Origin of the sequence: Mycobacterium sp. IEC1808 (assembly GCF_002101935.1) — a bacterium.
Taxonomy (GTDB): Bacteria; Actinomycetota; Actinomycetes; order Mycobacteriales; family Mycobacteriaceae; genus Mycobacterium.
Map to the genome: position 1 here is coordinate 403,701 of NZ_LQPV01000005.1, position 57,671 is coordinate 461,371.

45 protein-coding genes (1 of these 45 only partly in view) are annotated in these 57,671 nt (G+C 68.9%); 30 read left to right on the plus strand and 15 right to left on the minus strand.

Annotated elements, in window-relative coordinates; all coding sequences use genetic code 11:
• Positions 1-22: 22 nt before the first annotated feature.
• Genes AWB92_RS03000 through AWB92_RS03010 form a run of 3 tightly spaced genes read right to left on the minus strand, consistent with a single transcriptional unit; the run spans position 23 to position 3,152 of the window.
• Positions 23-736: a sirohydrochlorin chelatase gene (locus AWB92_RS03000; protein WP_241523342.1), complete on the minus strand. Its 714-nt coding sequence runs from the start codon at positions 734-736 to the stop codon at positions 23-25.
• On the minus strand, positions 733-1,476 hold the full coding sequence (locus tag AWB92_RS03005) for a phosphoadenylyl-sulfate reductase (RefSeq protein ID WP_068110306.1): 744 nt from the start codon (positions 1,474-1,476) through the stop codon (positions 733-735). The genes AWB92_RS03000 and AWB92_RS03005 overlap by 4 nt, the downstream gene beginning before the upstream one ends.
• Positions 1,473-3,152: a nitrite/sulfite reductase gene (locus AWB92_RS03010; protein WP_085183981.1), complete on the minus strand. Its 1,680-nt coding sequence runs from the start codon at positions 3,150-3,152 to the stop codon at positions 1,473-1,475. Before AWB92_RS03010 ends, AWB92_RS03005 begins: the two co-directional genes overlap by 4 nt.
• A 423-nt stretch (positions 3,153-3,575) precedes the next feature.
• On the opposite strand from AWB92_RS03010, the gene hemW reads away from it, so the two are divergent.
• Complete coding sequence (hemW, locus tag AWB92_RS03015; protein WP_085184082.1) at positions 3,576-4,748, plus strand: radical SAM family heme chaperone HemW; 1,173 nt, start codon at positions 3,576-3,578, stop codon at positions 4,746-4,748.
• Between the two features lie 3 nt (positions 4,749-4,751).
• On the opposite strand, the gene AWB92_RS03020 is transcribed toward hemW, so the two are convergent.
• A complete protein-coding gene (locus AWB92_RS03020; RefSeq protein WP_085183982.1) occupies positions 4,752-6,002 on the minus strand; it encodes a sodium-dependent bicarbonate transport family permease in 1,251 nt (416 codons plus the stop codon).
• Positions 6,003-6,233: 231 nt separating this feature from the next.
• Positions 6,234-7,472, minus strand: coding sequence for a sodium-dependent bicarbonate transport family permease (locus AWB92_RS03025; RefSeq protein WP_085183983.1), 1,239 nt, complete (start codon positions 7,470-7,472; stop codon positions 6,234-6,236).
• A 369-nt stretch (positions 7,473-7,841) separates the two neighbouring features.
• Between AWB92_RS03025 and AWB92_RS03030 the strand changes: the two genes are divergently transcribed.
• Positions 7,842-9,194, plus strand: a complete 1,353-nt coding sequence (locus AWB92_RS03030) for a salicylate synthase (RefSeq protein WP_085183984.1) — start codon at positions 7,842-7,844, stop codon at positions 9,192-9,194.
• 169 nt (positions 9,195-9,363) lie between these two features.
• Positions 9,364-10,380 carry an acyl-ACP desaturase gene (locus AWB92_RS03035; RefSeq protein WP_085183985.1) on the plus strand — a complete coding sequence of 339 codons (1,017 nt, stop codon included), beginning with the start codon at positions 9,364-9,366 and terminating at the stop codon, positions 10,378-10,380.
• Here the strand turns inward: AWB92_RS03035 and AWB92_RS03040 are convergent.
• Positions 10,377-12,020: an AMP-binding protein gene (locus tag AWB92_RS03040; protein WP_085183986.1), complete on the minus strand. Its 1,644-nt coding sequence runs from the start codon at positions 12,018-12,020 to the stop codon at positions 10,377-10,379. The two genes, AWB92_RS03035 and AWB92_RS03040, sit on opposite strands and share 4 nt — an antisense overlap.
• A gap of 103 nt (positions 12,021-12,123) precedes the next feature.
• Between AWB92_RS03040 and AWB92_RS03045 the strand changes: the two genes are divergently transcribed.
• The 9 genes from AWB92_RS03045 to AWB92_RS03085 all read left to right on the plus strand — a co-directional run bounded on the left by AWB92_RS03045 (position 12,124) and on the right by AWB92_RS03085 (position 32,845).
• Positions 12,124-16,350, plus strand: coding sequence for a non-ribosomal peptide synthetase (locus AWB92_RS03045; protein WP_085183987.1), 4,227 nt, complete (start codon positions 12,124-12,126; stop codon positions 16,348-16,350).
• A complete protein-coding gene (locus AWB92_RS03050) occupies positions 16,340-17,653 on the plus strand; it encodes a polyketide synthase (RefSeq protein WP_085183988.1) in 1,314 nt (437 codons plus the stop codon). Before AWB92_RS03045 ends, AWB92_RS03050 begins: the two co-directional genes overlap by 11 nt.
• Positions 17,643-20,630 (plus strand): mycobactin polyketide synthase MbtD, encoded by a 2,988-nt coding sequence (gene mbtD / locus AWB92_RS03055; RefSeq protein ID WP_085183989.1) that lies wholly within the window; start codon positions 17,643-17,645, stop codon positions 20,628-20,630. The genes AWB92_RS03050 and mbtD overlap by 11 nt, the downstream gene beginning before the upstream one ends.
• Complete coding sequence (locus tag AWB92_RS03060) at positions 20,623-25,776, plus strand: non-ribosomal peptide synthetase (RefSeq protein WP_085183990.1); 5,154 nt, start codon at positions 20,623-20,625, stop codon at positions 25,774-25,776. The genes mbtD and AWB92_RS03060 overlap by 8 nt, the downstream gene beginning before the upstream one ends.
• A gap of 35 nt (positions 25,777-25,811) precedes the next feature.
• Positions 25,812-30,116 carry a non-ribosomal peptide synthetase gene (locus AWB92_RS03065; protein WP_085184083.1) on the plus strand — a complete coding sequence of 1,435 codons (4,305 nt, stop codon included), beginning with the start codon at positions 25,812-25,814 and terminating at the stop codon, positions 30,114-30,116.
• The gene (gene mbtG / locus AWB92_RS03070) at positions 30,113-31,417 is read left to right on the plus strand and encodes an NADPH-dependent L-lysine N(6)-monooxygenase MbtG (RefSeq protein WP_085183991.1); all 1,305 of its coding nucleotides are present in this window, start codon (positions 30,113-30,115) and stop codon (positions 31,415-31,417) included. The genes AWB92_RS03065 and mbtG overlap by 4 nt, the downstream gene beginning before the upstream one ends.
• Positions 31,398-31,613, plus strand: a complete 216-nt coding sequence (locus tag AWB92_RS03075; protein WP_085183992.1) for an MbtH family protein — start codon at positions 31,398-31,400, stop codon at positions 31,611-31,613. Before mbtG ends, AWB92_RS03075 begins: the two co-directional genes overlap by 20 nt.
• A gap of 100 nt (positions 31,614-31,713) precedes the next feature.
• The gene (locus AWB92_RS03080; RefSeq protein WP_085183993.1) at positions 31,714-32,193 is read left to right on the plus strand and encodes a hypothetical protein; all 480 of its coding nucleotides are present in this window, start codon (positions 31,714-31,716) and stop codon (positions 32,191-32,193) included.
• Between the two features lie 148 nt (positions 32,194-32,341).
• Positions 32,342-32,845 carry a hypothetical protein gene (locus tag AWB92_RS03085; RefSeq protein WP_068136668.1) on the plus strand — a complete coding sequence of 168 codons (504 nt, stop codon included), beginning with the start codon at positions 32,342-32,344 and terminating at the stop codon, positions 32,843-32,845.
• Here the strand turns inward: AWB92_RS03085 and AWB92_RS03090 are convergent.
• The 3 genes from AWB92_RS03090 to AWB92_RS03100 all read right to left on the minus strand — a co-directional run bounded on the left by AWB92_RS03090 (position 32,839) and on the right by AWB92_RS03100 (position 34,744).
• Positions 32,839-33,720: a sigma-70 family RNA polymerase sigma factor gene (locus AWB92_RS03090; protein ID WP_085183994.1), complete on the minus strand. Its 882-nt coding sequence runs from the start codon at positions 33,718-33,720 to the stop codon at positions 32,839-32,841. The genes AWB92_RS03085 and AWB92_RS03090 overlap by 7 nt on opposite strands.
• Positions 33,717-34,313, minus strand: coding sequence for a carboxymuconolactone decarboxylase family protein (locus AWB92_RS03095; RefSeq protein ID WP_085183995.1), 597 nt, complete (start codon positions 34,311-34,313; stop codon positions 33,717-33,719). The genes AWB92_RS03090 and AWB92_RS03095 overlap by 4 nt, the downstream gene beginning before the upstream one ends.
• Positions 34,314-34,429: 116 nt before the next feature.
• Positions 34,430-34,744 (minus strand): type II toxin-antitoxin system VapB family antitoxin, encoded by a 315-nt coding sequence (locus AWB92_RS03100; protein ID WP_068110252.1) that lies wholly within the window; start codon positions 34,742-34,744, stop codon positions 34,430-34,432.
• Positions 34,745-34,908: 164 nt separating this feature from the next.
• Here AWB92_RS03100 and hrcA point away from each other — a divergent pair, with 164 nt between their 5' ends.
• The 9 genes from hrcA to AWB92_RS03145 all read left to right on the plus strand — a co-directional run bounded on the left by hrcA (position 34,909) and on the right by AWB92_RS03145 (position 42,990).
• Complete coding sequence (gene hrcA, locus AWB92_RS03105; protein ID WP_085183996.1) at positions 34,909-35,952, plus strand: heat-inducible transcriptional repressor HrcA; 1,044 nt, start codon at positions 34,909-34,911, stop codon at positions 35,950-35,952.
• Positions 35,953-36,022: 70 nt separating this feature from the next.
• Positions 36,023-37,168 (plus strand): molecular chaperone DnaJ, encoded by a 1,146-nt coding sequence (gene dnaJ / locus AWB92_RS03110; RefSeq protein WP_085183997.1) that lies wholly within the window; start codon positions 36,023-36,025, stop codon positions 37,166-37,168.
• Between the two features lie 19 nt (positions 37,169-37,187).
• Positions 37,188-37,994 carry a 16S rRNA (uracil(1498)-N(3))-methyltransferase gene (locus AWB92_RS03115; protein WP_085183998.1) on the plus strand — a complete coding sequence of 269 codons (807 nt, stop codon included), beginning with the start codon at positions 37,188-37,190 and terminating at the stop codon, positions 37,992-37,994.
• Between the two features lie 57 nt (positions 37,995-38,051).
• A complete protein-coding gene (locus AWB92_RS03120) occupies positions 38,052-39,098 on the plus strand; it encodes a PhoH family protein (protein ID WP_085183999.1) in 1,047 nt (348 codons plus the stop codon).
• Positions 39,095-39,628 (plus strand): rRNA maturation RNase YbeY, encoded by a 534-nt coding sequence (gene ybeY, locus AWB92_RS03125; protein ID WP_068176467.1) that lies wholly within the window; start codon positions 39,095-39,097, stop codon positions 39,626-39,628. Before AWB92_RS03120 ends, ybeY begins: the two co-directional genes overlap by 4 nt.
• On the plus strand, positions 39,625-40,932 hold the full coding sequence (locus AWB92_RS03130) for a hemolysin family protein (protein WP_085184000.1): 1,308 nt from the start codon (positions 39,625-39,627) through the stop codon (positions 40,930-40,932). The genes ybeY and AWB92_RS03130 overlap by 4 nt, the downstream gene beginning before the upstream one ends.
• A gap of 53 nt (positions 40,933-40,985) precedes the next feature.
• Positions 40,986-41,249, plus strand: coding sequence for a cytidine deaminase (locus tag AWB92_RS03135; protein WP_085184084.1), 264 nt, complete (start codon positions 40,986-40,988; stop codon positions 41,247-41,249).
• The gene (gene era / locus AWB92_RS03140) at positions 41,246-42,157 is read left to right on the plus strand and encodes a GTPase Era (RefSeq protein ID WP_085184001.1); all 912 of its coding nucleotides are present in this window, start codon (positions 41,246-41,248) and stop codon (positions 42,155-42,157) included. The genes AWB92_RS03135 and era overlap by 4 nt, the downstream gene beginning before the upstream one ends.
• A 41-nt stretch (positions 42,158-42,198) precedes the next feature.
• Positions 42,199-42,990 (plus strand): SDR family NAD(P)-dependent oxidoreductase, encoded by a 792-nt coding sequence (locus tag AWB92_RS03145; RefSeq protein ID WP_085184002.1) that lies wholly within the window; start codon positions 42,199-42,201, stop codon positions 42,988-42,990.
• A 1-nt stretch (position 42,991) separates the two neighbouring features.
• On the opposite strand, the gene AWB92_RS03150 is transcribed toward AWB92_RS03145, so the two are convergent.
• Positions 42,992-44,449, minus strand: coding sequence for an ornithine decarboxylase (locus AWB92_RS03150; protein ID WP_085184003.1), 1,458 nt, complete (start codon positions 44,447-44,449; stop codon positions 42,992-42,994).
• Between the two features lie 52 nt (positions 44,450-44,501).
• Positions 44,502-46,007: an amidase gene (locus tag AWB92_RS03155; protein WP_085184004.1), complete on the minus strand. Its 1,506-nt coding sequence runs from the start codon at positions 46,005-46,007 to the stop codon at positions 44,502-44,504.
• Between the two features lie 61 nt (positions 46,008-46,068).
• Between AWB92_RS03155 and recO the strand changes: the two genes are divergently transcribed.
• Genes recO through AWB92_RS03170 form a run of 3 tightly spaced genes read left to right on the plus strand, consistent with a single transcriptional unit; the run spans position 46,069 to position 48,171 of the window.
• On the plus strand, positions 46,069-46,866 hold the full coding sequence (gene recO / locus AWB92_RS03160) for a DNA repair protein RecO (RefSeq protein WP_085184005.1): 798 nt from the start codon (positions 46,069-46,071) through the stop codon (positions 46,864-46,866).
• Positions 46,859-47,743: a decaprenyl diphosphate synthase gene (locus AWB92_RS03165; protein WP_085184006.1), complete on the plus strand. Its 885-nt coding sequence runs from the start codon at positions 46,859-46,861 to the stop codon at positions 47,741-47,743. Before recO ends, AWB92_RS03165 begins: the two co-directional genes overlap by 8 nt.
• On the plus strand, positions 47,743-48,171 hold the full coding sequence (locus AWB92_RS03170) for a hypothetical protein (protein ID WP_085184007.1): 429 nt from the start codon (positions 47,743-47,745) through the stop codon (positions 48,169-48,171). Before AWB92_RS03165 ends, AWB92_RS03170 begins: the two co-directional genes overlap by 1 nt.
• Here AWB92_RS03170 and AWB92_RS03175 read toward each other — a convergent pair.
• The 3 genes from AWB92_RS03175 to AWB92_RS03185 all read right to left on the minus strand — a co-directional run bounded on the left by AWB92_RS03175 (position 48,168) and on the right by AWB92_RS03185 (position 50,055).
• A complete protein-coding gene (locus tag AWB92_RS03175; protein ID WP_085184008.1) occupies positions 48,168-49,166 on the minus strand; it encodes an alpha/beta hydrolase in 999 nt (332 codons plus the stop codon). The two genes, AWB92_RS03170 and AWB92_RS03175, sit on opposite strands and share 4 nt — an antisense overlap.
• A 146-nt stretch (positions 49,167-49,312) precedes the next feature.
• Positions 49,313-49,705, minus strand: coding sequence for a Fur family transcriptional regulator (locus AWB92_RS03180; RefSeq protein WP_085184009.1), 393 nt, complete (start codon positions 49,703-49,705; stop codon positions 49,313-49,315).
• Entirely contained in the window at positions 49,702-50,055 is a 354-nt protein-coding gene (locus AWB92_RS03185; RefSeq protein WP_241523351.1) for a metalloregulator ArsR/SmtB family transcription factor, read from the minus strand. Before AWB92_RS03185 ends, AWB92_RS03180 begins: the two co-directional genes overlap by 4 nt.
• A 273-nt stretch (positions 50,056-50,328) precedes the next feature.
• Between AWB92_RS03185 and AWB92_RS03190 the strand changes: the two genes are divergently transcribed.
• The 5 genes from AWB92_RS03190 to AWB92_RS03210 all read left to right on the plus strand — a co-directional run bounded on the left by AWB92_RS03190 (position 50,329) and on the right by AWB92_RS03210 (position 54,935).
• Positions 50,329-51,738: a glycine--tRNA ligase gene (locus tag AWB92_RS03190; protein ID WP_173817331.1), complete on the plus strand. Its 1,410-nt coding sequence runs from the start codon at positions 50,329-50,331 to the stop codon at positions 51,736-51,738.
• A 473-nt stretch (positions 51,739-52,211) separates the two neighbouring features.
• On the plus strand, positions 52,212-53,426 hold the full coding sequence (locus AWB92_RS03195; protein ID WP_085184012.1) for a PPE family protein: 1,215 nt from the start codon (positions 52,212-52,214) through the stop codon (positions 53,424-53,426).
• Positions 53,427-53,890: 464 nt separating this feature from the next.
• Positions 53,891-54,217 carry a hypothetical protein gene (locus AWB92_RS03200; protein ID WP_343203468.1) on the plus strand — a complete coding sequence of 109 codons (327 nt, stop codon included), beginning with the start codon at positions 53,891-53,893 and terminating at the stop codon, positions 54,215-54,217.
• A gap of 107 nt (positions 54,218-54,324) precedes the next feature.
• A complete protein-coding gene (locus AWB92_RS03205; protein ID WP_066914021.1) occupies positions 54,325-54,621 on the plus strand; it encodes a WXG100 family type VII secretion target in 297 nt (98 codons plus the stop codon).
• Positions 54,622-54,650: 29 nt separating this feature from the next.
• The gene (locus AWB92_RS03210) at positions 54,651-54,935 is read left to right on the plus strand and encodes a WXG100 family type VII secretion target (RefSeq protein ID WP_067004763.1); all 285 of its coding nucleotides are present in this window, start codon (positions 54,651-54,653) and stop codon (positions 54,933-54,935) included.
• 65 nt (positions 54,936-55,000) lie between these two features.
• On the opposite strand, the gene AWB92_RS03215 is transcribed toward AWB92_RS03210, so the two are convergent.
• Complete coding sequence (locus AWB92_RS03215) at positions 55,001-57,004, minus strand: TPM domain-containing protein (RefSeq protein WP_085184013.1); 2,004 nt, start codon at positions 57,002-57,004, stop codon at positions 55,001-55,003.
• Between the two features lie 40 nt (positions 57,005-57,044).
• On the opposite strand from AWB92_RS03215, the gene AWB92_RS03220 reads away from it, so the two are divergent.
• A protein-coding gene (locus AWB92_RS03220) for a deoxyguanosinetriphosphate triphosphohydrolase (protein ID WP_085184014.1) crosses the window boundary here: on the plus strand, positions 57,045-57,671 show its beginning. The gene runs 642 nt beyond the window's last position; the window shows 627 of its 1,269 coding nt (coding positions 1-627); its start codon is at positions 57,045-57,047; its stop codon lies off the right edge, out of view.

Below are 57,671 nucleotides of genomic sequence, written 5' to 3' on the forward strand. Positions count from 1 at the left end.
CGGCTGCCTGGGACCCTTTGCGTCAGGCGGCAATCCGGTCGGCTCGAATCTTGTGGGCCTGGTCAAAGCGATCCAGCACCGTCTCGGCCACCAATCGGTGCGCGCCCAGCGGCTCCGCCAGCTCAAAGCCGGCGTCGTCGGCGAAACCGCGCACCCGGTCCGGCAGCCGCCCCGGCGCAAGGAACCAGGGCGCGATGACCACCCGCCGGGCACCCTGCCGGCGCAACCGGCCGGCGGCTTCGGCCAGCGACGGTTCCGGGCGGGTCACAAACGCCGTCGTCGCACCCGCCCAGCTCGTGCCGACCAGCAGACGGGATGCCACCTGTCGAGTCCGCGCGTTGGCGACGGGGTCGGACGACCCGATCGCCGCCACGAGCACGCCGACCCGCTCGTCGTGCCGGGAGACGCCCAACTCCGTCACCCGCTGGCGCAGCAGCGAGATCAGCCGCGGATCCTCGCCGAGCACGTCGGCTTGGCCCGCATCGACGCCAGACCGGGCGATCTGGCGGGGAATGTCGATCCGGGCGTGGTAGGCGTCAGCCAACAACAGCGGGGTGACGAGGGCGTCGTCGCAGTCGCTCAGCACGTCGACCAGGCTCGGTGCGTTCAGCTCGCAGAAGGCAAGCCGCACGTCCAGGCCGGGCCGCGTGCGCGCCACCCGACGGGCGACGGCCCGCGCGTTGGCGGCCGAGCGTGGATCCTCGCTTCCGTGCGCGGTGAGCACGAGGCTGGTCACGACGCGTGCAGCCCGCATTCCGTCTTGGCATGGCCCTGCCAGCGGCCGCTGCGCGGGTCGGCCTCGTCGATCGGCTTGGCCGTGCACGGGGCGCAACCGATCGACGGATAGCCTTCGTAGACAAGGGGATTGACCAGCACGTCGTTCTCGTCGATGTAGTTCTGCATGTCGTCGTCGGTCCACGTGGCCAGGGGGTTGATCTTCACCAGCTTGTATCCCTCGTCGAAGCTGATCACCGGGGCGTTGGCGCGCGTCGGTGCGTCGCTGCGGCGCAGCCCGGTCACCCATGCCGAGTAACCGCGCAGCGCCTTGCCCAACGGGGCGACCTTCCGCAGCCGGCAGCACTCGCCCGGGTCGCGAGCGAACAGGTCCTTGCCCATCAGCCTGTCCTGCTCGGCCACGGTGTGCTCGGGCGTGACGTTGACCACCCGGATGTCGTAGACGGATTCGATGGCGTCCCGGGTACCGATGGTCTCCACGAAGTGGTAGCCGGTGTCCAGGAACATCACCGGCACGCCCGGACGCACCTTGGCGGCCAGATCGATCAGCACGGCCTCCTGCATGCTGGACGCCACGACGTAGTTGCACGTCGCCCAGCCGCGCGGCCCGTTGATTCCGCCGAAGTTCTCGTCGGTCCAACGCAGCAGCTCGGTGGCGCTGGCGCCCTCGAGTTCGGCGGCGCCCCGGGCAGCCAACTCGCGCAGTTGGGCTTCCGTCGGCCTCGTCGTTTCTGAGATCATCGCAAGTCGCCTTCTTCGGCGCGAACGACCCACTGCGCGAATCGTTCACCGTCGCTTCGGTGCTTGATGAAGTTGCGTACCACTCGCTCGATGTAGTCGCCCAGCTCGTCGCTGGTGACCTTGTGCTGCCGCAGTTTTCGGCCGAAGCCGCTGTCCAGGCCGAGGCTGCCGCCCAGGTGCACCTGGAACCCCTCGACCGAGCCGCCGTGGCCGTCGTCGACCATCTGGCCCTTGAATCCGATGTCGGCGACTTGAATCCGCGCGCACGAGTTCGGGCAACCGTTGATGTTGACCGTGATCGGCACGTCCAGCGCGGCGTTGAGGTCCTCCAGCCGACGCTCCAGCTCGGGCACCAAACCCTGTGCGCGCCCACGGGTTTCGGCGAACGACAGCTTACAGAACTCGATCCCGGTGCACGCCATGAGATTTCGGCGCCAACGCGACGGGCGCGATTGAAGCCCCAGCGCCTCCGCGCCGGCGATCAGCTCATCGAGCTTCTCGTCGGGCACGTCGAGGACGATCAGCTTCTGGTACGGGGTGAACCGGATGCGGTCCGAACCGGCCCGCTCGGCCAGGTCGGCCACCGCCGAGAGGATGGTGCCCGACACGCGCCCGGCGATCGGGGCGAGCCCGACGGCGTTGAGCCCGTTCTTGAGCCGCTGCACTCCGACGTGATCGATCGGATGCGGGACCGGCTCGGGGGCGGGGCCGTCGATCAGCGGGCGCTTGAGGTATTCGGTCTCGAGAACCTCCCGGAACTTTTCGATGCCCCAGTCCTTGATCAGGAACTTCAGCCGGGCCTTGGCCCGCAGCCGCCGATAGCCGTAGTCGCGGAAGATGGAGGTCACCGCGGCCCACACCTCGGGCACCTCGTCCAGCGGAACCCAGGCGCCGACCCGCTGGGCCAGCATCGGGTTCGTCGACAGGCCGCCGCCCACCCACAGATCCAGGCCGGGACCGTGCTCGGGATGGTTGACGCCGACGAACGCGATGTCGTTGATCTCGTGCACGACGTCCTGCAGGCCGGAGATGGCGGTCTTGTACTTGCGGGGCAGGTCGGCGAAGTCGGGCTTGCCGATGTAGCGGCGGACGATCTCGTCGATCGCCCAGCTCGGGTCGAGCACCTCGTCCAGGGACTCGCCGGCCAGGGGCGACCCGAGGATCACGCGCGGGCAGTCCCCGCACGCCTCGGCGGTCTGCAGGCCGACCTCGGCCAGACGCCGCCAGATCTCAGGGACGTTTTCCACCTCGATCCAGTGCATCTGCACGTTCTGCCGGTCGGAGATGTCGGCGGTGTCCCGGCCAAATTCGGTCGAGATCTGGCCGACCGTGCGCAAGGCGGCGGTGGAGAGCGCGCCGCCGTCGCAGCGAACCCGCATCATGAAGTACTTGGCCTCGAGCAAATCGGCGTTCTCGTCGCCGGTGAATGACCCGTCATAGCCCTGCTCGCGCTGGGTGTAGAGGCCCCACCAGCGGAAGCGGCCCCGCAGATCGGACTTCTCGATGCTGTCGAATCCGTCCTTGGCGTACACGTTTTCGATGCGTTCGCGCACGTCGAGCGGGGCGCCGGCCTGCTTCATCTCTTCGTTGGGATTCAGCGGCTCGCGATCGCCCAGCGCCCACTGACCCTCACTCCGGGCCTTGTTTTGGGCCCTGGCCGGATGGGCTGTGGTCATCGGGTCTCCTTCGCGAACATCGCAGGCTTGGACGCGCAGCACACCGCTTTTATTTCGGCTGCGCAGATCCGGCAGCCAGCTGAGTACAGGTGGGGCGGGTCTACGGCATCAAGGCAGACAGCAACAACAACAGCTGCATACGCGCTTGAGATCGATGTGCCGCCGAGCCACGAGGGCGATACGCAAGCTGCGATTGGCGACGGTCACGGCAGCCATTCTGCCATGGACCGCGACAAGCTTCGCCATCAGGCCATATTTTTCCTCACGCTGACCCAAAGTAGGGCGCGACCCTGGGCGCTTGGGCAGACGCAGCCGCGAATCGCCTGGGAATCAGGTCCTGCTGATCGAGCCCGCGTTACCCGGCCTGAACTGCGCCTTTCGTCTCGCTCGACGGCGGGAGCTCTCGACGTGGGAAAATTCGGCATGCCACTTGCCGAGGCCCCGGTTGACCTGCCCGCCTTGCGGCCGAACCCCGGCCAGCCCTTCGGGTTGTACATCCACGTCCCGTTCTGCATAACCCGCTGCGGATACTGCGACTTCAACACCTACACCCCAGCCGAGCTGGGCGGCGTCAACCCGGACGCCTGGCTGCAGGCACTGGGAACGGAGCTGCAGCTGGCGGCCGCCCGGCTGGACGGACCGACCGTCAGCACGGTGTTCGTCGGCGGGGGCACCCCTTCGCTGCTGGGCGGCGCGCGCGTGGCCAAGCTGCTGGACATGGTGCGTGAGCACTTCGCCCTGGCGCCGGACGCCGAGATCACCACCGAGGCCAACCCGGAGTCGGCGTGGCCGGACTTTTTCGCGGCCATTCGCGCCGCCGGGTTCACCCGGGTGTCGCTCGGGATGCAGTCGGTGTCACCGCGGGTGCTCGGCGTCCTCGACCGGATCCACACCCCGAACCGCTCGGCGGCCGCGGCCCGCGAGGCGCTAGCGGAGGGCTTCGAACACGTCAGCCTCGACCTGATCTATGGGACGCCGGGAGAGTCCGACGACGACCTGCTGCGCTCCGTCGACACCGCGATCGAGACCGGCGTCGACCACGTCTCCGCCTACGCCTTGGTCGTGGAGGAGGGCACCGCGCTGGCGCGCCGGGTCCGGCGCGGGGAGCTGCCCGCCCCCGACGACGACGTGCTGGCGCACCGCTACGAATTGGTCGATGCCCGGCTTTCCGCGGCGGGGCTGTCCTGGTATGAGGTGTCCAACTGGAGCCGACCGGGCGGTGAGTGCCGGCACAACCTCGGTTACTGGGACGGCGGCCAGTGGTGGGGCGCAGGACCGGGTGCCCACGGGTATGTCGGTGCGACGCGCTGGTGGAATGTCAAGCACCCCAACGCCTACGCGGAGAAGCTGGCCGGCGGCGAACTGCCGGTGGCCGGCTTCGAGCAGTTGGACGGCGACGCGTTGCACACCGAGGAGGTGTTGCTGAAAACCCGTTTGCGCCAAGGACTTCCGCTGGATCGGTTGGGCGCAGCCGAACGCGAACGTGCCGAAACCTCCGTCGCGGACGGGTTGCTGGTATCCGAGGGCGACAACCTGGTGCTTACCCCGCGCGGCCGGCTGCTCGCCGATGCTGTGGTGCGCACGCTGCTGGGGTAGCCGTCAAGCGGCGCCCGGGAACCAATGTGCCACTAGGCGATTGAACTCGATGTAGAGCGGGATCCCGATGGTGACGTTGTAGGAGAACGTCAATCCCAGTGAGGCGGCCAGCGGCAGTGTCGGGCTGGCCTCGGGGATTGCCAGCCGTTGCACCGCCGGGACCGTGATGTAAGACGCCGCGCCGCACAGTACCGCGAACAGTACGTAAGTGCCCGGCTGGAAGTGGGTGTCGGTGAGGTCGGCGTAGCTGTAGGCGGCCAGGATCCCCAGCCCCGCAAACAAGTTGGGCGCCAGCAGGCCAAAGGCGATGAAGCCACGGCCGGCGAGCTTGAGGTCGTGCAACTTGCGGGACGCCGTCATACCCATCTCGAGCAGGAACAGGCAGAGCACGCCCTGGAACGCCGCGACGAAGAGTTCGTTCTGGTCGTGCACGACCTTCTGCCCCTGCAGTGCGCTGACGAAGCCGATGATGATGCCGCCGATCAGGAGGATGAGCCCCGGGTTGAGGAAGACCTCCTGCATCAGCTCACGGGAGAAGATCGGCATTCGCTTGGCCCTCCCGCGGACCGGGCTGTCGTCGGGCTCCCAGTTCGGATGCTCCAGCTTTTCCAGCGAGAGTTCCAGTTCCTGTTCGACGCCCTGTTGCTCCTCCTCGGAGCTGAGGCTCTGGCCGGGCAAGGGCCGTGCGGCGGTTCCGGGACCGACCCCGACGGCCACCGGCGCGACGTAGCCGGGCTCGTCGGGCATGTAGCCCGATTCGTCGAGACCCCGGTGGCGCAGCCGCATCACCAGATACAGCGCCACCAGGCAGCCCGGAATCTCCATGATGGCCAACAGGACTGGCATGTAGGCGTTGAAAGCGATGCCCACGCCCGACAGGACGGCGACGCAGGTGGCGAAGGTTCCGGCCGAATCCGAACCGTAATAGCCGGCGACGGTCGCGCGGTCGACTTGGCGCAGGCGGGTCGTATATTTCAGCACCACGTACGCCAGAACTCCGATGAGGAAGTTCAATGCGAAGCCCATCAACGCGAAGCCGGCGATGTTGTCGATGTCGGCCGGCTGGATCTTGGCGAGTTCTTCGCCTCCCTGCCAGCCGATCGACACCAGCAGGTACATGGTCAGGCCCTGATAGATCACGTACGGAAACTCGAACCGCACCTTCATGATCGGGATCAGGAAGCCGAAGTAGAAGAACAGCAATAGTGGCTTGAAGAGATTATGGGTGAAGTTATCCCAGAACTCATGCAGCATTAGCGCCTCCGACGGTCAATACGGCGGTGCCGCAAGCAGCATCCAACGCCGGGGAGTCCACGAACATCATTAGTACCTTGGGGACTCACGGGACTTGAGTCAACGGAGTGAAGGTGTCTTTACGAATCGTTAACAACGCGTAACCGGGGGACACAAACGTCCCGCCCGTCGCAGCGGGTTAGACGCGAGGCCGGCCAATGGCGTTGTGGGCCATTGGCCTTCGTCCAGGCTTTACGTGAACCAGTGCCCGACCAGGCGGTTGATCTCGATGTAGAGCGGGATTCCGATGGTGACGTTGTAGGAGAACGTCAAACCCAGTGATGCAGCCAGTGGCAGGGTGGGGCTGGCTTCCGGGATTGCCAGGCGCTGCACCGCTGGAACGGCAATGTACGAGGCCGCGCCACACAGGACGGCGAACAGCACGTAGGTTCCCGGCTTGAACTCGGTGTGGGTCAGGTAGGCATAGCTGTGCGCGACCAAGATCCCAAGCGGGGCAAAGATGTTCGGGGCAAGCAGCCCGAAGAAGATGAAACCGAGGCCCGCCGATCGCAGGTCCTTCAGCTTGCGTGACGCCGTCATGCCCATCTCGAGCAGGAAAAGGCACAGCACGCCTTGGAATGCCAGCACGAAGAACTTGTCGTCGTCGGCGACGACCTTCTGTCCCTGCAGCCCACTGATGAGGCCGATGAGGATGCCGCCCATCAGAAGCACGAGCCCGGGGTTGAGGAACACTTCTTGCAACAACTCGCGCGAGAAGATCGGCATCCGCTTGGGCTTGCCCAAGGCCGGGGTTTGATCGGGCTCCCAGTTCGGGTGCTCCAGCTTTTCCATCGAGAGCTCGAGCTCCTGCTCGACGCCACGCTCGTTCTCGGCCGCGAGGCTCTGGCCCCGCGGGGGTCGCGCTGCGGTGCCGGGCCCGATCCCGACCTTCACCGGCGCGACGTAGCCGGGCTCGTCGGGCATGTAACCGGCTTCGCTCAGGCCACGGTGGCGCAGCCGCGCGACCAGGTACAGGGCGACCAGGCAGCCCGGAATCTCCATGACGGCCAACATGACCGGCATGTAGGCGTTGAACGCCATGCCGATCGCGGTCAGCACGGCCACGCAGGTGGCGAACGTTCCCGCTGAGTCCGACCCGTAATAGCCTGCGACCGTGGCCTTGTCGATTCGTCGCATCGAACTCATGCGCCCCAGGAGCAGGTAGGCCAACCCGCCGATCACGAAATTCAACACGAAGCCCAGAACCAAGAAACCCGTAATGGTGCCGATTTCGTCGGGCTTGATCTTGGCGAGCTCCTCACCGCCGTGCCAACCGATGGCCAGCAGCAGGTACATCGTCAGGCCCTGATAGATCACGTACGGGAACTCGAACCGCACCTTGAGGATCGGGATCAGGAAGCCAAAGTAAAAGAACAGCAGCAGCGGCTTGAACAGGTTGTGGGTGAAGTTGTGCCAGAACTCCTGCAGCATTTGGTGCCTCTCTTCAGTGATCCGATGATCAGGGAAAGCACCGTCCGCACGCGGGCTATCACGAACATCCCGATGATCGTGCAAGAATTTAGCCCCGCCGTGGGGGGCCCGCCACTCGGAAATCGCCCGAGAAACCCACGGTTAACATCGGCGTGACGCAATATCTGATTTCGCCAAAGCCGGAGGTCACAGCGGTGCTGGTAGGGATGGGTAAAGCGCGCTGGACGTGAATCCTCTGTGACTTTTCTGGGGATTGACTGTGTGCATGGGCGTGGCGGTGTCTCGGCCGGGGTGTGGGCCCGACGCGTCCGCCCCGGCCAAGGGGAGGGGTTGCGCAGACTTACATAGGTTAGGCTACATTTACTAACTGTGACCGAGCTCAGCGTCGAGACGAATCCCGCCGGCTCCGCGTCACCGCTGATTCCCTTAATTCCCGGCATCGATCCGGCGGACCTCGCAGCCCAGCTGGCCGCCGCGCTGCCCGAGCGCTCGGGCGAGGAGTACCTCCTCTACGAGCGCAACGGGCAATGGGTTCTGGCCAGCGGCGTGCGGGCGATGGTGGAGCTGGACAGCGACGAGCTGCGGGTGATCCGCGACGGCACCACCCAGCGGCAACAGTGGTCCGGACGGCCCGGGCCCGTGCTGGGTGAAGCCATCGACCGGTTGCTGCTCGAAACCGACCAGCTTTTCGGTTGGGTCGCCTTTGAATTCGGCGTCTACCGCTACGGGCTGCAGCAACGGCTCGCACCGCAGACGCCGCTGGCGCGGCTGTTTTGGCCCCGCACCCGCTTCGTGGTGAGCGAGGAGGGCATTCGCCTGCACGGTGCCGACGTCGCGCACGCCGAGACGGTGCGCCGCCTGTTGAGCGACGGCGTCGCCGGCGTGCCGGACGCCCGCGCCATTGACTTGAGCGATGACCCGTCGGGCTACCGCACCCGAGTGGCGGCGGCCGTCCGCGAGATCGCCAACGGCGATTACCACAAGGTGATCCTCTCGCGTTGCGTCGAAGTGCCCTTCCCGCTTGACTTTCCGTCCACCTACCGGCTGGGCCGCCGGCACAACACACCGGTGCGGTCGTTCTTGTTGCGGCTCGGCGGCATGCGCGCCGTGGGTTACAGCCCCGAACTTGTCGCGGCCGTTCAACACGACGGGACGGTGGTGACCGAGCCACTGGCCGGGACGCGCGCGCTCGGTCGTGGCGCGGCGCATGATCGCCAGGCCCGCGACGAATTGGAGTCGAACTCCAAAGAGATTGTCGAGCACGCCATTTCGGTACGCAGCTCGCTACAGGAGATAACGGAGATCGCCGAGCCGGGGACCTCGGTCGTCAGCGACTTCATGACCGTGCGGGAGCGGGGGAGCGTGCAGCACCTCGGCTCGACGGTCAGCGCCCGCCTGGACGCGTCGAGGGACCGGATGGACGCGCTGGAGGCGCTCTTTCCGGCCGTCACGGCCTCCGGCATCCCGAAGGCGGCCGGCGTCGAGGCCATCCTGCGGCTCGACGAAGGACCGCGCGGCCTCTATTCCGGTGCCGTGGTGGTGGTTTCGGCCGACGGCGGCCTGGATGCGGCGCTGACGCTGCGCGCGGCCTACGAGTGCGACGGCAAGACGTGGTTGCGCGCCGGCGCGGGCATCATCGAAGAGTCCGAGCCCGAGCGCGAGTTCGAGGAGACCTGCGAAAAGCTGTCCACGCTCGCGCCTTACCTGATTCCCCGGCAGTAGCTTTCCGAGGCCGATTTCCCGCGGCCGCCCTTCCTCGGTGTGTCGCGGCTCTCCCCGCCATGGGACCTTTGGCCCTATTTCGCCTTTTACCCGGCGTGTCATCTTGGTGTAACTGCATGACACAGTAAATTCAGTGTTACTGATCGCAACACATAACTGGGAGGGCTCCGTGTCCGACGGCTTGACCAACTTGCAGCTACTTCGCGAGCTAGAACCCGTGGTCGAAAAATTGCTCGACCGCCACCTCTCGCTGTTCAAGGAGTGGAACCCGCACGATTACATCCCGTGGTCGGACGGCAAGAACTTCTACGCACTGGACGGCCAGGACTGGGAGCCCGGACAGAGCCGGTTGTCCGACGTGGCGCAGGTCGCGATGGTGCAAAACCTGCTGACCGAGGACAATTTGCCGTCATATCACCGCGAGATCGCGATGAACTTCACCATGGACGGCCCGTGGGGACAGTGGGTGAACCGCTGGACCGCCGAGGAGAACAGGCACAGCACGGCGCTGCGCGACTACCTGGTGGTCACCCGCGCGGTCGACCCGGTCGAGCTGGAGAAGCTCCGGTTGGAGCAAATGACTCGAGGGTTCAGCCCCGGCCAGAACCACCAGGGTGACATGTTCGCTGACAGCCTGTTCGATTCGGTGATGTATGTGTCGTTTCAGGAGTTGGCCACCCGCGTCGCCCACCGCAACACGGGCAAAGTCGCCGGCGACACCGTCGCGGAACAGCTGATGGCCCAGGTGTCGCACGACGAGAACCTGCACATGATCTTCTACCGGGACGTCAGCGCCGCCGGTCTGGACATCGCGCCCAACCAGGCGATGCGCTCGGTGCACCGGATCCTGCGCAACTTCAAGATGCCCGGGTTCACCGTGCCGGAGTTTCGGCGCAAGGCCGTGATCATCGCGGTCGGCGGCGTCTACGACCCGCGCATCCATCTCGACGAGGTGGTCATGCCGGTATTGAAGAAATGGCGCATCTTCGAGCGCGATGACTTCACCGGGGAGGCGGCCCGGATGCGCGACGATCTCGGGGTGCTGATCAAGGAACTCGAAGTGGCCAGCGACAAATTCGACGAATCCAAGCAGCGCTACCTCGAGCGGGAGGCCCGCAAGACGGAACGGATCACCGCCAACAAGGTCCTCAAAACCGAAGGGACGCTGACGCTTAGCGGACGCTAGCCGTTGTCGATTGATCGCACGATCGCCTTCTTGTCGATCTTGCCGATCGGCGTCGTGGGCAGCGCCGCCAGCGCGACCAGCACGTCGGGCCGGGCGTGGGCGGCGACGCCGCGCCCGTCGAGGTGGGCGTTGAGCTCGGCGAGCGTCAACTGGTCTCGATCGAAAACAACCGCCGCGCAGATCTTTTCGCCCAGGTACGGGTCGGGCAGCGCAACCGCCGCCGCCGAACGGATCGCGGGATGGCTCAGCATGTGCTCTTCGAGTTCGGCCGCCGCGATCGTCTCGCCGGCGCGACAGATGACGTCCTTGATCCGGCCGGTGACCACCAGGTAGCCGTCGTCCCTGCGGCGGACGAGATCACCGCTGCGGTAGAAGCCGTCGGGATCGAAGCAGCGCTCGTTGTCGCGTTCGGCGCGGAAGTAGCCGTTGAGCGTGTACGGCCCGCGCACCAGCAGCTCGCCCTCCTCGCCGGGCGCCACCGGCCGGCCGGCCCCGTCGACGATGCGCAACTCGTCGGCCGCACACAGCGGACGGCCCTGGGTGTTCTCGACGACTTCCGGGGGATCGTCCGGCCGGGTGTAGCAGAGCAGCCCCTCGGCCATCCCGAACACCTGCTGCACGCCCCGCGTCAGCGTGGCGCGCACCAGGCGGGCGTCCGTCGGCTCCAGCCTCGCTCCGCCAATCTGCAAGAGCCGCAACGACTTCGGAGTCACCGGCTCCCACTCACAGGCCTGGGCCCACAGCCTGGCGAGGGCCGGCACCAGGGCCGTCACGGTCACGCGGTGGCGCGCGATGGCGGCAAAGGCGGCCTCCGGGCTGGGATCGGCGCCGAACACCGTCGTGGCGCCGACGGACATCGCGCCCAGCAGGCCGGGGCAGGCCAGCGGGAAGTTGTGGCCCGCGGGCAGCACCGCGAGATAGACGTCGTCCGCCGTCAGCCGGCAGACCTCGGCGCTGGCCGTCGCGTTGAACACGTAGTCGTCGTGGGTGCGGGGGATCAGCTTGGGGGTGCCGGTGGTGCCGCCCGAAACCAGCAGCAGCGCCGGCATTGCCGGGTCGGAAGGCGGGGCCGGCGAGCCGACGCTGCCTTGTTCGCACAGGTGCGTCCAGCCGGTGAACTTCCCGGGGTCACCGTCGACGATCACATGCCTGAGCGCCGGGTGCGCATCGACGAGCTCGCGCGCCATCGCCGGATAGTCGAAACCGCTTGCGGCATCCGGTATCACGAGGGCGGTCGCCTCACTGACGGCGGCGAAGTGGCCCAATTCGGCGGCCCGGTGAGCGGGAAGGCACATCACCGGGATCGCGCCGGCCCGCAGAAGCCCGAACAGCGCCGCGGCGAATTCGCGGCCGTTCGGCAGCTGGAGCAGGACCCGGTCGCCGGGCGCCACGCCCAGCGCGCGCAGCCCGGTTGCCGCGCGGGTGACCCGCTCGTCGAGCTCCGCGTAGCTGTATCCGGCGTCGGCCCCCGCGTCGACGACAGCGGTCCGGTTCGGCCAGCGGCGCGCCGCGTCGGTGAGGATCGTGTCCAGGGTGCGTCCCGTCCAGTAGCCCGCCGCGCGATACGACTCGGCCCGGCCGGCCGGGAACGGCACGAATCCCTCTAGGCCCGCCGACGGTCGCGTGGGGTTGGGGACCATTGGTCTCCTCGGGCTCGGGGGGTGGTAGCGGCGGTGCCAGGGATGAGGATAGGGTAACCAAACCAACAACTTAGGGCAGGCTTTGCTAATTCAGGGAGGATTCGTGGTGCGTGCCCCGGCGTGCTCGGAGGACATCCGCGCGGAGGTCGCCGAGCTGCTCGGCGTCCGCGCCGACGCGATTCACCCAGGTAGCAACCTCATCGGCCAGGGCCTGGACTCCATCCGGATGATGACGCTCGCCGGTCGGTGGCGCCGCCAGGGCATCGCCGTCGATTTCGCCGCCCTGGCCGCGGCGCCGACGATCGAGGCCTGGTCCGAGCTGGTGACGGCGAGCCCGGCCGCCGACGAACCGCCCCCGCCGGCCGAAGCCGAACCCTCGGGGGAGGGCGAGCCCTTCCCGCTGGCGCCGATGCAACACGCGATGTGGGTCGGCCGCCAGGACAACCAGCAGTGGGGCGGCGTCGCCGGGCACCTGTACGTCGAGTTCGACGGCGGCCCGATCGACCCGGACCGGCTGCGGGCGGCGGCCAACCGGCTGGCCCTTCGCCATCCGATGCTGCGGGTGCGATTCTCGGCCGACGGCACGCAGCGCATCGCCGCCGCCGACGAGTGCGGGGAATTCCCCGTCTCGGTGGTGGACCTGCGCGACCAGCGGGACCCGGTCGAGCCGCGCCTGGCGGCCCTGCGCGAGGCCAAATCGCACCAGCAGCTCGACGGCGCGGTGTTCGAACTCGCGGTGACGCTGCTGCCCGACGGGCGGTCCCGGCTGCACGTCGACCTGGACATGCAGGCCGCCGACGCGATGAGCTACCGCACGCTGATGGCCGACCTGGCCGCCCTGTACCTCGGCCGGGAACTGCCCGAATTGGGTTACACCTACCGCGAATACCGCCGGACCGTCGCGCGCCAGGAGGCGCAGCCCCAGCCGCAGCGCGACGCCGAGCGGGATTGGTGGGCCCAGCGCATTCCCGACCTGCCGGACCCGCCCGCGCCACCGTCGACGGGCGGGCGGGGGTCACGCACCAGCACCCGTCGCTGGCATTGGCTGGACCCGGCGACCCGCGATGCGCTGTTCGCCCGCGCCCGAGCCCGCGGCATCACCCCGGCGATGACGCTGGCCGCGGCGTTCGCCGACGCGCTGGCCCGCTGGTCCTCGCCGCGGTTCCTGCTGAACGTGCCGCTGTTCGGGCGCCAGGCGCTGCACCCCGACGTCGAGAAGCTGGTCGGCGACTTCACCTCGTCGCTGCTGCTCGATGTCGACCTGACGGACGCCGACACTCCGGCCGCGCGGGCGCGCGCGGTGCAGGACGCGATGCGAACCGCCGCCGCCCATTCCTCTTATCCCGGGCTGTCCGTGCTGCGCGACCTCAGCCGCCACCGCGGCACCCAGGTCCTGGCGCCGGTCGTCTTCACCAGCGCGCTGGGCCTCGGGGAACTGTTCAGCGCCGATGTCCCAAGGCAATTCGGCGCACCCGCCTGGATCATTTCCCAAGGACCGCAGGTGCTGCTCGACGCGCAGGTCACCGAGTTCGACGGCGGCGTTCTGGTGAACTGGGACGTGCGCGACGGTGTCTTCGCGCCGGGCGTCATCGACGCGATGTTCGCCCACCACATCGACGAACTGCTACGGCTGGCGGCCAGCGACGACGCCTGGGACGCCGCCGCTTTGCCGGCGCTGCCGGACGCGCAACGCGCGGTTCGCGAGGCGGTCAACGGCCGCAGCGCCCCGCCGAGCGGGGAGGCTTTGCACGACGGGTTCTTCCGGCGGGCCGAGCAACAACCCGACGCGCCCGCCGTGTTCGCGAGCTCCGGCGACCTCACCTACGCGCAGCTACGCGACCAGGCGTTGGCGCTGGCGGCGGCGTTGCGGGCGGCGGGAATCCGCGACGGCGACACCGTCGCGGTGATGGGTCCGAAGACCGCCGAGCAGCTGCCGGCGCTGCTGGGGATCCTGGCCGCCGGCGGCGTGTACCTGCCGATCGGCGTCGACCAACCACGCGACCGTGCGGAGCGCATCCTGCACACCGGTGGGGTGCGGCTGGCCCTGGTGTGCGGCGGGCAGCGGCTGTCGCTGCCCGTCCCCGCGTTGGTGATCGCCGACGTGCTCCGCGAGCCGCCCGCCATCGCTGACTTTCCCTTCGCCAGAACGGATCCCGCCGAGCTCGCCTACGTGTTGTTCACGTCGGGCTCCACGGGGGAGCCCAAGGGCGTCGAGCTGACGCATGACGGCGCGATGAACACCGTCGAATTCCTCAGCCGCCACTTCGAGATCGGCGCGGCGGACCGTTGCCTTGCCCTTTCGACGCTGGAATGCGACCTGTCGGTGCTCGACGTCTTCGCAACCCTGCGGGCCGGCGGCGCGATCGTCGTGGTCGACGAGGCGCAGCGACGCGATCCGGACGCGTGGGCCCGGCTGATCGACACCCACCAGGTCACGGTGCTGAACTTCCTGCCGGGCTGGCTGGAGATGTTGGCCGAGGTCCAGGCGGGCAACCTGTCGTCGCTGCGGGTGGTGGCCACCGGGGGCGACTGGGTGCGGCCCGGCCTGGCCCGCCGGCTGCAGGCGCGGGCGCCGCACCTGCGCTTCGCCGGGCTGGGGGGCGCGACCGAAACGGCCGTTCACGCAACCATTTTCGAGGTCGACACCGATATGCCCGAGGACTGGACCGCGGTGCCGTACGGCACGCCGTTCCCCAACATCGCCTGCCGCGTCGTCGGCGACACCGGCGCCGACTGTCCCGACTGGGTGGCCGGTGAGCTGTGGGTGTCCGGCCGCGGCATCGCCCGGGGCTATCGCGGGCGCCCCGAGCTGACCGCCGAGCGCTTCGTGGTCCACGACGGCCGAACCTGGTACCGCACCGGCGATCTGGCGCGCTACTGGCCGGATGGCACCCTCGAGTTCGTCGGCCGCGCCGATCACCGGATCAAGGTCAGCGGGTATCGCGTCGAGCTCGGCGAGATCGAGGCGGCGCTGCGACGGGTGCCCGGTGTCCGCGCGGCCGTGGCCGCCCTGGTGCCCGGCTCCGGTGGCACTGACGTGCTGAGCGCGGCGGTCCGAGTCGACGACGCCACGTTAACCGCGCGGCGGATACGCGAGCTGCTCGCCGATCTCGTTCCCGCGCACATGGTTCCGCAGCACATATCGCTGACCGACCGCATCCCGTTCACCGACGGCGGCAAGATCGACCGGCGCGCGGTCGGTCGTCAGCTGGCCGAGGCGGTCGACTCCGGCGAGGCGTCCGCGCCCTATCAGGGCCCGCGCACGCAACTGGAACGGGCGCTGTGCCACATCATCGCGGACCTGCTCGAGCGGGACACCGATGCGGTGGGTGTGCACGACGACTTCTTCTCGCTCGGCGGCGATTCCGTCCTTGCGACGCAGGCCGTCGTCGGCATCCGCCAGTGGCTCGACTCGCCGAGCCTGATGGTCGCCGACGTCTTTGCCGCCCGGACCGTCGCCACGCTGGCCGACTTGCTGACCGGCCGGGAGGCGAACGGCGACCGGCTCGAGCGGGTGGCCGACGTGTATCTGGAGATCGCGGACATGTCGAGCGCCGAAGTGTTGTCCGCGCTCGACACCGCCCCCGCGCCGGCACGGCGCGAGTTCAAGCCGTGGGTGAAGCGGTTTACGGCGAGCGCCGCCCGCGGCTCGGTGGTTGTGTTCCCACACGCCGGCGGTGCCGCGGCGGCGTATCGGTCGCTGGCGAAAGCGTTGTCGTCCAGTGACGTTGACGCCTTCGTGGTGCAGTACCCGCAGCGGGCCGACCGGCGGACCCACCCCGCGGCCGAGAGCATCGACGCGCTCGCCCTCGAGTTGTTCGAGGCCGGCGACTGGAGCTCGGTGGCTCCGCTGAGCCTGTTCGGGCATTGCATGGGGGCCGTTGTGGCGTTCGAGTTCGCCCGGGTCGCCGAACGCAATGGCGTGCCGGTACGCGTCCTGTGGGCCTCGGCCGGGCAGGCACCTTCGACGGTCGAAGCCTACGGACCGTTGCCGACCAGCGACAGCGGCGTGCTGGCGGACATGATCGATCTCGGCGGCACCGACCCCGAGCTGCTGGACGACGAGGAATTCATCGAACTGCTGGTGCAGGCGGTGCAGGCCGACTACCGGGCCCTGAACGCCTACTCGTGCCGCCCCGACGTGCGCATCGCCGCCGACATTCACGCCGTCGGCGGCGATCGCGATCACCGGATCAGCCGGGAAACCCTGGCACGCTGGGAAACCCACACGTCCGGCCGATTCACGGTGTCGGAATTCGAGGGTGGCCACTTCTACCTCCACGATCACCTCGACGCGGTCGCCCGGATGGTGAGCGGCGATGTCCGATAACGATCCGGTCGTGATTGTCGGGTTCGCCCTCGAGGCGCCCGGCGGCGTGGAAACCGCCGACGACTTCTGGGCGTTGCTGTCCGAGCAGCGCGAGGCGCTCGGCCCGTTCCCCACCGATCGGGGCTGGGCGCTTCGCGAGCTGTTCGACGGGTCGCGGCGGGACGGCTTCAAACCCATCCGCGACCTTGGTGGATTCCTCTCGACTGCAACGGCATTCGACCCGGAGTTCTTCGGCATCTCACGACGGGAAGCAACGGCCATGGACCCCCAGCAGCGGGTCGGGCTGCGGGTGGCGTGGCGGAGCGTGGAGAACAGCGGCATCAACCCCGACGACCTCGCAGGCCACGATGTTGGTTGCTACGTCGGTGCGTCTGCGCTGGAGTATGGCCCCGCCCTTTCCGAATTCTCCGACCACAGCGGGCATCTGATCACCGGGACGTCGCTGGGCGTCATCTCGGGGCGCATCGCCTACACGCTGGACCTGGCCGGGCCGGCGCTGACGATAGACACCGCCTGCTCGTCAGCGCTCGCGGCGTTTCACACCGCGGTCCAGGCGATCCGGGCCGGCGACTGCGACCTCGCGCTCGCCGGCGCGGTGTGCGTGATGGGCACCCCGGGCTATTTCGTCGAATTCTCCAAAAAGCACGCCCTGTCCGACGACGGCCATTGCCGGCCCTATAGCGCGCTCGCCAGCGGAACCGTCTGGGCCGAGGGCGCGGCCATGTTCGTGCTTCAGCGCCGGTCCCGCGCGGTGGCCGACGGGCGTCGCATCCTCGCCGAGGTGCGGACCAGTTGCCTGAACTCCGACGGACGCAGCGACGGCCTGATGGCGCCCAGCGGCGACGCGCAGCTGCGACTGTTTCGGCGCGCCATCGCGCAGGCCGGCGTCGAGCCCGTCGACGTCGGGATGGTCGAGGGGCACGCAACTGGCACCCGGCTCGGTGACCGGACGGAACTGTGCTCACTCGCGGCCAGTTACGGGACCGCGCCGCCCGGGCGCGGGCCGCTCTTGGGCTCGGTCAAGTCGAACATCGGCCATGCGCAAGCCGCCGCCGGCGCGCTGGGCCTCGCCAAGGTCATCCTGTCCGCCGAGCACGCCGCCGTTCCCCCGACGCTGCACGTCGACGAACCCAGCCGCGAAATCGACTGGGAGAAGCAGGGTTTGCGGCTGGCCGACAAACTGACACCGTGGCGGGCCGTCGACGGATGGCGAACCGCGGCGGTATCCGCGTTCGGGATGAGCGGCACCAATACCCATGTGATCGTCTCGATGCCGGATAACGGGTCGCCCGATGGCCCTTAACCGACTGCCCGACGGTCGCGTCCCGGTGCTCCTCAGCGCGCACGCTGACGATCTCGTGCGCGAGGACGCCGGCGCGATCGCCGACTACCTCGAGCGCTGTCCGAAAACGACCGTGGACCAGGTGGGCCGTCAGCTGCTGCGGACCCGGCGGGTGCGCCGACACCGCGCGGTGCTGCGCGCCGCCGACCGGGCGGAGCTCATCGGTGGGCTGCGGGCGCTGGCCGCGGGGCGCGAGCATCCGCTGGTCGCGCGTTCCGCGGCGGATTCCGCGCCGCGGCAGGCCTTTGTGGTCCCCGGTCAGGGTGTGCACTGGCCGGGCATGGGCGCCGTCGCGTACCGGGCGCTGCCAACCTATCGGGCGGCGGCCGATGACTGCGTCGCGGCGTTCGAGGCCGCCGGCCACGTGTCACCGCTGCGCTACCTGACGGTCGGGGACGAGCCGCGGGCCTTCTCCGAAATCGAGGTGCAGGGCGCGCAATTCGTCCATGCGGTTGCGCTGGCGGAGGTTTGGCGGTCGTGCGGCGTGCTTGCCGACCTCACCATCGGCCAGAGCCTCGGTGAGGTCGCCGCGGCCGTCGTCGCCGGCGCCATGACTTTGCCGGACGCCGTCGCCGTCGTCGCCGCCCGGGCCGCCGTGGTGGACCGCCTTCCGGGTCGCTACGCGATGGCCACGCTGGGCGTCAGCGCCGACGCGGCCGGCGCGCTCATCGCGGCGGCGGACGGCTGGGTGGAGCTGGCGGTGGTGCACTCGGCGTCCACCGTGGCGGTGTCGGGCGAACGCGACGCGGTGCTGGCGATCGCCGACGCGGTGCGCTCGCGCGGTCAGTTCGCCCGCGAGATCACCGCCGGCTTCCCGGGACACACCAGCGTGCTCGAGCCGCTGCGCGACGAGTTCGTCGCGCGGCTGCCCGCCTCCGAATTCCTAGAGTCCCCGGTGCAATTCATCGGCGGCGCGACCGGCGACGTGGTGACACCCGACGAGCCATTCGGTGACTACTGGTATGCCAACCTGCGCAACACGGTGCGATTGGACCGCGCGTTCGCCTCGGCGATCCGTTGCGGCGCGGGGTCCTTCGTCGAGTTGTCGGCCCATCCGGCGCTGCTGTTCACGATCGGCCAGACCTTCGAGGAGGACGCACCGGACGGCCCCGCGGTGCTGGTCGGTTCGGGCCACCGCGACGAGCCGGTGCTCGAGGCGCTGTCGGCGAACATCCTCACCGCCGCCGTCGCCGACCCCGGTTACACCTGGGGCGACTACGTGGGCGTCCCGACCGCCGGCAACGTTGGCCTACAAGGGTTTCCGAACGCTCCGATGCGCGCGATCCCGATGTGGGCGCACCCGGCTCGGCTAGCACCCGTGTCGGCAGCCAGAGCGCCCGACATCGTGATGGAGCACTGGCAGCGGGCAGTATTTCCCGCACCGGGGCCGCTCACCCGAATCGCGGTGATCAGCATTGGCGCCGAAGGCCCAGTGGCCCGACCGCTGCGCGCGGCGATCGAGTCCCACCCCGCCGCCGAGCTCAGCGAACCGCGGGACGCCGAAATTGTCGCGGTTATCGCGCCGGCCATCGACGGTGCCGGCGCGCAGCGGGCCGCCGAGGCGCTCACGGGCCTGGCCGCGGCCGGCCTGCTCGACTACGCGAATTCGCCGGGCCCCCGCTGCCACACCGTCTGCCTGCTCACGGTCGCCGCCGACCGCGTCGGCCCGCGCGACGCGTCGTCGGCCGGCCACGCGGCGTTGGCCGCGATGCACCGCAGCGCCGGATTCGACCACCCCGAACGATCTTTCACCCACCTGGACCTGCCGTCGTGGGAGCTGACGCCCGCCTCCGGCTCCACCGCCGTCGACGCCGTGCTGTCCGGCGCCGGCGAACTCGCGCTGCGCGGGCAGGCGCTGTTCAAGCGCTCGTTCCGCGACGCAGCCACCGCTGCGCACTGGCCACTCGACTCCGGGCTGCTCGATGACGTGGTCATCACCGGTGGTGCCGGTGCCATCGGTCTGCACTACGCCCGCTATCTCGCCGAGCACGGCGCACGACGCATCGTCCTGGTGAGCCGCCGCAGCGCCGATCCCGCAGTGCTGAAAGCCCTGGCGGCCGAATACGGCACCGAGCTGGTGCCCGCGCCCTGCGACCTCACCGATCGGGCCCAATTCGCGCTCACCGCAGCACGATACGGAGCCGCCGGTGCGTCGCTGATCGTGCACGCGGCGGGCAGCGCCGGCTTCCACGCGGGCGCCGTTCTCACGGAGGCCGCCCTCGCCGAGGCCTTCGCCGCCAAGGTCACCGGACTGGCCCACCTCGCCGAACTGTGGCCGGTGCGCGCCGGCGCGCGAATGCTGTTGTGCTCGTCGGTATCCGGGCTGTGGGGTGGACGCGGACACGCCGCCTACTCGGCGGCCAACCGCCTGCTGGACCACATGGCCGCCGAACTGCGCGCCGCGGGCCGGCACTGCGTGTCGGTGCGGTGGGGCCTGTGGCAACCGTCGTCCGGTGGTGAGTCGGGCCGGGGCATTCTGGATGCGGCCGAGGTGGAAAACATTGAGCGTTCTGGGCTGCGGCCGATGACGCCGCGGGACGCGATCGAGGCCAGCCTGCGCGACTGGCACGACGATCCGCTGGTGTTCGCGGCCGACGCAGCCCGGCTGCGAATATTCCTGGGCGGCAGGCGGTCCGAACCGGCCGAACACCGCAACGCCGCACAGCTTCCGGTCGTCGACGTGGTGCGCAGCCAGTTGGCGGCCGTCCTCGGGATCGAACGGGCCGGCGAACTGAACCTCGGCGAATCGCTTTTCGACCTGGGCGTCGACTCGATGCTGGCGCTGGACCTGCGCAAGCGCCTCAAATCGACGATCGGCCGAACGGTGTCGCTGGCGACACTGATGGGCGACATCACCGGCGCCCAGCTTGTCGAACAACTCCAGAGCGCTGACGAGCGCTCCGGCACAGCACAGAAGGTGGAGGTTTCGCGTGACTGACATCGCCGACACCGGCGCCCGCCTGGAACTGCTTCGGCGCCGGCTTGCCGACCGCGGCCTCTCGGCCGACACCGCGGAGACCGACGCTCCCGCAGACGACCAGCTCTCCGACGGCCAGGCCCGAATGTGGTTCGTACACCTGGCCGACCCCAGCGGCGCGCTGCTCAACGTGTGCGTCTCGTACCGGATCACCGGCGACATCGACCTCGTCCGGCTGCACGACGCCGTCGACGCGGTCGCCCGCCGCCACCCGATCCTGCGCACCACCTACACCGTCGGCGACGACGGCACCCCCCGGCCGACCGTGCAAGACGATCTCCGCCCGGGCTGGGCGCAACACGACCTGACCGACCTGTCCGAACACGCGCGCCGGCTTCGGCTCGAGGTGCTGGCCCAGCGCGAATTCTCCACCCCCTTCGACCTTTCCAAAGACGCGCCGCTGCGGATCACCGCCGTGCGCATCGCGGCCGACGAGCACGTGCTGCTGTTGGTGGCCCACCACATCGCCTGGGACGACGGCTCGTGGCGGGTGTTCTTCGGCGACCTCACCAACGCCTACGAGGGTGCCGAGCTGGCGCCCTACCGCCCGGTGGCGCCGTCCGTGCCCGACACCACCGAAGCCGATCTCGACTACTGGCGCGCCGTCATGGCCGACCCGCCGGAGCCGCTGGAGCTCCCCGGCCCGGCCGGGACGACCATGCCGACCAACTGGCGGGCCGCCCGCAGCGAACTGCGGTTGTCCGGCGACACCGCCCAGCGGGTGATCGCGATGGCGCGCGAAACCGGCTGCACCCCATACATGGTGCTGCTGGCCGCCTTCGGCGCCCTCATGCATCGCTACACCCACAGCGACGACTTCCTGGTGGCCGCACCGGTGCTCAACCGCGGCGCCGGAACCGACGACGCCATCGGCTATTTCGGCAACACGGTGGCGCTGCGGCTGCGACCCCGGCCGGCGATGAGCTTTCGCGAGTTGCTCAAGTCGACGCGCGACGTGGCAACCGGAGCGTTTGCGCACCAACGGGTCGGCCTCGATCGCGCCGTGCGCGAACTGAACCCCGATCGCCGCCACGGCGCGGAACGGATGACCCGGGTCAGCTTCGGATTCCGCGAGCCGGACGGCGGCGGGTTCCGCCCGCCCGGCGTCGAGTGCGAGCGCTACGGCCTGCGCAGCAACCTCACCCAGCTGCCGCTGGGCTTCATGGTCGAATTCGACGGCACGGGTGCGCTGGTCGAGGCCGAACACCTACTGGAGATCCTCGACCCAGCGCTGGTGCGCCAGATGCTGCATCACTTCGCCGTGCTGCTGGACGACGCACTGGCCGCACCGGACCGGCCGCTGGCCGGGCTTGCGCTGCTGGACGAGGCCGACGCCGCCTGGCTGCGTGAGGTGTCGCACGGCGAGGCGTTCCAGACCGCCCCCAAAACGCTGGCCGACCTGGTCTCCGAGCAGGCCGCGCGGACCCCCGACGCCGTCGCCGTCGCCTACGAAGGCCGCCGGTTCGCCTACCGCGACATCAATGAGGCGGCAAACCGGTTGGCGCACTGGCTGATCGAGAAGGGGATCGGCAGCGAGGACCGCGTGGCCGTGCTGCTCGACAAGTCGCCGGACCTGGTCGTCACCGCGGTCGGCATCGCCAAGTCCGGTGCGGTGTACGTACCGGTGGACCCCAACTATCCGCGGGACCGTCTCGATTTCATCCTCGAGGACTGCGACGCGAAGCTGGTGCTGCGCGAGCCGGTGGCCGACCTCGCCGCCTGCCGCGCCGACGACCCCACCGACGCGGACCGGGTGCGGCCGCTGCGGCCGGAAAACACCGCGTACCTGATCTACACGTCGGGCACCACCGGGTTGCCCAAAGGCGTTGCGGTGCCGCACCGTCCCGTCGCCGAATACTTCGTCTGGTTCAAGGGCGAGTACGGGGTGGACCACACCGACCGGCTGCTGCAGGTCGCCTCGCCAAGCTTCGACGTGTCGATCGCCGAGATCTTCGGCACGCTGGCCTGCGGGTCGCGAATGGTGATCCCGCGCCCCGGCGGGCTCAACGACATCGGCTACCTGACCGCCTTGTTGCGCGACGAGGGAATTACGGCAATGCATTTCGTGCCCTCGCTGCTCGGCCTGTTCCTGTCACTGCCCGGCGTCAACCAGTGGCGGACGTTGCAGCGGGTGCCCATCGGCGGCGAACCGCTGCCCGGCGAGGTGGCCGACAAGTTCCACGCGACCTTCGACGCGCTGCTGCACAACTTCTACGGTCCGACCGAGACCGTGATCAACGCCAGCCGGTTCAAGGTCGAGTGCCCGCAAGGCACCCGCATCGTGCCCATCGGCCGGCCCAAGATCAACACCACGATGCACCTGCTCGACGATTCGCTGCGACCGGTGCCCGTCGGCGTGATCGGCGAGATCTACCTCGGCGGAACGCATCTGGCGCACGGATACCATCGCCGCGCCCGGTTGACCGCCGAGCGGTTCGTCGCCGACCCGTTCAATCCCGGCGCCCGGATGTACCGCACCGGGGACCTGGCGCGCCGCAACGCGGACGGCGACGTCGAATTCGTGGGCCGCGCCGACGAACAGGTCAAGATCCGCGGCTTCCGGATTGAACTCGGTGACGTCGCCGCGGCCATCTCGGTCGACCCGACGGTCGGGCAGGCGGTCGTGGTGGTCAGCGACCTGCCGGGACTCGGCAAGAGTCTGGTTGGCTACGTGACGCCCGCCGCGGGAACGTCCGAGGTCGACCTCGACCGCATCCGGGCCCGCGTCACCGTGGCGCTGCCCGAATACATGGTCCCGGCGGCATACGTTGTGCTCGGCGAGATCCCGATCACCGCGCACGGCAAGATCGACCGTGCCGCGCTGCCAACCCCGGAGGTGAGTTCCGGTGCGGAGTTCCGTGAACCGGCATCGGCCACGGAGCGGCGCGTTGCCGAACTGTTCGCCGAGTTGCTCGACCGCGACCGGGTTGGCGCCGACGACTCGTTCTTCGACCTGGGCGGCCACTCGCTGCTCGCGACGAAGTTGGTCGCGTCGGTCCGTAACGCGTTCGGCGTCGACGTCGGCGTGCGGGAGGTTTTCGAACTCGCGACGGTGGCGCGGCTAGCCGCGCACATCGACGCCACGGATCAGGCGTCGGCGCGGCCACGGCTGACCGCGCTGGACCGCAGCGGGCCGGTTCCGCTCTCGTCGTCGCAGCTGCGCAGCTGGTTCACGTATCGCTTCGACGGGCCCAACGCCGTCAACAACATTCCGTTCGCGGCGGCGTTGCGGGGCCCCTGCGACACCGACGCGCTGGCGGCGGCCGTCACCGACGTCGTGACCCGGCACGAGATCCTGCGCACCACCTACCGCGAGATCGACGGCGTCCCGCACCAGATCGTCCACCCGCCCGCCGAGGTTCCGGTGCGCCGCGCCAACGGACCCGACGAGGAATGGCTTAAGGCCCAACTGGATACCGAGCGCCGCTACGTCTTCGACCTGGAGACCGACCTGCCGATCCGGGCAGCGGTGCTCGGCACGCCGGACCGGAACGTCCTATCGGTGGTAGTGCACCACATCGCCGGCGATCACTGGTCCGCCGGTGTGCTGTTCACCGACCTGCTCACCGCGTACCGCGCCCGCCGCGGCGGCCGAGCCCCCGCGTGGGAACCGCTGCCCGTGCAATACGCCGACTACGCCGCGTGGCAGGCGGCGCTGCTGGAGGACAACGCCGGCATCGCCGGACCGCAGCGCGACTACTGGACCCGCCAGCTCGAGGGGCTGGCGGACGAAAACGGCCTGCGCCCAGACTTTCCCCGGCCGGCCGCGCTCACCGGCGCCGGTGCTGCCGTCGAATTCGGGTTCGTCGCCGCGACCCGCACCAAGCTGAGCGCCCTGACCCGCGAGCTCGGCATCACGGAGTTCATGCTCCTGCAGGCCGCCGTTGCGGTGGTGCTGCACAAGGCCGGCGGCGGCCCGGACGTTCCGCTCGGCACCCCGGTCGCCGGGCGCAACGAATCCGACCTGGACCGCCTCGTCGGGTTTTTTATCAACATCGTGGTGTTGCGGAATGATCTGCGCGGCAACCCCACATTGCGCGAGTTGCTACAGCGGACCAGGGACATTGCTTTGGCCGCGTACGCACATCAGGACCTGCCGTTCGACCAAGTGGTGGACGCCGTCAGGCCCGCCCGGTCGCTGTCGCGCAACCCGCTGTTCGACGTGGTGGTGCACGTTCGCGAACAGTTGCCGCAAGACCGGGTGATCGACAGCGGGCCGGACGGCGACACCACGTTCACCGCGCTGGAGCCGGACTTCGACGTGGCGCACGCCGACATGTCGGTCAACTTCTTCGCGGCCGAAGACGGCTACCGCGGCCACGTCATCTATCGCCCCGAGCTGTACCGGCGCGCCACCGCGGAACGCTTCGCCGAGTGGCTGATCCGCGTCATCGACGCGTTCGCCGACGACCCCGATCAACGGTTGCGCGACGTCCAGATCACCGACGCGCAAGAACGACAGCGCATTCTGGCCCGGTGCAACGACGGCGACGGGGCCGCTCGGGTGTACCTGCTGGACTCCTGGCTGAACCCCGTGCCGCCCGGGGTGGTGGGCGACGTCTACTACGGTGGCGGCCCGGCGGTCATCGGCCGGCTGGCGCGGGCGTCGCTCACCGCGACCCGCTTCGTCGCCGATCCGTATGCCGCCCAACCGGGTTCGCGGCTGTACCGCAATGGCGAACGCGGCATGTGGACCGACGACGGTCAACTCCAGTTGGTCGCCGACATCGAGCGACCCGCACCGACGCCGGCGCCCGGGGGCCCGGCCGAACCGCCCGACACCGCCACCGAGCGGGCGCTCGCCGAAATCCTCACCGACATGCTCGACACCGCCGAAATCGGTCGGCACGACGAATTTTTCAATCTGGGTGGGGACAGCATCCTCGCCGTGCGGGTCGCCGCCCGGGCCCGCGACGCCGGAATGCCGCTGACCCCGCGGATGATCTTCGAACAGCCCGTGCTCCACGAGCTCGCCGCCGCTCTGGACGCCAAGTCGACCGCCGAAACCGACCCCGAGGACAGCGGCTCCCACGCGCCGATGAGCACTTCGGGCCTTTCCGCCGACGAGCTGGCGGCCCTGACCTCGTCCTGGGGTGATCGGCCGTGACCCGAGCCGACCCGCGGCCGGCCATCGAGGATGTGATGGCGCTCAGCCCCCTGCAGCAGGGGCTGTTCTCGATGGCGACGCTGGCCTCCGAAGACGGCTCGGGCGCCGACCCGTACGTCATCGCGATGGCCGCCGACGTGGCGGGCTCGCTCGACGTCGCGTTGTTGCGCGAGTGCGCCGCGACGCTGCTGATACGGCATCCCAACCTGCGGGCCAGCTTCATCCACGGCGACCTGAGCCGGCCCGTCCAGGTAATACCGAGCAGCGCCGAACTGCCGTGGCGGTGCGTGCCCGCCGAGCCGAACGAGGTCGAGGCGCTGGAAGCCGAAGAGCGCCAACGCCGTTTCGACGTGGGTCGCGGCCCGCTGATCCGGTTCCTGCTCATCGAATTGCCGGAGCAGCGGTGGCATCTGGTCATCGTCGCGCACCACATCGTCATCGACGGCTGGTCGCTGCCGCTGCTGGTGTCCGAACTCCTGGCCCTGTATCGGGCCGGGGGAGACGCCGCCGCGCTGCCGCCACGGCCGCGGCCGTATCGCGACTACATCGGCTGGCTGGCCAACCGGGACCAGGCGGCCAGCCGCGCCTTGTGGGCCGCGCACCTCGACGGCACGGACGGGCCCACGCTGCTCTCGCCGGCGCTGACCGCCACCTCGCTGGCGGCGGGCATACCGCGACGCACCACGCTGCGCCTCGACCCCGAGGCGACCGCCGCGCTGGCCGACGCCGCCCGCACCCGCGGTGTCACCCTCAACACGCTCGTCCAAATGGCCTGGGCGACAATACTATCGGTCTTCACCGACCGCGACGACGTGACGTTCGGGGTGACCGTGTCGGGCAGGCCGGGCGAACTGCCGGGCGTCGAATCGATGGTCGGCATGTTCATCAACACCGTCCCGTTGCGGGTCCGCCTGGACCCGCGCAAGCCCGCCGGAACGCAATGCCTTGCGTTGCAACGCGAATCCGCCGCGCTGCGGGACCACAGCTATCTGGGTCACGCCGAGCTGCGAGCGATCGCCGGTGTCGGTGAGATGTTCGACACGCTGCTGGTGTACGAAAACTTCCCGCCCGGTGAGGTCGTTGGGGCCTCCGAATTCGTCGCAAACGGCGCGACCTTCCGTCCGGTGGCTCTGGAAAGCGTGTCGCATTTCCCGGTGACCATCGCCGCCCACCCGAGCGCCGACGGACTCACGGTGCTGGTCGAGGTGCTCGACGGTGCGCTGGGCGCGACCGCGCCGGAAGACCTCGGGAATCGGCTGCTGGCGGTGGTGCAGCGGTTGGTGGACAAGTGGGACCGGCCGCTGCGCGAGGTCGACATCCTGCTCGAGGGCGAGCGCGACCCGGCCCCGGCGGACCTACCGGAGGCGCTGGCGGTCCCGGTGCACGCCCGCTTCGCCCAAATCGCCGCCGCGCAAGGCGATTCGACGGCGGTCAGCTGGGCAGACGGGCGGCTGACCTACGGTGAGCTCGACGCGCTTGCCGATCGGGGGGCGGCCGCACTGCAGCGCGCGGGCGCGGCCGGCGAGACCCCGGTGGCGATCATGCTTCGCCGCGGCCCGCTCTATGTGGCCGCCATGCTGGCCGTCCTCAAAGCCGGCGGCCTGATCGTGCCGCTGGACCCCGGCATGCCGGGCGAGCGGATCGCCGAGATCCTGCGCCAGACGTCGGCTCCGATCGTCGTCGACGAGGACTTCGTCGCCAACGCGACCGCCGAGAGCGCCGATTACCAGGCCGTCGCGGTCCCGCTGGACCATGCGGCCTACGCCGTCTTCACCTCGGGCACCACCGGCGCACCGAAGGGCGTCATCGGTACGCACCGCGCGCTTGCCGCGTACATCGACGACCATATCGAGCGCGTCCTTCGGCCCGCCGCCGTGCGTATCGGGCGGCCGCTGCGCATCGCGCACGCTTGGTCGTTCACCTTCGACGCGGCGTGGCAGCCGTTGGCGGCCTTGCTCGATGGGCACTCGGTGCACGTCGTCGACGACGAGCATCAACGTGACGCCGAGACGCTGGTCGACGTGATCGACCGCTTCGGGCTGGACATGATCGACACCACGCCGTCGATGTTCGGCCAGCTGCACAACGCGGGGCTGCTAGGTCGGGTGCCGCTGGCGGTGCTCGCGCTCGGCGGCGAAGCCCTCGGCGTCGCCGCGTGGCGGGCGATCCAAACCGAATGCGCCCGAACGGCGATGACGGCCTTCAACTGCTACGGACCCACCGAGACCACGGTCGAGGCCGTCGTCGCGGCCATCGGCGAACACACCCGGCCGACCATCGGGCGTCCGACCCGCAGCACCCGCGCCTACGTCCTGGACGCCTGGCTGCGGCCGGTGCCCGACGGGGCCGCCGGCGAGCTGTACCTGGCCGGCGATCAGCTTACCCGCGGCTACCTCGGGCGCGCGGCCGAAACCGCAACGCGTTTCGTCGCCGAACCGAACGGCCGGGGCACCCGGATGTACCGCACCGGAGATGTGGTGCGCCGCATGCCCGACGGTGGCCTCGAGTTCCTCGGGCGCAGCGACGACCAGGTCAAGATCCGCGGTTTCCGCGTCGAGCCCGGCGAGATCGCGGCCGTGCTCTGCGGCCACGACCGGGTGCGCGGCGCCCACGTGATGGCCCGCCACCACGCCCATGGGCCCCGGCTGACCGCCTATGTGGCGGGCGGGCCCGACCGGCCGGCGCTGGCCGAACTGCGTGCGATGCTGCTCGACCGGCTGCCGCGCTACCTGGTGCCTCATCACATCGTCGTCGTGGACGAGTTGCCGCTGACCCCGCACGGCAAGATCGACGAAAAGGCTTTGGCGGCAATTGATGTCGTCGATGGCCCCGCCGTCCCGCCCGATACGCCGACCGAGGCGACGCTGGCCCAGGCGTTCACCGACGTCTTGGGCGGCGCCGACGTCGACGTCACGACGAGCTTTCTGGACTTGGGCCTGGACAGCATCTCGGCCCTGTCGGTCGTGCAGGCCGCCCGCCGTCGCGGTCTGGCCCTGCGGGCGCGGTCGATGGTGGAGTGCGACAGCATCCGCGAACTCGCGGCGGCGATCGACTCCGACGCCGCCCGGCACGCGGCGCCGGGCGGCGCCGCAGAGTCCGGCGAACCGATCCCGGTGTTGCCCAGCGTTCATTGGCTCTACGAGTACGGCGATGCCCGACGGCTCGCGCAGACCGAAGTCATCAGGCTGCCCGACACGATCACCCGAGACGGTCTGGCGGCGCTGCTGCGCGCGGTCATCGACGGGCACGAGGTGTTGCGATGCCGGCTGGACCGCGACGCGATGACGCTTGTCGCACAACCGAACGTCGACATCCTCACTGAGGCGTGGGTGGGCGGCGAGCCGGCCAACGACGTCGCCAAGCATGTCCTCGAGGCGGTGGAGAGCCTCGACCCGCTGGCCGGTCGGCTGCTGTCCGCGGTGTGGCTGCGCCGAGCAGACGAGCCCGGGCTGCTGGTGCTGACGGCCCATGTGCTGGCGATGGACCCGGCCTCCTGGCGCATCGTGCTGGGCGAGCTCGACGCCGGCCTGCACGCCCTGGCCGCGGGACGCACGCCGGTACCGGTCCGCGAGCACACCACTTACCGCCAGTGGTCACGCCTACTCGCCGAGCGGGCGAAAATGCTGACCACTCAAGCATTTTGGGCCGCCGAATTGCGGGGCGCCGATCCGGCGCTGGGCGCCCGCCGGTTGCGGACGCAGACCGACCGCGCCGGCGACCTGGCGGTCAGCGTCTCAGCCTGCGGGCCAGAGCTCACACGGCGGCTCCTCGCGGCGGCGCAGCCGATGGGCGAACTGCTGATCACCGCGGCCGCCCGGACGGTGACCGCGTGGCGGAGGCGGCGCGGTCAGGACACCCCGGCCCCGCTGTTGGCGCTGGAGACGCACGGCCGCACGGAATTGGGAATCGACACCGATACCGGCGACACCGTCGGGTTGCTCAGCGCGATCTACCCGTTGCGCATCCACTCCGACGGGCCCACCGACTTGGCCCGAATTCCCGGCAGCGGCGTCGATTACGGCCTATTGCGTTACCTGCGGCCCGATACCCGACTGCGCGAACTCCCCGAACCGCAACTGCTGCTCAACTACCTCGGCAACCTCCACGTCGGCGTCGGGGACCTCGAGCTGGATCGCGAGCTGATGGCCGAGGTCGACCGGGTGCCCGAGCCCGACCAGGCGGTGCGCCACGAACTGACCGTGGTTGCCGGCATCCTCGGGACCGGTGCCGACCGCGTGCTGGCCACCCAGTGGCGGGTGCTGCCCGACATTCTGGGTGAGGCGGAAATCGCCGAGCTGCAAGGACTTTGGACCGAGACATTGCGGGAGATGGCGGAATGAGCACACTTGCGATCCTCGGCGCCGGAGCCAAAGCCGTGGCCGTCGCGGCCAAGGCATCGGTGCTGCGCGACATGGGCGTCACAGGAGTTGACGTCCCCGGCATCGTCGCGGTCGACCGCATCGGGGTGGCGGCCAACTGGCAGGCCAGCGGAGGATGGACCGACGGTGCGCATCGGCTGGGCACCAGCCCGGAAAAAGACGTCGGGTTTCCCTACCGCTCTTCGCTGGTGCCGCGGCGCAACGCCGAGCTCGACGAGCGGATGACCCGCTACAGCTGGCAGTCGTACTTGATCGCCACCGCGTCGTTCGCAGAGTGGATTGACCGGGGGCGCCCGGCGCCGACCCATCGCCGGTGGAGCCAGTACCTCGGCTGGGTCGCCGACCAGGTCGGCCTGAACGTGGTGCTCGGCCAGGTCGAACGGCTTGCGGTCGACGGCGACCGCTGGGTGCTGCAGACCCACGAAACGACCGTGCACGCCGACGCCCTGATGATCACCGGCCCAGGACAGGCCGAAAAGTCCTTGCTCCCGGGCAATCCGCGCGTGCTGTCGATCGCCCAGTTCTGGGACCGGGCCGCGGCGGACGACCGGATCAGTGCCGAGCGGGTGGCGGTGATCGGTGGCGGTGAGACCGCCGCGTCGATGCTCAACGAGCTGTTCCGGCACCGGGTTTCCAGCATCACCGTCATCTCCCCGCAGGCGACGTTGTTCACCCGGGGCGAGGGATTCTTCGAGAACTCACTGTTCTCCGACCCCAGCGACTGGACCGACCTGACGCTGGACGAGCGCCGCGACGCGCTGGCGCGCACCGACCGCGGGGTGTTCTCGGCGAACGTGCAGGAGGCGCTGCTGGCCGACGACCGCATCCACCACCTGCGCGGCCGGGTTGCCCACGCCGTGGGCCGCGACGGGCAGATCCGGCTGACGCTGTCCACCAACCGGGGCAGCGAGAACCTCGAGACGGTGTACGGTTTCGATCTGGTCATCGACGGCTCCGGCGCCGACCCACTGTGGTTCACCTCGCTGTTCGGTCAGGACGCCCTCGACTTGCTCGAACTCGGGTTGGGTGGCCCGCTGACCGCCGACAGCCTGCAGGAGGCGATCGGCTACGACCTGGCCGTCACCGACGTCACCCCAAAGCTGTTCCTGCCCAACCTTTCCGGACTCACCCAGGGTCCCGGCTTTCCCAACCTGAGCTGCCTCGGGTTGCTGTCCGACCGGGTGCTGGGTGCCGCTGGGCTGTCGGCGGGTTCTGGAACCCAACGAACGACGAGGAGAAGCGATGAGCACCAACCCCTTTGACGACGACGACGGCGCCTTCTATGTGCTGATCAACGGGGAAGAGCAGCACAGCCTGTGGCCCGCGTTCGCCGAAATCCCGGCCGGCTGGCGCGCGGTCTTCGGCGAAGCGAGCCGGTCGGCGTGCCTGGACTACGTCGACGAGAACTGGGCCGACCTGCGGCCCAAGACGCTGCGCGAGGCCATGGCGGGCGACTGAGCGCCGCCAGCGTGCCCGTACCGTGACCCGCCCGAGACCAAGAACAGCGGGCGCCGGGGGCAGAATCACAACTCTTACTCACCAGGGGGAGGACCTGACCATGAGAACGAAACCCTTGAAGTCCTTGGCCATCGGCGCGATAGCGATGGGCGCGGCGGCCGTCGGCGTGACGTCCGTCGCTCCCGCCGCCGCCACACCGCTGCCGCAGGATCCGCCGCCGGCGCCGGGACTGCCGAGCCCGGACCAGTTGTCCAACCTGTGCGTCCAAGCCACCGATCCCGGCGTGTCGTACACGACTAAGACCAACCTGGTCCAAAACGGCATCGCTCCGGACGAGGGCCATGTGGCCGACCATGACCTGCGGAAGGCGTACCGCAACGGAAACTTCCCGGAGACGTTCGCCGTCACGAACATTGCGCCGGCCGGCCCGAACGCGGCCCAGGCCGACGTGGCCATCTCGGGTCCGAGGTTCGCCGGGCCCGTCGAAAAGCACCTCGCGTTCGTCAACGAGGGCGGCAACTGGATCCTGCAGCACGACGCCGCGATCGCGCTGATACAGGCCGCCACCGCGACGAACTAGCAAAGCCGAGTGGCCTGTGCACCCACATAGCGGGCGCACAGGTTGTTCACACGGCGTGGCCGTAACGTCTCGGTGCGCAAACACGAAACAACAATCGAAAGACGCACATTGGCACGGTCCGTCGAGCGTGCCCGCCCAAGGGGGGACCATGAAAACCGTTAAGTTCTTCGCCGGCGGTGCGGCAGCGCTGGCCGTCATCGGGGGAGCGGCCGCCGGCATCACGTCCATTGCGGCGCCGGGTGAGCAGGCCTCGGTGCGGCTGATCGCGGTCGGCGCGCCGTTGCCGATGGACCCGCCCCAGGCGGTAAACGTGCCCACGGCCAATCAGTTGACCGGTCTGCTGAACAGCCTTGCCGATCCCAGCGTTTCGTTCTCCAACAAGAGCAACCTGGTCGAAGGCGGCATCAGCGGGATCGAAGCGCACGTCGCCGACAAGAAGCTGCAGAAGGCGGCCAAGAACGGCGACCTGCCGCTGACGTTCGGCGTCTCCAACATCCAACCGACCGCGGCGGGGTCCGCGACGGCCGACGTGGCGGTCTCGGGTCCCAAGCTGACGTCGCCGGTGACCCAGAACGTCACGTTCGTCAACCAGGGCGGCTGGGTGCTGTCGCGCTCCTCGGCGATGGAGTTGCTGCAGGCCGCCGGTCAGTGATCGGCGCGCACGGCGCGCAGGTCTAGTTTGGCGATCCGGTCCGGGTCGGCCAGCACATCGATGCTGGCCACCAGCCCGTCGCGCACCACGAATCCCATGATGGCCGTCGGCCGCCCGGCAACGAATATGACCGCGCCGGCGGCGCCGTTGACAATCGCCGGGCGCACCTCGCGCTCCGGTCCCGCGTAGCCGCGGGCGAGTTTGGCCACGGCTGTCGGGCCCTCGGCGCGGAATACGTTGGCGCCCTTGCCCAAATCCCCCCGCAAAACGACGCCGGGATCGAGCACCGACACCAGGCGGTCGAAATCGCCGGCGCGGCCCGCGGCGAAGAACGCGTCGACCGCCTCTCGTTGCGCGGCGACGGCGCTGTCGGGGGCCGGATCGGCCTCCTGGATGCGCCGGCGGGCCCGGCTGGCCAGCTTGCGCGTCGCCTCCGGCGTCCGCTCCACGATGGGCGCGATCTCGTCGAACGGTACGGCGAACACGTCGTGCAGCACGAAGGCCAGCCGCTCGGCCGGCGGCAGCGTGTCCAGCACGACAAACAACGCCAGCCCCACCGCGTCGGCCAGCATCGCCCGGTGTTCGGGATCGAATTCGCCCTCGGCATCGACGATCGGATCCGGCAGCTGCCCGACCGGTTCCTCACGGCCGCGCCCGTGCCGGTCGCGCAACGCATTCAGGCAGATGCGGGCCACCACGGTGGTCAGCCAGGCGTCCAGGTTGGCGATGTCCCCAGCTCCGGTGAGCCGCAGCCACGCCTCCTGCACGGCGTCCTGGGCGTCGTCGACCGAGCCCAGCATGCGGTAGGCGAGGGCGCCCAGCCTCGGCCGCGCGTGCTCGAAGCGCGCGGACAGCGAAGCGTCCGCCGCGGTCACGCGCGACCGGTCTCGGGCAGGGCGCAGACCCGGTTACCGGAGAAGCCGGAGGACCCGATGTCGAGCGCGATGTTGAACCGGGCGCGCAGGTTCCCCAGTGTGATGACGTGGGTCAGACCGACGAGTTGCGGCGTGTCGAAGTGGGCGCGCAGCGCCTCGAAGAGCCCGTCGCTCACCTCGACCGGGGTGCGGCTGATCGCGGTGGCGTACTCCAAGATCAGCTTGTCGAGCTCAGAAAAGCACGACGCGTTGCGGTAGTCGGCCATCCCGAGCAGCTCCTCGTCGGTGATTCCCCATTGGCGGGCGATCTGTGAACCCAGGTCGATGCAGTACTCGCAGCCCACGGTGGTCGCCGACTTCAACTCGGCCAGCGCGCGCTGGCGGGGGCTGAGGATATCCAGCTTCGACTCGGCCTGCTCCAGCTTGCCGTAGGCGTTGAGCAAGCGCGGGATGTGCGCGTACATGCGCAGCGGTTCCAGCATCCCCGCCGTCTCCAGGCCGGCCATTTGCGACAGCTTGCGCTTGGTGAAGAAGAAGGCGATCTTGGCGCCCAGTGTGGCGTCGCGGTCCGAGACTCCTTGCAGCCGAGGCATGGCGGTCCTCCTTGAATGTCGTCCTACTAGGTCGACACCGGGCGACGCCCTAACGTGACGGCTAGGCCGATGGTGGCGACCCGCGGCGCCCGGCTACGCCGCGCTTGCGATCGCCACTAGGCCTGCTGGCTCAGCGGCATATCCATGTCGAACACCCGGGCGTGCAGCACCGTGCGGTTTCGCAGCGCGGCGCGCACGGCACGGTGCAGGCCGTCCTCCAGGTAAGTGATGCCCCGCCAGCGCACGGCGTGGGGAAAGAGGTCGCCGTAAAAGGTGGAATCCTCCGACAGGAGGCGGTCCAGCGCCAGCACGGTCGTCGTCGTGACCAACTCGTCGAGCCGGATCTGCTGGGGCGGTATTTGGGACCAGTCCTTGTAGGACAGCCCGTGATCCGGGTATGGCTTGCCCTCGCGCACACCCTTGAAGATCATCGGCGGGCCTTCATCGACGTCCGCGAAGCGTCGCCTGGGCCCGACCGGTACATGCAGGACAGGCTAGCGGGGAACTCGCCGGAGTTCGCCGCCAGCCGACCGCTAATGGCGGTTGGCACCCTTGGCGACCCGTAAAATGGACGCAATCAAGGAGGTGGGAGCCGATGGGAAGCGCCGACGAGCGTCGCTTTGAGGTGCTGCGCGCCATCGTCGCCGACTTCGTCGCCACCAAGGAACCGATTGGTTCGAAGTCATTGGTGGAGCGGCACAACCTGGGCGTCTCGCCCGCCACGGTCCGCAACGACATGGCGGTGCTGGAGGCCGAGGGGTACATCACCCAGCCGCACACCAGCTCCGGGCGGGTGCCCACGGAAAAGGGCTACCGCGAATTCGTGGACCGGCTCGACGACGTCAAGCCGCTGTCGTCGGCTGAACGGAGCGCGATCCAAAGTTTCCTGGAATCCGGCGTCGACCTCGACGATGTGCTGCGCCGCGCGGTGCGCCTGCTGGCGCAGCTGACCCGCCAGGTGGCGGTGGTCCAGTACCCGACGTTGTCGACGTCGACCGTGCGCCACCTGGAGGTGATCGGGCTGACGCCGGCGCGGCTGTTGATGGTGGTCATCACCGATTCCGGCAGGGTGGACCAACGCATCGTCGAACTCGGCGACGTCATCGACGACCACCAGCTTTCCCAGCTGCGCGAGATGCTCGGCCAGGCCTTGGTGGGCAAGCGGCTTTCCGCCGCGTCGACCGCGGTCGCCGACTTGGCCGGGGAGCTGCACGGGCGCAGCGGGCTGGCCAACAACCTCAGCGACGCCGTCGGCCGTTCGGCGACGGTGTTGCTGGAGTCGCTGGTGGAGCACACCGAGGAACGCCTGCTGATGGGCGGCACCGCCAACCTGACCCGCAACGCCGCGGACTTCGGCGGCTCGTTGCGGTCCATCCTGGAGGCCCTCGAGGAGCAGGTGGTGGTGCTGCGGTTGCTGGCCGCCCAGCAGGAAGCCGGCAAGGTGACGGTGCGCATCGGCCACGAGACGGCCGCCGAGCAGATCGTCGGGGCCTCGATGGTGTCCACCGCGTACGGTCACTCCGATACCGTGTACGGCGGCATGGGTGTGCTGGGTCCCACCAGGATGGACTATCCGGGAACTATCGCCAGCGTGGCTGCGGTTGCGATGTATATCGGCGAAGTGTTGGGTGCCCGATGACCGTGCCCCCGCACCGGAGTTTGTGGACGGCCGCGTAGCCGCGGCTTAAGACGTTTCAGGAGAGTCAGGCGTGGCACGCGACTATTACGGGCTGCTCGGCGTGAGCAGGAACGCCAGCGATGCGGAGATCAAACGCGCGTACCGCAAGTTGGCGCGCGAGCTGCATCCGGACGTCAACCCCGATGAGGCCGCGCAGGCAAAGTTCAAGGAGATCAGCGTCGCCTACGAGGTGCTGAGCGACCCGGAGAAGCGACGGATCGTCGACCTAGGGGGCGATCCGCTGGAGAACGCCGCCGCGGCCGGCGGCGGTTTCGGCGGCTTCGGGAACCTGGGCGACGTGTTCGAGGCCTTCTTCGGCGGCGGCTTCAGCGCGGGCTCGGCCTCGCGCGGGCCCATCGGGCGGGTCCGTCCCGGCTCGGACTCGCTGCTGCGGATGCGGCTGGACCTCGAAGAATGCGCGACCGGGGTGACCAAGCAAGTCACCGTCGACACCGCGGTCCTGTGCGACCGCTGCCAGGGCAAGGGCACCAACGGCGACTCCGTGCCCGTTCCCTGCGACACCTGCGGTGGCCGCGGCGAGGTGCAGACCGTGCAGCGTTCGCTGCTGGGCCAGATGGTGACGTCACGGCCGTGTCCCACCTGCCGCGGTGTCGGTGTGGTCATTCCCGACCCGTGCCACCAGTGCATGGGCGACGGCCGGGTGCGGGCCCGCCGGGAGATCAGCGTCAAGATCCCGGCCGGCGTCGGCGAGGGCATGCGCGTCCGGCTCGCCGCCCAGGGCGAGGTTGGGCCCGGGGGAGGGCCGGCCGGTGACCTCTACGTCGAGGTCCATGAGCAGGCCCACGACATCTTCGTACGCGACGGCGACGACCTGCACTGCACGGTCTCGGTGCCGATGGTCGACGCGGCGCTGGGCGTCACCATCACCATCGACGCCATCCTGGACGGCACCAGCGAGATCACCATCCCGCCGGGCACGCAGCCCGGCACGGTCATCACGCTGCGCGGCCACGGGATGCCGCACCTGCGCTCGGGCGCCCGGGGCAACCTGAACGTCCACGTCGAGGTGGTGGTGCCGAGCCGCCTGGACCACCGCGACACCGAACTGCTGCGCGAGTTCAAGGACCGCCGCAGCCGCGATGTGGCCGAGGTCCGCTCGACACACGCCGGCGGCGGGCTGTTCAGCCGGCTCCGCGAGACGTTTACCGGGCGCTAGTTCCCCAGGAGCCCCGCACGTGGTGGCCACGCTGTTTTACGTTGACGCACTGCCCGATGCCGGCGAGTTGGCCGTCGTCGAGGGCGACGAGGGCTTCCACGCCGCCACCGTGCGGCGAATTCGTCCCGGCGAAGAACTGGTGCTCGGCGACGGCGCCGGAACCCTCGGCCGGTGTGTGGTGGAGAGCGCGGGCCGCGATGGGCTACGGACCCGGGTCCTGGAGCGCTGGACCGTGGAGCCGCCGCGCCCCGCGGTGACGGTGGTGCAGGCGTTGCCCAAGTCCGACCGCTCCGAGCTGGCGATCGAGTTGGCCACCGAAGCCGGCGCCGACGCGTTCCTGGCCTGGCAGGCGGCCCGCTGCGTGGCAAGCTGGGAGGGCGCCCGGGTCGACAAGGGCCTGCGCCGGTGGCGCGCCGTCGCCCGTTCGGCGGCCCGGCAGTCCCGCCGGGCGCATATCCCGCCCGTCGACGGCCTGGTGTCCACCGCGGCGCTGACGCAGCGGGTTCTCGATGAGGTGGCGGCCGGGTCCGCGGTGCTGGCCCTGCACGAGTCGGCGGCCGATCGGCTTGCGGATAACCATGTAGCCCAAGCGGATTCGGTATACCTGGTGATCGGTCCCGAAGGAGGCATCGCGCCCGCCGAGATCGCCGCGCTGACCGAGGCGGGCGCGGTGGCGGTCCGGCTCGGGCCGCAGGTGCTGCGGACGTCGAGCGCGGCCGCGGTGGCACTCGGGGCGCTGGGCGTGATCACCCCGCGATGGGATCAACATGCGGATACACAATCGCCGGCGAACGAACCGTTGGGACACAGTCCTGACCGGCGGTAGACTGCAAGCCAGGATTTCACCACGTCAGGACCCCAGAAGGCAGGCATCGGAAACCACGTGACGCCCCGCGAGACCAGCGCTGCTGACGCAGCATCGACCTCCCAGGTTCGCAGCAGCATCAACGTTCCGCCCGATCTAGTCGTGGGCCTGCTCGGTTCGTCAGACGAAAACCTGCGCGCCCTGGAACGCACCCTCAACGCCGATCTGCACGTGCGCGGCAATGCCGTCACCATCTCCGGTGAGCCGGCCGACGTCGCGCTGGCCGAGCGTGCGGTCTCCGAGCTCATCGCCATCGTGGCGGGTGGCCAGCCGCTGACGCCGGAGGTGGTGCGGCACAGCGTGGCGATGCTCGTCGGCACCGGCAACGAATCACCGGCCGAGGTACTGACCCTGGACGTCTTGTCTTGGCGTGGCAACACGATCCGGCCCAAGACGCTCAACCAGAAGCGCTACGTCGACGCCATCGACGCAAACACGATCGTCTTCGGGGTCGGCCCCGCGGGCACCGGCAAGACGTATCTGGCCATGGCCAAGGCCGTGCACGCGCTGCAGACCAAGCAGGTGAGCCGGATCATCCTGACCCGCCCGGCGGTGGAAGCCGGTGAGCGCCTTGGCTTTTTGCCCGGCACGCTCAGCGAGAAGATCGACCCGTACCTGCGGCCGCTGTATGACGCGCTCTACGACATGATGGACGCCGAGCTGATCCCGAAGCTGATGTCGGCCGGGGTGATCGAGGTTGCGCCGTTGGCATACATGCGTGGCAGAAGCCTGAACTCAGCGTTCATCGTGCTCGATGAGGCGCAGAACACCACCGCCGAGCAGATGAAGATGTTCCTCACCCGGCTGGGCTTCGGGTCGAAGATGGTCGTCACCGGCGACATGACTCAGATCGACCTTCCGGGCGGCGCGCGATCGGGCCTGCGGTCCGCGATCGACATCCTCGACAGCGTTGAGGACATCTGTATCGCGGAGTTGACGAGTGTGGATGTGGTGCGCCACCGGCTCGTTTCGGAGATCGTCGAAGCCTATGCCCGCTACGAGGAACCCGGCTCGGGGATGAACCGGGCGGCCCGGCGGGCGTCGGGTGGCCGAAGCCGCCGATGAGCATCGAAGTCTCCAACGAGTCGGGCATCGACGTCTCCGAAGCGGAATTGGTCAGCGTCGCGAAATTCGTGATCGCAAGGATGGACGTCAACCCGAGCGCCGAGCTGTCGATGGTGCTGCTGGACACCGCGGCGATGGCCGACCTGCACATGCGCTGGATGGACCTGCCCGGGCCGACCGACGTGATGAGCTTTCCGATGGACGAACTCGAACCGGGCGGGCGGCCCGACGCGCCCGAGCCCGGGCCCTCGATGCTGGGCGACATCGTGCTGTGCCCGGAATTCGCCGCCGAACAGGCGGCCGCGGCGGGCCACAGCCTGGGGCATGAGTTGGCGCTGTTGACAATTCACGGCGTGCTGCATCTGCTCGGCTACGACCATGGTGAGCCGGACGAGGAAAAAGAGATGTTCGCCCTGCAGGACCGGTTGCTCGAAGAATGGGTCGCCGAACAGGTCGAGGCCTACCAGCAGGATCGCCAACAAGAACGCGACCGCCGGTTGCTGGACAAATCAAGGTATTTCGACAATTGACCGGAGTGTCCCAGCTGCTCGGCGCGATCGCCCTGATCGCTCTCGGCGGGCTTTTCGCGGCGATCGACGCCGCCGTCAGCACCGTTTCGATGGCCCGGGTGCAGGAACTGGTGCGAGAAGAGCGACCCGGCGCGGTGTCGCTGTTCAAGGTGATGAGCGAGCGACCCCGCTACATCAACTTGATGGTGCTGCTGCGCATCATCTGCGAGATCACCGCGACCGTCTTGTTGGTGGTGTTCCTTTACGACAACTGGGGCATCAAGTGGGGGTTGTTCGGCGCGGCCGCGATCATGGTGGTGACCAGCTTCGTCGTGATCGGAGTCGGACCCCGCACCCTCGGCCGCCAGCACGCGTATTCCATTTCCTTGGTGACGGCCCTTCCGCTGCGAGCGATTTCGTGGTTGCTGATGCCGCTCAGCCGGTTGCTGGTGGTGCTGGGCAACGCGCTCACTCCGGGCCGGGGATTGCGCAACGGCCCGTTCGCCTCCGAGATCGAACTGCGCGAGGTCGTCGACCTCGCCCAGCAGCGCGGGGTGGTCGCCGCCGACGAACGCCGGATGATCGAGTCGGTCTTCGAGCTCGGTGACACGCCGGCCCGCGAGGTGATGGTGCCGCGCACCGAGATGATCTGGATCGAAAGCGACAAACTCGCCAGCCAGGCGATGAACCTCGCCGTGCGCAGCGGGCATTCCCGCATCCCGGTCATCGGCGAGAACGTCGACGACATCGTCGGGGTGGTGTACCTCAAAGACCTTGTCCAGCAGGCCTTCTCGTCTCCCGACGGCGGGCGGGACACCAAGGTGTCGGAGGTGATGCGCCCAGCGGTCTTCGTGCCGGACTCCAAGCCGCTGGACACGCTGCTGCGTGAGATGCAGCGCGACCGCAACCACATGGCCCTGCTCGTCGACGAGTACGGCGCGATCGCCGGCCTGGTCAGCATCGAGGACGTGCTGGAAGAAATCGTCGGCGAGATCGCCGACGAGTACGACGAGGCGGAAACTGCCCCGGTAGAAGACCTGGGCGACAAACACTTTCGGGTTTCCGCGCGGCTGCCGATCGAAGACGTGGGGGAACTCTACGACGTGGAATTCGACGATGACCTCGACGTCGACACCGTGGGCGGCCTGGTCGCCCTGGAATTGGGCCGGGTGCCGCTGCCGGGGGCCGAGGTGGTGTCGCACGGCCTGCGGCTGCGGGCCGAGGGCGGCCCGGACCATCGCGGGCGAGTGCGCATCAACACCGTCCTGCTGAGCCCGGCCGAGCCCGACGGCGCCGACGGGTCGACGGACGGGGAGGCGGAGTGACTGAGGAACTGGACGCCGAGGACGCCAAGCTGGTGGTGCTGGCGCGCGCCGCGATGGCCCGCGCGGAAGCCGACAGCGGCGCCGCGGTCCGCGACACCGACGGCCGCACGTATGCGGCCGCGCCGGTCGACCTGCCGTCGCTGAAGCTGACCGGGCTGCAGGCCGCGGTCGCCGCCGCCGCCTCCGGTGGGGCGACCGGTCTCGAGGCGGCCGTCCTGGTGGCCGGATCCGCCGACGATCCCGGGATCGTCGCGGTTCGCGAACTGTCGCCGACGGCCGTGATCATCGTCACCGACCGCGCCGGCAACCTGCTATGAGCGCCGAGACGCCGGAATTCCGTTCGGGTTTCGTATGTCTGGTCGGCCGGCCGAATACCGGCAAGTCGACGCTGACCAACGCCCTCGTCGGCGCCAAGGTGGCGATCACGTCGACGCGGCCGCAGACCACCCGGCACACCATTCGCGGGATCGTGCACCGCGAAAGCTTCCAGATCATCCTGGTCGACACCCCGGGCCTGCATCGGCCGCGCACCCTGCTGGGCAAGCGGCTCAACGACCTGGTCCGCGATACCTACGCCGAGGTCGACGTGATCGGTCTGTGCATCCCGGCCGACGAGGCCATCGGGCCGGGTGACCGCTGGATCGTCGAACAGATCCGGGCGGTCGCGCCGAAGACCACGCTCGTCGCGGTCGTCACCAAAATCGACAAGGTGCCCAAGGATCGGGTGGCCGCGCAGCTCGTTGCCGTCAGCGAATTGGTCGGCGGCTCAGCCGAAATCGTGCCGGTATCGGCGGTGACCGGGGCGCAGGTCGACGTGCTGATCGACGTGCTCGCCGCGGCGCTGCCCGTCGGCCCCGCGTACTACCCCGACGGCGAGCTGACCGATGAGCCCGAGGAGGTCCTGATGGCCGAGCTCATCCGCGAGGCCGCCCTGGAGGGGGTGCGCGACGAGCTACCCCATTCGTTGGCGGTGGTGATCGACGAGATCAATCCGCGGGACGACCGGGACGATCTCATCGACGTGCACGCCATCCTCTACGTCGAGCGGGACAGCCAGAAGGGCATCGTCATCGGCAAGGGCGGCGCGCGGCTGCGGGAAGTGGGTACCGCCGCGCGGGCCCAGATCGAGAAGCTGCTGGGCACCAAGATCTACCTCGACCTGCGCGTCAAGGTGGCCAAGAACTGGCAGAGCGATCCCAAACAGCTTGGTCGGCTTGGTTTTTAGCCCTCAAGTTTTTTCTGCCTCGTAACGGGTAGCCGCCCAGCATGACGCAACCACAACTCGCACTGATAACCGGCGCGTCCAGCGGGATCGGGTTCGAACTGGCCAAGCAGTTCGCCCAACACGGCTACGACCTCGTCGTGGCGGCCGAGGACGATGCCATCCACGACGTACCCCAAAAGCTGTCCCAGTACAGCGCGGCCGTCCAGCCGGTGCAGGTGGACCTGCGCAGTCCGGACGGAGTAGAGCACCTGTACCAGAGCACGATCGAAGGCGACCGCGTGCTGGCGGCCGCGGCGCTCAACGCGGGTGTCGGCCGCGGGGAGATGTTCCTCAAGAGTGAGCTCGCCGACGACCTCGCGATGGTCGATCTCAACGTGCGCTCGACGGTGCATCTGGCCAAGCTGGTGCTGCGCGACATGGCGAACCGTGACGCGGGCAAGGTGCTTTTCACCTCGTCCATCGCGTCTCAGATGCCTGGTTCCTATCAGCCCGTCTACAACGCGTCGAAGTCGTTCATCCAGTCGTTGGCCGAGGCGCTCCGCGACGAATTGCGCGACACCTCAATCACTGTCACGGCCTTGATGCCCGGCCCGACGGACACCAACTTCTTCGCCCGCGCCAAGATGGTCGATTCACTGATGGGCAGGATGCCCAAGGACGACCCCGCTCAGGTCGCCCGTCAGGGTTTCGAGGCGCTGATGCGCGGCGATCAGAAAGTCGTTGCCGGCTCGGTCTTTTCGAAGTTGATGGGCGCCGCGAACCGCGTGCTGCCCGACGACGTCAAAGCCATCGGCAACCGGGTCATGTCGATGCCTCGCGCCAACGGCAACTGAGTCAGGCGAGCACCCGGATCGTCTCCATCGACGGATCGGCCGCGTCCGGCACGTTCATCCCGGCGCGCACACCGGAGCGCAGGTAGTCCAGCACCGCGTCATTGAGGCACTCGCCGGGAACCACCGCCGGAATGCCGGGCGGATACGGCGTGACCTGCTCGGCTGAGATCCGCCCCGCCGCCCGATCGCTCGGCACGGCCTCGACGCGCCCGAAGAACGCGTCGCGCGGCAGGCAGACGTTCTCCAATTGCAGCTCGTCGGGCGATGGCAGGTCGATTTGCGGTGGCGGCTCGAAATCGTCGGCTGCCTTGCGCCATTCGGTCAGCGCCTGGATGAGACGGTCGGCGGTGGTCTTGTCGTCGGCGAAGGACAGCGTCGCCAGGATGCGGCGGTGATCGCTCATTCCGATGTCGACGTGAGCGTGCGCGCGCAGCCAGTCGGCGGCCTGGTAACCCGAAGTGCCCGTGGCCGATACGTCCATCAGCACCTGCATTCGGTCCAGGTCGTGTGATGCCTGCACCCCGAGCAGCTCGTCGTCGAGCACCTCCACATCGGGAATGCGTTCGATCTCATCGCGCAGCTGATGTGCCAAATCCAGTGCGGTGCCCAGTAATTCGTGACCCTGTTCCACCATCTGCCGCCGCCAACCGTCTATCGCCGAATACACCAGCACGTTGGGGCTGGTGGTCATCAGCAGGTCCGCGCACGCCGAGAGGCGCTTCTGATCGATCAGATCCCCCTGCAGGTGAAACACCGAGCCCTGCTCGAAGCCCGCCCCCATCTTGTGCACGCTGACCACGCAGACGTCCGCGCCCGCGTCCATCGCCCAGGTGGGTAGGTCCTCATGGAATGGCAGATGCGCGCCCCACGCCTCGTCGATGATCAGCGGCTTGCCGCGCGCGTGGCACACCTCGGCGATTCCGGCGATGTCGGCGCAGGTGCCGTACGGGCTGGGGCTCACGACCAGCGCACCGGCGGCGTCGGGGTACTTCTTCCACGTCTCCTCCACCTCGTGTGGGGAGGGTGGATGCGAGAAGTGATGCTCGGCGTCCCAGCGAGGGGTGATCCAACGGGGCTGCATGCCCGAGAAAATCAGGCCCGCGACGATGGACTTGTGGCTGTCCCGGCTCACCAGCAGGCTGCCGTCACCGCCGGCCACGGCCATCATCGCCGCCTTTACCGACAGCGAACTGCCGCAGGTGGAAAACCAGGCGACGTCGGCGCCGACGGCGTCGGCCATCAGGTCCTCCGCGCGCTTCAGGTACTCGTTACTGGTCTTGCGGTCGTCGAGGCCGCCGCTGGCCAGCACGTCGTCGAGGAACGGTTCGCGACCCAGCACCGCAAGGACCCGGTCGTCGGTGCCGCGACCCTGCCGGTGGCCCGGTGGAGTGAACCCGTAGCGGTTCTTGTCGCGGTAGTCGGCCAGTGCGTTCAGCAGTGGAGCATCGGATTGATCCATTGCAGGGGGATACCCGGGTTGTCGCGGGCTATGTGCACAGCCGGCGGCGCGACTATCTGCGCGGCGGCGCGCCGGCGGGCGGCGTGTCGCTGCCGGCATGCCACCACACCGTCGGCTGCTTGGTCGACCAGCCGCAGACGGCCTCCAGCTCGGCGGCCAGCGAGATGAGCAGCCCCTCGCTGTTTGCCGGGCCCATCAGCTGCACGCCGATTGGCAAACCATCGGAGGTGAATCCGGCCGGCACGTTGATGGACGGCCAGCCCAGCAGGTTCCACGGCCAGGTCAACGGGCACGCGGCGATCATGGCGCGGTCGGTGCCGAAGCCGCCCAGCCGGTCGAAGGCGCGCGCCAGCGGCGGCGGCTGCGCGGTGGTCGGCGCGAGCACGACGTCGACGATGTCGAAGATCGAGCCGACCCGGCGCTGGTCGGCGGCTTCGTGGCGACGGGCGCTGCGCAGGATCGCCTCGCCCATCACGTGGCCCACTCGCATGTTGGACAGCGTGCGGGGGTCCCAGATGACGCCGTCGCCCAGCCGCTCCTCCCACTCCCGCAGCCCGGCGGTGGACCGCGCCAGGAAATTCCACGACAACCGCAGGCCGTAGTCGGGGTTGCCGGGCACGACGGTGTGGCCCAGGAGCTGCAGTTGCTTGCCGACGGCCCGGGTCGCGGCCAGGATCTCCGGGTGCAGCTTGGCCCGGAAACCGGTGTACGGGAACCGCGTTGACAGCGCGATGTTGAGCGGGCCGGGCGCCTTCCCGACATAGTCGGACGCCGTGATCGGCGGCGGTTTGTGCCGGTCGCCCTCGACGTTGCCCGATGCGGCGTCCAGCACCAGCGCCGCGTCGGCGACGGTGCGCGCCAACACGCCGTTGACCGTGATTCCGTTGAACGCCTCCGGCAACGGCCAGGTGGAGATGCGGCCGCGCTGCGGTTTGATGCCCACCAGGTGCGTCCAGGCCGCAGGGATGCGCACGCTGCCGGCGCCGTCGGAGCCGATCGCGGCGGTGACCAGGCCGGCGGCCACCGCGGCCGCGCTGCCCCCCGACGATCCACCCGGCGTGTGCCGGCGCGACCAGGGGTTGCGGGTGTGTCCGAAGCCAGGGCCGCTGGTGAACGGCCATTGGCCCAGTTCGCAGGTGTTCGTCTTGCCCACGATCACCGCGCCGGCAGCTTTCAGGCGGCGCACCACCTCGGCGTCCTGGGTGGCGGGCGCGACGTAGCCCTCGGTGCCGAACGCGGTCGGCACGCCTTTGACGTCGACGTCGTCCTTGACCGCGATCGGGATGCCCAGCAGCGGGGCGGTGTCGCCGGCCGCGCGGCGCCGGTCGGCCTCCGCCGCGTCGGCCAGCGCCGATTCGGTCAGCACCACCCGGAAGGCATTGAGCGTCGACTGGCTCGTGTGAATGGCGTGCAGGGAACGGCTCACCAGAGTGGTGGACGTCACTGCGCGGCTGGCCAGCTGATAGAGCAGGTCGGTCAGCGTGGGCAGGCGCTGGCCGCCGGATCCCGAACCCGGGCCAGAAAGGGCCCCGAAAGCGGACCCGGAAGCGCCAATCACGGGGTACGAGACTAACGGCGCGGATACCCGGATTGTCGCGGCGGGGTGCAAAACTATTGTGATGCGGCTATATCGAGACCGGGCCGTTGTGCTGCGCCAGCACAAGCTCGGCGAGGCCGACCGGATCGTCACCCTGCTGACCCGCGATCACGGGCTGGTTCGCGCGGTGGCCAAGGGCGTTCGCCGCACCCGCAGCAAATTCGGCGCGCGACTTGAGCCGTTTGCTCACATCGACGCGCAACTGCACCCCGGGCGCAACCTGGACATCGTCACCCAGGTCGTCGCCATCGATGCGTTCGCCACCGACATCGTCAACGACTACGGCCGGTACACCTGCGGGTGCGCGATGCTGGAAACCGCCGAGCGGCTCGCCGGTGAGGAGCGGGCCCCGGCCCCGGCCCTGCACCGGCTTACGGTGAGCGCGCTGCGGGCGGTCGCCGACGGCCGCCGGCCCCGCGACCTGCTGCTGGATGCCTACCTGCTGCGTGCCATGGGGATCGCCGGATGGGCGCCGGCGCTCACCGAGTGCGCGCGCTGCGCCACGCCCGGCCCACACCGGGCGTTTCATATCGCCGCCGGGGGCAGCGTCTGCCCACACTGCCGCCCGGCCGGTTCGACCACCCCGCCGCCGGGTGTGCTGGACCTGATGACCGCGCTGCACGACGGCGATTGGGAGGCCGCCGAGGCGTCGCCGCAATCGCACCGCAGCCACGTCAGCGGATTGGTGGCCGCGCACCTGCAGTGGCATCTGGAGCGTCAGCTCAAAACGTTGCCGCTGGTGGAGCGGACGTATCAGGCCGACCGCACAATCGCCGAACGGCGCGCAGCGCTGTTCGGGCAGGATATGGCCTGTGGTTGAGCGCAAGCCGAAGTCGACCGACTTCCCGCAACTGCCCCCCGCTCCCGACGATTACCCGGTCTTTCCCGACAAGTCGACCTGGCCGGTGGTCTTCCCGGAGTTGCCGCCGTCGGCCGATGGCGGCCCGCGCCGGCCGCCGCAGCACATTTCGAAGGCGGCCGCGCCGCGGATCCCGGCGGACCGACTGCCCAACCACGTCGCGATCGTGATGGACGGCAACGGTCGCTGGGCCACCCAGCGTGGGCTGAGCCGCACCGACGGCCACCGGGCGGGCGAGGCGGTGGTGATCGACATCGTCTGCGGCGCAATCGAAATCGGGATCAAATGGCTCAGCCTGTACGCGTTTTCGACCGAGAACTGGAAGCGGTCCCCCGAGGAGGTCCGCTTCCTGATGGGGTTCAACCGCGACGTGGTGCGCATGCGCCGCGTCAACCTCAACGCGATCGGGGTCCGGATCCGGTGGGTGGGTTCACGGCCCCGCCTGTGGCGCAGCGTCATCAATGAACTGGCGGTCGCTGAGGCGATGACGGTCGGCAACGACGTCATCACGGTTAATTACTGCGTGAACTACGGCGGCCGCGCCGAAATCGCCGACGCCGCAAAGGATATTGCCCGGTTGGCGCAGGCCGGCAGGCTTAACCCGGAACGCATCACCGAGGCGACGATCTCGCGCCACCTGCAACGGCCCGACATCCCCGACGTCGACCTTTTCCTGCGGACGTCGGGGGAGCAGCGGTCCAGCAATTTCATGCTGTGGCAGGCGGCGTACGCCGAGTACATCTTTTCCGACAAGCTGTGGCCCGACTACGACCGCCGCGACCTATGGGCGGCCTGCGAGGAATACGCCGAGCGCAACAGAAGATTCGGGAGCGCCTGATGCCATCACTGCAGGAGCGTCTGGTGTCGATACTGCGCGACGTCCTTCCCGTCGACGAGGAACCAGACGGCGCACTCACGTTGCGCCACAACGGCACGCTGGCGTCGTTGCGGGTGGTGAACATCGCCGAGGACCTGGACCTGGTCTCGCTGACGCAGATCCTGGCCTGGGACCTGCCGCTGACCAAGAAGGTCGGCGACCAGATCGCCAAGCAGGCGCGCGACAGCAACTTCGGCAGCGTGACGCTGGTCGAAAAGGTCAGCGACAAGGCGGTGCAACGCAATTCCGGCAAGGGCGCGTCCAAAACCGGAGACGTGATGCTGCGCTATAACTTTCCCGGCGGCGGGCTCACCGACGACGCCCTGCGCACCCTGATCCTGCTGGTGCTCGACACCGGCGCCGAGATTCGGCGTTCGGTAACGGGTTAGGACACGGCGGATTCGGCCGGCACGATGGCCACCGAACCAAGGTCCTCGCGGGCGCCGGTCCGCAACAGGGAGTGCATGCGGTTCGGGTCGTGATCGACCGGCCGGGTCGAGTCGATGAATCGTTCGACGACCTCGACGAAGCGATCCGGGTGGTCGTGATGCGGCACGTGCCCGGACTTTTCGAAGATATCCAGGCGCGACCCGGCGATCGCCGCGTGGGCGGTCCGGGCGTGGCTCACCGGGATGACGACGTCGTCCTCGCCCCAAATGATTTGCACCGGAATGGATTGCACCAAGTAGCTGCGATCCAGCATGGTGACGTATTGGCCGCGGCCGTCCACCACCGATCGCAGGGTGCGTGCAAACGCCGCCAGCGCGCTGGGGTCCTTGAAGCCCTCGAGCAGCCGCACGGTGTCGACCGCGTCGCGACCGAACTTGGTGGAACCGAGCAGGGCCTGAACGGCGCGCCCAAGGACCCGCATCGCGGGCAGCGCGCCGGGCACGCGCACCATGGCCAGCGCCTCGCTGCCCATCGGCATCGCGGCCAACCGCAGCGCGAAGCTGACGTCCGACTCGACACCGCCCGCGCTGACCAGCACGAGGCGCTCGACCAGATGCGGGTACTGATAGGCGAACTGCATCGCCACGCCGCCGCCGAACGAATGCCCGACGACGGTGACCCGCTCGATGCCCAGCACGGCGAGCAGGTCGCGCATCCCGTTGGCGAAGGCCGGCAGCGAGTAGTCGGCGCGCGGCTTGTCGGATTCGCCGTGGCCCAGCAGGTCCGGCGCGATGACGGTGAAGCGCTGCGCGAGCTTGGCGTGCACCGGCCCCCAGGACTCGGATTTGTCGCCGACGCCGTGGATCAGCAGCAGGGCCGGTCCGGATCCGGCGATCCGGAAGGCGCGGCGGTAGCCGTGGATGGTGCGAAACTGCAGTGACGGGCCCTCGACGTCGCGCACCGGCCGCAGGTGGGGGGCGGGTTGCTTCCGCATCGTGTTCTCGCTTCCCTTGAGTTCTGGTTGCCTCGGCCCGTGGGCCACTCATGGGTAGGAGCACGCAACGGTCGCGTATCGGACGCTTTTTTCAGAACTTTTTCCGGTCAGACAAAAACACGACTTCCGCGCCGCGGCGGTTCAGCCTAGGACGCGCACTCCGCGCAGGTTCCGAAGATTTCGATGGTGTGGCTGACGTCGGAGAAGCCGTGCTTGGCGGCCACCTGGGCCGCCCATTCCTCGACCTCGTGGTCGCCCACCTCGATGGTGGCGCCGCAGTGGCGGCACACCAGATGGTGGTGATGATGCTCCGAGCACCTGCGGTAGACCGACTCGCCTGTGTCGTTGCGCAGCGTGTCGACCAATCCGGCCGCGGCCATCGATTGCAGCGTGCGATACACGGTGGTCAGACCGATGTTCTCGCCGCGCCGGCGCAGCTCGTCGTGCAGCTCCTGGGCGGACCGGAACTCGTCGAGCGTCTCAAGCAACGTGGAAATCGCCGCGCGCTGGCGGGTGGCGCGGACGCTGGTGCCGGTCATGGAGTGTCCTCACTCGCGTGGGCGACCGCGTCGACGACGATGTGCGCCAGGTGGTGGTCGGCGAGCCGGTAGAGCACCTCGCGGCCGGATCGCTCCCCGGCGACCACGCCGGCCGCCTTGAGGATCTTCAGATGCTGGCTGACCAGCGGTTGTGGCACGCCGAGGGCGTCGACCAGTTCGTGCACGCAGCGCTGCGATTCGCGCAACTGCAGCACGATGGCGATCCGCACGGGTGCGGCCAGCGCGCGCAACAGCTCGCCGGCGGCGTCGAGAATCTCGCGCGACGGCGGCACGGGATATTCGGGGAACCTCGCGTGCTCGGCAGCGGCGCCGCCGTGCTGGTGAGGCATTCCGCCCAGGTCGGGGCGTGCGTCGTCGGGCGCCGCGGTCTGCGCCGGGCCGGACTGAGGAAGGGGCACAGAGGAGGACATCGTCATCCGAGAGTCATCACCTCAAGAAGTGCCGGGTCGTATGGAAGGGCCGGACGGAGTCATGGTCGGCTGCTTTCCACTGTCACATGCATGATGACGCATGTCAAAGACCGGGGCGGCGGTCGATACCATGGCTGATGTTTTGCGGGCGGCCTTCGCCGCCCACCTGTTTGCCCGGATCTTCGAGAGGGAGTGCACTGCCCCGTGGCGTCCGTCATCGACACAGTTGTCAACCTGGCCAAGCGGCGGGGCTTCGTCTTTCCCTCGGGTGAGATCTACGGCGGCACCAAATCGGCTTGGGACTACGGTCCGCTGGGCGTGGAGCTAAAGGAGAACATCAAGCGCCAGTGGTGGCGCGCGGTGGTCACCGGCCGCGACGACGTGGTCGGCATCGATTCGTCGATCATCCTTCCGCGCCAGGTCTGGGTGGCCTCCGGCCACGTCGAGGTTTTCCATGACCCGCTGGTGGAGTGCATGAACTGCCACCACCGGCACCGTCAGGACCACCTGCAGGAGGCATGGTTCGCCAGGAACGCGGCCAAGGCGGGGATCGACGACCCCGAGTCGGTGGCGATGACCGAGATCGTCTGCCCCGATTGCGGCACCAAGGGCCAATGGACCGAGCCGCGCGAGTTCAACATGATGCTCAAGACCTATCTCGGGCCCATCGAAACCGAGGAGGGACTGCACTATCTGCGGCCCGAAACCGCGCAGGGCATCTTCGTCAACTTCGCCAACGTGGTGACGACGGCCCGCCGCAAGCCGCCGTTCGGCATCGGGCAAATCGGCAAGAGCTTCCGCAACGAGATCACGCCAGGCAACTTCATCTTCCGCACCCGCGAGTTCGAACAGATGGAGATGGAATTCTTCGTCGAGCCGTCGACCGCCAAGGAATGGCACCAGTATTGGATCGACACGCGGCGCGACTGGTACATCGACCTCGGCATCGATCCGGAGAACCTGCGACTGTACGAGCACCCCAAGGAGAAGTTGTCGCACTACTCGGACCGCACCGTCGACATTGAGTACAAGTTCGGTTTCGTCGGCAACCCGTGGGGCGAGCTGGAAGGCGTCGCCAACCGGACCGACTTCGACTTGTCAACGCACGCAAAGCATTCCGGCGTCGACCTGTCGTTCTACGACCAGGTCAACGACACCAGGTACACCCCGTACGTCATCGAACCGGCGGCCGGCCTGACGCGGTCGTTCATGGCGTTCTTGATCGACTCCTACACCGAGGACGAGGCCCCCAACGCCAAGGGCGGCATGGACAAACGCACGGTGCTTCGGCTCGACCCGCGGCTGGCGCCGATCAAGGCCGCGGTGCTCCCGCTGTCGCGACACGCCGACCTGAGCCCCAAGGCCCGCGACCTGGCCGCCGAATTGCGCAAGAACTGGAACATCGATTTCGACGACGCCGGCGCCATCGGGCGCCGCTACCGGCGCCAGGACGAGGTCGGTACGCCGTTCTGCGTGACGGTGGATTTCGACTCGCTCTCCGACGACGCCGTCACCGTGCGTGAGCGCGACAAGATGACCCAGGACCGGGTGGCCATTGGCGCCGTCGCCGACTACCTGGCCGCGCGCCTCAGGGGCTGCTAGGCCGCGGTTCCTGGACCCGCGGATTCACCGCGCCGGCGGCAAATCTGGATTTGGTCAGAAAAACGGTTTCGGCAATTCCGGGCGGGCATCGGTGTCGGGGTTTTCAGTTCTTCACGAACTTTGTTCGAAGAGTTTCACTCGCGTTTCGCGACTGCGGAGCCGGGTACGTGTATTTGCGTGTCAGCGCCCGTGCCGGGTTCTCGCAAACCTTGCGGTGTAGTCCCGGTCTTCGGACAGCCGGGTTTGCCTTTCGCGAGCTTTTTGTCCGGACAGTTGCCCGGTTTAACGGGGCGGGAGGATCGCGTGGTGTCGTCGGGCCCGAAAAAGGGGACTGATTTCGTGAAACGCCGTGTTTTCATTGCGCGTAACGCTTACGATCCAGTGGTGGCGGCGGGCGTGTGTCTAGTCGCCGCAGTTGACGTTGGCTACGTAGTTGTCGGAGCCGTTGACGCGGCTGGATTGTTGGGGTTGTGATGGTTCCTGCTTTTACGTTCTTTCCCCCGGAAATCAACTCGGCGCTGATGTTCGCCGGCGCGGGGTCGGGGCCCCTGTTCATGGCGGCGTCGGCCTGGGACTCGTTGGCCACGGATCTCGCGGGCGCGGCGGCGTCGTTCCAGAACGTCGTCACCGGGCTGACCGACGGGCCGTGGGCGGGTCCGGCCTCGATGTCGATGGCGGCGGCGGCGACGCCCTACGTGGGGTGGCTGAGCGCGGCCGCCGGGCAGGCCGAGACGGCGGCCCTGCAGGCCCGAACGGCGGCCTCGGCGTTTGAGACCGCGTTGGCGGCGACGGTGCCCACGCCGGCGGTCACCGCCAACCGCGTCCAGCTGATGGCGCTGATCGCGACGAACATCCTCGGGCAGAACACCCCGGCGATCTTCATGACCGAGTTCGAGTACATGGAGATGTGGGCCCAGGACGTGGCCGCCATGTTGGGCTACCACGGCGGCGCACTCGGAGTGGCCGCGGCGTTGCCGGCATTCAGCCCGCCGCCGGTGAACCTGTCGGGCCTGACGGGCCTGCTGTCGGCGCCCCTTACTGGGGTGGCCTCGCAGGCCGGCAGCTTGGCCTCGTCGGTGGGCAGCGCGATCGCCGCTTCGGGCGGGGTCGCGGCGGTCGGGTCAGCGGTGTCGCAGGCGTCGGCCCTGGCCTCCGCGGCGCCGATTTCGTCGCTGTCGACGGTCGCCCAGGTCGGCATGATGCCGGTGAGCATGATGATGTCGCCGATCATGATGGCGGCCCAAGCGGGAATGAGCGGCACGAACGCGGCATCCCTGGCCGGCGCGACGGGTGCGGCCGTCGATCCGGCGAAGTTTGTCAGCAGCGCCGTTCCGGCGGGCATGGGCAAGGGACTCGGCGGCGGGATCGGCGGCCTGGGCGGCGCCGAGGCCGGTCTGGGCAAGGCGCGGCTGGTCGGAGCGATGTCGGTGCCCCCGAACTGGCAAGGATCGGCGCCGGCGCGGATGGTCAGCGGCGCCATGTCCGGCCTGGGCAGCGAGATGAACGGCGCGGCCGCCGCGGCGGCCGGTGCGCCCATGGGCGGCGGCATGCCGATGATGCCGATGCCGATGGGCGGCATGGGTGCCGGCGGAGGCATGCCCGGCGGGATGTTGGGCCGCGGAGGGGCCAGCCCGACGCATGTGGTCCAGCAGCGGCCCAGCGTGGTACCGCGTACCGGCGTCGGATAGTCCTAAATCAGCCAACCAAGGGCGCGGGCGACACCCGGGGAAATGGGTGTTGCCCGCGCCTTCGGCATGTTTACCGGCGGCGAACTGATTCTTTTTCCGCAGTGGCCCACCGAAACGGCCGCCGTGCGTCCCAACACGATTTTGGGACCGACGCTCAAGCCGTCAAATCTCTCGCCCTCCCGCGCGCCGTCAGCGCTGGCCGGGCCGGAACATGTTGCGTGGCAAGGGCTTCCGGCCTGGCCGCGAGTGCACGGGAAATCGGGCGGGCGGGGCGCGATGGCGGCCGCCGCTCCGCTCGGGACCTAGCCATCGGCGCGCCGCTGTTCGCGCACCTGTTCTAAAAGGAGCGAAATCCATCAAACACGGGCATTGTGCTTCGGATTGACTTACGATGCGAAGTACTCGGTGATGGTTTTTTCACCACCGGGTTCGAATGTACGGAGACGGCTGTGGAAGGGGGCAGCGTGCTATTGCCTCTTGGTTCGCCGCTGCCGGACGATGCGGTAGCGGCGAAGCGTGGTGAGTCCGGCATGCTCGGCGGCCTATCGGTTCCCCTGAAGTGGGGTGTAGCCGTGCCGCCGGATGACTATGACCATTGGGCACCGGCGCCGGAAGAGGGCGCCGATGCCGGCAACAAGGCGACCGACGGGCTGAACCCGGAGGCCACCGCAGAGGGCATGGACGAGTGGAACGAATGGGCCGAATGGAGCGAGTGGCAGGGCGAGGCGGAACCTAGCTTCAACTTGCCGCGGACTACCGGCGTGATACCGACTTCTCCAGCAGCCGGCTGAGAGACAGGGAGTATCGGGCCATCGGCTTCAATGCCGCGTAACAGCCAGTTACGACGGCCAACCTGTATCACAAGGCAAGAAATTCATCCAGAAGGAGAAAAGGCAACATGGCAACACGCTTTATGACTGACCCGCATGAGATGCGGGCGATGGCGGGCCGCTTTGAGGTCCACGCGCAGACCGTCGAGGACGAGGCTCGCAAGATGTGGGCGTCGTCGATGAACATCGCCGGTGCCGGCTGGAGTGGCCAGGCCCAGGCGACCTCCTACGACACCATGGGTCAGATGAATCAGGCGTTCCGCAACATCGTGAACATGCTGCACGGTGTGCGCGACGGGCTGATCCGCGACGCGAACAACTACGAGCAGCAAGAGCAGGCTTCTCAGCAGATCCTCGGCAGCTAGCCCCCACACTTTTATTTCAGGAGGAAAACATGACCATCAATTACCAGTTTGGCGATGTGGATGCCCATGGTGCGACGATTCGCGCCCAGGCCGCGTCGTTGGAGGCCGAGCACCAGGCCATCGTTCGCGATGTGCTGGCTGCTGGTGACTTCTGGGGTGGCGCCGGTTCGGTGGCCTGCCAGGAGTTCATCACCCAGTTGGGTCGTAACTTCCAGGTGATTTACGAGCAGGCCAACGCTCACGGCCAGAAGGTGCAGACGGCGGGCAGCAACATGTCCAGCACGGACAGCGCCGTCGGGTCCAGCTGGGCCTGATTCGCAGCTTCAAAGCGGGGCCGCACACCAACCGGTGTGCGGCCCCGTTCTTTGTCCGCCGGGTCTCAGAACCGCCCGCCGCCACCCATGAGGCCGCCCCCGGACGAGCCGCCCCATGAGCCCGAGGCGCTCGGGCCGCCGCCGAACGAGGTGGGGCTCCAGCCGCCGAACCCACCGCGCATGGCCCCGCTGAGCAGGTCGCCGATGATGATCCCGCCGATCATGGCGCCGGTGTCGCTGCTGCCGCGGCGGGCATAGAAACGCTGGGCCTGCTGGACGTCCGCGTTCGCCAGCGCCTGGGCGTTGGCGGCCAGCGTCGATGCCGCGTTGGCGTGGGCGATCGCCTCGGACACGTTCGTCGTCTTCTTGTCCCGTGCAGCCTGCAGGTGTCGGTTGGCCTCGGCGAGCCGGGTCCGCGCCTCGGCTCCGATGCTGCCCCGGCGGGTGTCGATGTACTCGGAGACGGCGCGCACCCGCGCCTGCGCGGTGAAGACGGCCTGCTCGAATGAACGCTCGAGCCGCTCGGCGGCCGCCTCCTCCTGGGCGACGGCGTCCCGTACCCGATTCAGTGCGGCGTCCGCCTTCGTCAGCCTGGCGAACGTGCCGAGAGGATCGGCGGCTCCGGCGCCGCGGGCTCCCATGACGGCCGCGGCCGCCTCGTCGCGCGCGGCGGTGAGTTCGGCGGCGCGGCCCGCCCCGGCGCCCCGCGCCTTCTGCAGCTGCTCGTCGGCGCGCTTGACGCCCGCCTGGATCTCGTCGATGAGCGAGGGCAACGCGGCGACTGCGTGCCGGACGTCCTTGTCCGCGTTGTCGATCGCGTCCAGCAGCGCGCGGGCCTGTCCGAGCGCCGCCTCGGCGGCATGGATCGCGTCGACCAACGAGGCCTGCTGACCGCCCGCGACGCCGGCCAGCTCGCGGGCGGAGCCGATGTTGCGGTCCGCGAACGCCAGCCTCTCGTTGGTGCTTGCGATATTGCCGGAGACCGAAGTCAAGGCCGCGGCGTCGAACTCCTTGCGCAGCTCGGCCAGCCGCTGCTCGGCGGGGGCGATGCGGGCGGTGAGCTCCACGTACTGCTGGGTCAGCGCGTCCAACCGTGCCGGCGCGTTCACCACCAAAACCCGCAGCTCTTCGAACGCCTGCCGCTGTGATTCGAGTTCGCGGTTGGCGCGCGCCGCCGAGACGATCACCCGGGTCAGCATCTCGCGGCGCTGCGCGGGCGTCTCGGGCACGCTGTCGTCGAGCTGCTGGCGGATCGTGAAGGCTTGCGCCAGAGTCGCTTTGGCGTTGTTCACCGCCTGGGTAAACGGTTGGGTTCGCTCGTCACCGAACTCGTCGATCGCCAACGTCAACTCGTTGGCGCTGGTGCGCACCGCGTTGTCGACCTCCACCACCAACGAGCGCGACAGGTCGTCGAGGGCCGCCAATGACACCGCGGCCAGCGCGTTGGGATCGGTGGGATCGATGCGCCGCGCCGCGGCCAACTCGGCGGCGCGCCGCCGCCGGCGCCGGTAGCCCATCACCACCAGCAGGACCACGACGGCGACGACAACAACGCTCAACGCGACCAGCAGGGCCAGGCGAGTCGACGATGACGGCGACTTGTTGAGCCCGTTGGCCGCCGCGACCGCGGCACCAGCCCAGTCGCCGTCGTGCAGCGCGGGCTCGATCTTGGTGCGCCGCAGCTGATCAACCTGACCCGCGTTGACGCTCGTGATCGCCGACGGGACGAAGAACGCGTATGACCGGCCGGTGGTGGCGACGGCCAGCAGCGCGTCGTAGTCGCCCAAGTCGCTGACGGTTCGGGTGCGCCTCGCCCAGCTGTCGGCGCTTTCCCCGGAGAAGTCGTTGACGTAGACCACCCACAGCCGGATGTGGCGATCGGCGTAGAGCTTGTCGGTGGCCGACGTCACCGCGGCGCGCCCAGAATCCGAGAGCGCGTTCGCGTTGTCGATGATTTGGTCCGGCAGCCGAAACGGCGGTTGCGCGCCCGCCGTCGGCGCCAGCAGCAGCCCGGCGCCGAGACCCGTGAGGACCGTCAGGATCACGCCGAGCAGCCGAGCAGAGCGCATAGGTCAATCTAGCCCGCGTTCCCTGGCAGACTGTCCTGCGGTGAGTACGCATCAGCACGACCCCTACGACGACTTCGACCGTGAGCGCCGGGTGCGCGAAGCGGCGAAGACGGCGGGTCTGCCGGGCACGGAAGGCCAGCACCGCACCGACTTCGCCCGGGACCGCGCCCGGGTGCTGCACAGCGCCGCGCTGCGCCGCCTCGCCGACAAGACGCAGGTGGTCGGGCCGCGCGAAGGTGACAACCCGCGCACTCGGCTGACCCACTCGCTGGAGGTGGCCCAGATCGGCCGGGGGATGGCGGTGGGGCTGGGCTGCGACCTCGACCTGGTCGAGCTGGCCGGCCTGGCCCATGACATCGGCCATCCGCCCTACGGGCACAACGGCGAACGCGCGCTCGACGAGTTCGCCGCGGACCACGGCGGTTTCGAGGGCAACGCCCAGAACTTCCGGATACTGACCAGCCTCGAGCCCAAAGTGCTTGACGCGCAAGGCAATAGCGCCGGCCTGAATCTGACCCGGGCGTCCCTGGACGCGGTCACCAAGTACCCGTGGACCCGCGGTGAGGGTCCTGCACGCAAGTTCGGCTTCTACGACGAGGACCGCGAGCCCGCGGCCTGGGTCCGCCAGGGGGCGCCGGCGAACCGGACCTGCCTGGAGGCTCAGGTG

Bases quoted from the DNA above. Each gene is read 5' to 3' on its own strand.
- AWB92_RS03005 (WP_068110306.1), bottom strand. From the start codon at position 1,476: ATGATCTCAGAAACGACGAGGCCGACGGAAGCCCAACTGCGCGAGTTG.
- AWB92_RS03010 (WP_085183981.1), bottom strand. From the start codon at position 3,152: ATGACCACAGCCCATCCGGCCAGGGCCCAAAACAAGGCCCGGAGTGAG.
- hemW (WP_085184082.1), top strand. From the start codon at position 3,576: ATGCCACTTGCCGAGGCCCCGGTTGACCTGCCCGCCTTGCGGCCGAAC.
- AWB92_RS03020 (WP_085183982.1), bottom strand. From the start codon at position 6,002: ATGCTGCATGAGTTCTGGGATAACTTCACCCATAATCTCTTCAAGCCA.
- AWB92_RS03025 (WP_085183983.1), bottom strand. From the start codon at position 7,472: ATGCTGCAGGAGTTCTGGCACAACTTCACCCACAACCTGTTCAAGCCG.
- AWB92_RS03040 (WP_085183986.1), bottom strand. From the start codon at position 12,020: ATGGTCCCCAACCCCACGCGACCGTCGGCGGGCCTAGAGGGATTCGTG.
- AWB92_RS03050 (WP_085183988.1), top strand. From the start codon at position 16,340: ATGTCCGATAACGATCCGGTCGTGATTGTCGGGTTCGCCCTCGAGGCG.
- mbtD (WP_085183989.1), top strand. From the start codon at position 17,643: ATGGCCCTTAACCGACTGCCCGACGGTCGCGTCCCGGTGCTCCTCAGC.
- AWB92_RS03065 (WP_085184083.1), top strand. From the start codon at position 25,812: ATGGCGCTCAGCCCCCTGCAGCAGGGGCTGTTCTCGATGGCGACGCTG.
- mbtG (WP_085183991.1), top strand. From the start codon at position 30,113: ATGAGCACACTTGCGATCCTCGGCGCCGGAGCCAAAGCCGTGGCCGTC.
- AWB92_RS03075 (WP_085183992.1), top strand. From the start codon at position 31,398: ATGAGCACCAACCCCTTTGACGACGACGACGGCGCCTTCTATGTGCTG.
- AWB92_RS03080 (WP_085183993.1), top strand. From the start codon at position 31,714: ATGAGAACGAAACCCTTGAAGTCCTTGGCCATCGGCGCGATAGCGATG.
- AWB92_RS03085 (WP_068136668.1), top strand. From the start codon at position 32,342: ATGAAAACCGTTAAGTTCTTCGCCGGCGGTGCGGCAGCGCTGGCCGTC.
- AWB92_RS03095 (WP_085183995.1), bottom strand. From the start codon at position 34,313: ATGCCTCGGCTGCAAGGAGTCTCGGACCGCGACGCCACACTGGGCGCC.
- AWB92_RS03100 (WP_068110252.1), bottom strand. From the start codon at position 34,744: ATGATCTTCAAGGGTGTGCGCGAGGGCAAGCCATACCCGGATCACGGG.
- hrcA (WP_085183996.1), top strand. From the start codon at position 34,909: ATGGGAAGCGCCGACGAGCGTCGCTTTGAGGTGCTGCGCGCCATCGTC.
- ybeY (WP_068176467.1), top strand. From the start codon at position 39,095: ATGAGCATCGAAGTCTCCAACGAGTCGGGCATCGACGTCTCCGAAGCG.
- AWB92_RS03135 (WP_085184084.1), top strand. From the start codon at position 40,986: ATGGCCCGCGCGGAAGCCGACAGCGGCGCCGCGGTCCGCGACACCGAC.
- era (WP_085184001.1), top strand. From the start codon at position 41,246: ATGAGCGCCGAGACGCCGGAATTCCGTTCGGGTTTCGTATGTCTGGTC.
- AWB92_RS03145 (WP_085184002.1), top strand. From the start codon at position 42,199: ATGACGCAACCACAACTCGCACTGATAACCGGCGCGTCCAGCGGGATC.
- AWB92_RS03150 (WP_085184003.1), bottom strand. From the start codon at position 44,449: ATGGATCAATCCGATGCTCCACTGCTGAACGCACTGGCCGACTACCGC.
- recO (WP_085184005.1), top strand. From the start codon at position 46,069: ATGCGGCTATATCGAGACCGGGCCGTTGTGCTGCGCCAGCACAAGCTC.
- AWB92_RS03170 (WP_085184007.1), top strand. From the start codon at position 47,743: ATGCCATCACTGCAGGAGCGTCTGGTGTCGATACTGCGCGACGTCCTT.
- AWB92_RS03175 (WP_085184008.1), bottom strand. From the start codon at position 49,166: ATGCGGAAGCAACCCGCCCCCCACCTGCGGCCGGTGCGCGACGTCGAG.
- AWB92_RS03180 (WP_085184009.1), bottom strand. From the start codon at position 49,705: ATGACCGGCACCAGCGTCCGCGCCACCCGCCAGCGCGCGGCGATTTCC.
- AWB92_RS03185 (WP_241523351.1), bottom strand. From the start codon at position 50,055: ATGCCTCACCAGCACGGCGGCGCCGCTGCCGAGCACGCGAGGTTCCCC.
- AWB92_RS03195 (WP_085184012.1), top strand. From the start codon at position 52,212: ATGGTTCCTGCTTTTACGTTCTTTCCCCCGGAAATCAACTCGGCGCTG.
- AWB92_RS03205 (WP_066914021.1), top strand. From the start codon at position 54,325: ATGGCAACACGCTTTATGACTGACCCGCATGAGATGCGGGCGATGGCG.
- AWB92_RS03210 (WP_067004763.1), top strand. From the start codon at position 54,651: ATGACCATCAATTACCAGTTTGGCGATGTGGATGCCCATGGTGCGACG.
- AWB92_RS03215 (WP_085184013.1), bottom strand. From the start codon at position 57,004: ATGCGCTCTGCTCGGCTGCTCGGCGTGATCCTGACGGTCCTCACGGGT.